The sequence below is a fragment of the Corynebacterium minutissimum genome (assembly GCF_000805675.1).
Lineage (GTDB): Bacteria > Actinomycetota > Actinomycetes > Mycobacteriales > Mycobacteriaceae > Corynebacterium > Corynebacterium minutissimum.
In genome coordinates this window covers 1-57,671 of record NZ_JSEF01000016.1, presented here as the reverse complement: position 1 = coordinate 57,671, position 57,671 = coordinate 1, and the positions used below count along the sequence as shown (strand labels likewise).

Sequence of the window (57,671 nt, the reverse complement as noted above, 5' to 3'; positions counted from 1 at the left end):
CGTTGATCATGGTTTGACCGATCATCGCGCAGCCGCCCATGCCGCCGAAGAAACCGGAGGCAATATTAGCCACCCCCTGTCCCCAGGATTCGCGAGTTTTATCGGAATGAGTGTCGGTGATGTCATCGACGAGCTTGGCGGTCATCAACGATTCCATGAGACCGACCACGGCCATGGCCAGGGCATAAGGCGCGATGATCTGCAGGGTCTCCAACGTCCACGGCACGTTCGGAATAAACAGGGACGGTAAGGTCTCCGGCATCTTGCCCATGTCCGAGACCGTCGGGACAGTCAAACCGGCGGCAATGACCAAACCGGTGAGCACGATAATCGTGACCAGCGGGGCGGGGATCACACTGGTGAGCTTGGGGAAGAAAATCATGATCACCACACCCAAGCCGACGAGTGGGTAGACCATCCAAGGCACATCAATGAGGTGTTCGAGTTGGGCGGTGAAAATCATAATGCCCAGTGCATTGACGAAACCCAGCATCACCGATCGGGGGATAAAACGCTGAAGTTTCGCCACACCGAGGGCTCCGAGCACGATTTGTAGGACACCGCCCAACAAGACGGTGGCGATGAAATAATCTATCCCGTAACCACGCGCCACAGGAGCAATGACTAGGGCAATAGCCCCGGTGGCGCCGGTTATCATTGCCGGGCGGCCACCGGTAAAGGCGATCGCAATGGCCATGACTACCGAGGAAAACAGACCCATGGCTGGGTCAACACCGGCAAGGATGGAAAAGGCAATGGCCTCAGGGATCAGCGCCAGGGATACCGCCAGTCCGGCCAGAATCTCTATACGGATACGGGCGGGGGAAGAAAATGCGTAACGGAAGGATGCGATGATCCCGGTAGGGGCATCAGCGCCGTCTGGACTCAGGAGGGGGCGGGGGGCCGCCGTGCTAGTTTCAGTCATAGATGTCCAATCTTTGAGGGGATAGGTAACTGGGCGAACGCCCGAAAGGAATCCAACCCTCTAGTAACTTTAGGTTTGGTGATGGTGGTCATGGTAGCGGGAGTTTTACTCAACCGCCAACCCAGGTACAGGAACCCGTGGGCAACATCACCGTGAAGGAGAACAGGCAATGCAAAACAGTAATTTCAAGATCGGCGAGGTCGTTGACCAGACTGGGTTGTCGATTCCCACCTTGCGTTATTATGACAACGTCGGCCTGATTACCCCATCGGGGCGTAGCCCTGGTGGGTTCAGGCTTTATAGTGAGGCTGATGTACGTCGTGTTTTGCTGGTGCGACGGATGAAACCGCTGGGGTTTACTCTGGATCAGATGCGAGAATTCCTGGAAGCTGCGGAGATTCTTCATAGTTCAGATGGCGGGCAGGACAGTGATCCCGCACAGCAGGCACGGAGTAATGCCAAGGCCACCCTTGCCGACATTCGTGAGGAGACGCGCACCCGCTACGAAAAGCTACGCAAGCAAATTGCCTACGCTGAGGAATTCCTCGATCTGGTCAACACCCTGGCACCCTAAAGTGCCCCCATCCTTCGCAGGGAGAAAGAGACCATCCGATTGAATGCGCTCTGTCGAGTCGCGTTCCAGATGAAGTGGACGAACGCCCGCGGCCTCTCCGGAGTGGATGGCGATAGTGCAGAGGACTTCTGAAATCCGTGCAGACGACTCCTCAAAACGACACAGTCATCCAAGGTCACATAATCGAAAATTGTCACTTAACCCGTTATTTTACCTACGCGGTGCTGTTGCAAAGTTGGGCCAGGGTCGAAAAGCCTACCCTCAAGACATTAGTTGTCCTTGCTCCGGGGTGCTTAAGCTGTCTCGAATATCCGGCTGACGATCACCGCGTCTGGGTTCGGGTGCCCGTAGGTAAACATCGTGCCCTGGCCCAACTTTGCAACAGCGCCGTCTAAAAGTATGTTCAGATCTCCTTGTTTAAGGATTGAAAACTGTAGTGTCTTGCTGTGGAGGCAGCAAGGTGGCGTATTGAGATGCCAAGTAAGTCCCGTCTTCCCACTTGGCTTTCAGCATCCTGGCGATACACATGACAGTGACATGGTGATCGCCTGCTCGGTGCAGAGATACCGCTTCTGATTGCGCACTGGCTCCGCTGACCCAAGTGTCCTCCACTAGCAGCACGTGCCGACCGGCGACTGCAGCAGGATCTATCACTGAAAAACGATCTGGGCTTATTGTGTGGGACGCGCCGGTGTTATCACCTGAAGATTCTAAAGCCGCTGGTGTGAGACGATTTCGGATATATGACCGAGAGCAGAATTGAGGGCACTAGCAAGTGCCCCACGGTCGCGTCCGGGACTGCGGTTGGTAGAGGGGACGTGAGTTATCACTTCTACCGGACTGACTGCTTGAGCAAGAGTTGGAAGATTATCTCGTAACGTGGTGTACCCTAACCGACTTAACTCAGTGTCCTAAATTGTTCATGACACGTGCAGTTTTATCAATCATGACCGCAACTTCGTGTTGCTCGTAAACATTTTGCATATTCCGGCCAAGGCTGACGTCTATCCACCCATTTGTGGCATGTTCTGACTTTGTCTCCGTTGCAGCTATGGCATCAATGATATTGCTTTGGTCTTTCCAACGGGCATCATTCAAAATGTAGACCACGGCCTTGTCCCAGGCCTGCTCAAAGCTTGGCTCCCTACCGTAGAAGAACGTTGTCTTTAAAGTCGGCGAATATACGCGAAATTCAAACATGTACCTTATTGTAAAAGTGGGGTGTACCCCAAAAGCCTCATGTCTCGATTATGCCTCACAAACCCCTACCGAGCACCACCCTGCGACAACTTAGGGCGAGACGCTTTAGTGAGACGGGGAGGAGGCCAATTGCCCCATGAAACGGTCTCACATTCCAGTTCCTGCCGGGTGTCTCATAAAACTTTAGGTTTTCAGGACGCTCCGCGACCGCTAGTGGGCCATATAAGCGAGTCGGGTGTGGTCATCGACAGCGGCATGGACGTGGTCGAACCCGATCGGGTCTTCCGGTCGCGGATCGGTCGTGGACTCGCCAACCGCCGCTGTCGGGGGTGCGGCTGAGTTTCTTCACATCGATATGGATGAGCTTGCCTGGCCACCAGCAACGCTCTCGCATGCGTGGTCAAGCGGGCGTTACCGTTGGGCATAGAGGCCTCCTGGCAGTGAAGAACTAGACAGCTCCACTAAGCCAGGAGGCCTAGCTATTTCACAAGACCGAAAGTGCCACCAACGTCACGGTCGAGTACAACTAGTGGGTGTCACTGTGGCTTTCCGAAGTCCACCACACTGACGTTCCCGTCATTGCGGGGGCGGTACAGAGGGCTCCTGACGGATTGCCCGAAGTCCTCTGCACGAATTGACTTCCGGCCTGATGCCGCTGTACCAACCTGTCCTGATAGGCGCGCGCCTCGTTTGCCAGAAGATGGGCAAGGTTCCCTCTCCCCATTGCTTTTTGGGAGTCCTCGGCCAGCTACGGGATCGTGCCTGGCCGGTCCTCGGTCGAGTTGTTGTCCGGAGTTGGTGTGCAGCAGTCGGGTTCCCCGCTTTGCCCGGGACCCTCGCCTGTGGGCGGCGTTCCCTGTCTGATGCGCAGTCTCCTGCGCCGGTTGAGGGCGGCCAATGCCGATGCGAGCACCACGGCTGCGGCGAGGGCTGCGATCAGGGTGCTGTTGTCGCTGATCCAGGCGCTGGCGGCGGCCGACCATACGGCGAGGCTGTTGGCCTGTGCGGTTCCGCCGGTGGCGGCGGGATACCAATACCAGCTGAGGTAGGCGCCGGTTATGGTGAGGATGAAGGCGGCGATGCGGTTGCTGTGCTTGGCCAGGCCGGTGATTCTTCGCCCGAGGGCGGCCCCGGCGATGGCCGTGCCTGCCGAAACGAGTATCAGGACAGTGGCCGAGCCTGCGGCGTAGGCGGCGAAGACCGCGAGCAGCCCGGCGTAGCTGGCGACGGCCTGGGCTTGGGCGATCACGGCCAGGAGCACCCCGAGGGTGCAGCCGAGGGATGCTGCGGCGTATCCGATCCCGAAGGCCACCATGCGCCCGGTTTTGTGACCTGCCCCTGCGGCTTCTTGTGTGCGGGGTTTCGTGGCCCAGGCCGGCAGACGGAGCCGTGGTGTGAGTCCGGTGAGCATGGCCAGGCCCAGCAGGAGAAGGATCACCCCGGTGGCCATTCCCAGCCAGGGCGCTGCGCTGATCAGGGTCCTGGCGCCCGCGCTGACGATCAGCCCGAAGGCTGCCAGGGTCCCGGCGAAGCCGAGGCTGAGCGCGAGCCCGGCCCGGAGCCCGTGGGCCAGACGCAGCGCGAGCGGGCGCGTCCGGGCGTCCCCGATGGTCTGGGCTATCCAGGCGGGCAGGAGGGCGAAACCGCAGGGATTGACCGGGGCAATCATTCCAGCGGCGAAGGCCAGGGCAAGCAGGGCTGTCATTGGGCACCGGCCTTGGTGAGTTCTTCTTGGATCTTTTCCGCAGACGGGTCGGTGGCCCGGAAGGTAACGTCGCCCTTCGCGTCGACCACCACCAGGGTGCTTATGGAGGTGACCTTGTACCGGGTGGTCAGTGTGGCCTCGGTGTCGATGACGGCAGGGAGCTCAAGGGCCTTGATGTAATCGCGGAATCCGTTGATGGTCTCCTTCGGTTCTCGGGGGTCCACGTCCACCAGGAGGTAGTCGGCCGAGCTTCCCAGGGCCGTGGAGGCCTTGTTCAGGGAATCGGCCCCTTCTGCACACTCACCGCATCCGGCAGAGAAGAAGAACAGTGCTGCGGGCTTACCGTCCGGGATGGTCCGGGTAGTGCCGTCAATGTCGGAGACCGTAACGGCAACGGCACCGGCCGCGTCGGGCGACGAACCGCCTGGCGCGGCCGACGGGCCGCTCGGTGAGCTGGCGCAGGCGGTTGTCAGTGCCATGACCGCTGCCAGAAACAGGGCGCAGGCGAGGTGCCTGGGCCGGGGAACGGACAGAGAACGGCGGGATCTCGGGTATGTCATGGTGTCTGGTGGTTCCTTCCAGGAATGGGGATGGGGACTCAGGCGGTGCCGTGGTCGGTGCGGTGGTGCTCGGGGACAACAGATAGGTGAGGGCCTGGTCGGTGGCGGTCAGGGCATTCCTTTGCTTCGGTAGTGGGGGCTGGAGCTCAGGCGCAGCAGGAGAGCTCGGAGACGTCGGTGGTGAAGGCCTTGACGGCGATCCTGATGCCCTCGGCCATCGTCAGGTAGGGGCTCCAGGCGGCGGCGACCTGCGCGGTGGTCATGCCCGCTTCGAGGATGTAGACGCCGGCGGCGGCGATTTCCCCGGCGTCCTTGGCCACCGCGGAGAGGCCCAGGATCCGTCCGGTGTCGCGGTCCGCGACAACCTTGATGAAGCCGCGGGTGTCGCGGTTGACCACGGCTCGCGGCACGTACTCCAGGGGGAGGACCCGGCACTCGCAGCTGATCCCGGCGGCGACAGCTTCCTTTTCCGTCATCCCGACCGCCCCGATGGCGGGACTGGTGAAGGTGACCCGGGGCAGGTGCCGGTAGTCGACCTCGGCCAGGGCATCGGTGAACGCATTGTCCACGGCCAAGGCACCGTGGGCCGCTGCGACGTAAACGAACTCCCGATGGCCGGTCGCGTCCCCGGCGGCCCAAACCCGCGGGTTGGACGTGGCCAGGCGGGAATCGACCACGATCTCGCCGGATGCGCCGGTCTTCACCCCGACGGCGTCAAGGTCCAGTCCCTCGGTCACCGGGCGGCGGCCCAGTGCCACGAGGATGCGGGAAGCGCGGAACACCTCCTCGCCCCCGGCCACGTTTGCCGTCACCGAGACCCCGTCCGGGCCGGAGGCCACGGAGTCGGCCATGGCCCGCCGGACCACCCGGATCCCCTCGTCGGCGAACACCCCCGCCAACGCCTTGGATGCCTCCGGTTCCTCCTGCGAGGCCAACCGGGAACGGACCAGCATGGTCACCCGGGAGCCCAGCCGGGAGAAAAGTTGTGCCATCTCCAGGGCAACATAGCCTCCGCCCAGGATCAGCATTGATTCGGGCACCTCGTCCAGTTCCATCGCCGTCGTCGAGGTCAGGTACCCGGCCTCGGCCAGTCCGGGAACGGGGGGCACGTAGGGTGCGGAGCCAGTGGCCACGAGGTAGTGCCCGGCCTCGATCGTTCTCACTGCACCATCCGGGGAGATCACCCGGAGCAGCGGTGCGTCCTGGGTTCCGGTGAACGACGCGTCCCCCGAGATCATCGTCCACCCGTAGTCCGCGGCCAGATCGACGTACTTCTCCGTGCGCATGCTTTCAACCAGCGCGGCCTTGCCCTGAATCAGGGCCGGCATGTCCACCGGGCCCGCCGAGGCCGCCACCCCAGGGAAGCGGGCCGAATCCAACGCCACGTGGCGGGCCTCCGCGGCAGCTAGGAGCGCCTTCGACGGGACGCAGCCCGTGTTCACGCATGTCCCGCCCACGGTGCCGCGCTCCACCATCACGACGCGCTTGCCCAGTCCGGTGGCCCGGATCGCGGCCGCAAACGCTCCGCCGCCGGAACCAATAATCGCCAGATCGAACTTTTCGTTTGTCATTCCAGATGTCTCTTCCCTGTGGTTCAAAAGTTCCTATGGAACCATTGTGAACCTTCCAGTACAATGGAAGGTCAAGTGTGGTGGCCATTGGAAGGGGAATCGGCGAACATGAGGATCGGACAGCTTGCGGAAGCAACCGGAACCACGACCAAGACCCTGCGGTTCTACGAGGAGTCGGGGCTGCTCCCTCCGGCCGAGCGATTGGCCTCCGGCTATCGGGACTACGCCGAGGATGCCGTGGGTCGGGTCGGGTTCATCCACCGGGGCCAGGCCGCCGGGCTGACCCTCGCCCAGATCCGCCAGATCCTCGACATCCGCGACGGCGGCCAGGCGCCCTGCGAGCACGTGCGCGACCTGCTTGACGTGCGCCTCGCTGAGATCGAGCAGCAGATCGCGCAGCTCTCCGTGCTGCGCGACACTATCGCGGACCTCAGACAGGACGCCGCACACCCGGACCCTGAAACGTGCAGCACCGATCAAGTGTGTAGGTACTTGTAATCCAATTGGGCACACCTCCTTAGCAACCACGCTATGCGAGAGTTGCAGCTCGACGAGAGCCAGGATGACAGGATTAACCGCCAGGAGCTATCTATAAATAGGGACTATTTCTTACCTGGAAGTAACATTTTGGCGGTTGAGGATAATACCTTTGGTGCATTTTGAGCCAAAAGCTTCTTGGCCTCTGGACTGACAGTTGCCACCACAGCACTCGCAACCAAAACTGAGCCTATAAGGTGCTGTTGCAAAGTTCGGGCGACAGGAAGACCTGCGTGAAATAATCAGAGCCATGGGCATCTTCTCCGGTCGTCATTTCCCCGTGACATCATCCTGTGGGCGGTGCGGTGGTACTGCCGCTACGGCGTGAGCTACCGCGATCTGGAAGAAATGATGACTTCAGCGGGGCGTACCGGTCGATCACAGCACCATCTACCACTGGGTCCAGAAATATGCTCCTGAGCTGGACAAGCAGACCCGGTGGTACCGACAAGTCCCGGATTGGCAGGCCCGGTCCTGGCGGGTGGACGAGACCTATATCCGGGTCGGGGGAAAGTGGTGCTACCTCTATCGGGCGATCACCGACGGTGGTCAGACCCTGGACTTTTACCTGTCCCCAAAGCGTAACGTCGCCGCAGCGAAGCGTTTCCTGGCCAAGACCCTGAGGTCGAACACGATAACCGGGTTCCCGCGGGTGATCAACACCGATAAAGCACCCTCCCTGGCCAGGGCAATCGCCGAGTTGAAGTCAGAGGGAATCTGCCCGCAGACCGTGGAACACCGGCAGGTGAAATACCTCAATAACGTCATTGAAGGAGATCATGGGCGGCTGAAACGGATCCTCGGACCGAAGGGGGCGTTCAAAAACCGGACCTCGGCGTACCGGACGTTGAAAGGGATGGAAGCGATGCATTCATTACGGAAAGGCCAGGGCACGATGTTTGCTTATGGGCACCCCAATCCGGATGCGGTGATCGTCAGCCGGGTGTTCGAGGCTGCCTGAGAACGCCGGCACGCAGCGGCCATCAGGAAATGAGAAACTGGGTCGTCACGGCTCTCCGCCTGAAGTTTGCAACAGCACCCAATGCTGTGATGGCGGGACTCTTAGAGTCAAAGTTTGAGAATATCCAGGCCTATACGGAAGTTTTCCAGGACGGCATGCTCGACCTGATTGACGCGGGCAAGATGACCGTTGCCTCGGCCACCTCCTTCGCCCTGTCGCCCGAGTACGCAGAAAAGATGAACGCCGAGGCGGAGCGCTACCGCAAGCACATCATCTTGCGGCCGCAGCAAGTCTCCAACCACCCGGAGGTTATCCGCCGCCTCGGCTTTATTGCCTCCAACGGCATGATCGAGGCCGATATCTACGGCAATATTAACTCCACCAACATGGGTGGCTCTCGTATTATGAACGGAACGGGCGGCTCGGGAGACTTCACACGCAACGGTTATATCACCACGTTCGTCTCGCCTTCCGTGGCGAAAGACGGCAAGATTTCTGCCATTGTTCCCTTTGTCTCCCACACCGACCACACCGAGCACGATGCCATGGTGATTATCACGGAGTACGGCGTGGCTGACCTGCGTGGGCTAGCCCCGCGTGAACGTGTGGAGAAGGTCATCGCGGTGGCGCATCCCGAGTACCGTCCATTGCTGGAGCAGTACTACGAGCGGGCGAAGAAGAATAAGTTCATCCACACCCCGCACGATCTGAAGACCGCTTTTGATTTCCAGATTAACTTCGCAGAAAAGGGCGATATGCGCGCCTAGTTTTCTAAGCTAGGTGGGCAGGGGAGAGTACTTCGATCCCCACCGGCCCGGGGGCATGCGTGACTATGATGACGGTGCGCTCGGGCAGCGCACCCGGCAAAGGTTGGGTGCACAGCACATTAAGTAGGCGGGCGGAATCACTCGCAGCTATGTGCTCGGTGGGCTCGTCGAGCAGCAACACATCGGCCTTCGTGCACAGCGCGCGGGCCAGCAACAGTCGGCGGCGTTGTCCGCTGGAAAGTGAATCGGCGCCGTCGGAAAGCTGCGTGTCGAGGTCGAGCTCAAATCCCACGGCGGCAAGGGTAGTGCTCATTAAAGTCTCGGAGGCCTCAGGCGCAGCCACGCGAATGTTTTCGCGCACGCTGGTGGCAAATATCCAGGCATCCTCCGCCGATAGTATGCAAGAGGCAGGCCGCGTTACCTCGCCGGAGATGGCTTCGCGCACACCGGCGATAGTCTCGAGCAGCATAGTCTTTCCGGACCCGGACTTTCCGCGCACTACCACGCGTTGGCCAGGTAAGGCTTCGAAATTCCATACTGTATCCCCGAATTCGGTCCGCAGGTTGCGGGCGCGCACGAAGCGCGTGTCCGTGAATCGAGGCTGCGGCCTCGGCGGCGCCTTGAGAACGGCCGAAAGCGAGTGAATAGACCCCGAGGCCTCCTGCCAGGACTGTGCCGCCTGCGGTAGCGCCGCATGTGCCTCGAAAGAGGACAGTGCCAACAACACGAGCGTGCCCATCCACATCGGGTTTCCGGTGTAGAAGGCAAGGGCACAGATCAATACGCCTACTGCTGCACAGCCGATGGCGCCGGAACTTAGTGCATCTGCTACGGCGAGGGGCCGATCCGCGGCTACCCGGGCCGAGGTCTCGCGCCGCGAGGCTCGTGCGGCGAGATTCCTGAGCAGTTCTCCGCGCCCCGCGGCGGCGAACTCCACCCGGTTGTGCAGGGTGTTATCTAGATTCTCCGTGAAGGCATTTCGGGTAGATGTGGCTTGGGACTTTCTACTAGCTTGTGCCACTAATGCTGGGACGGCGATGCCGGTTAGGGCGAAGGCTCCAGCCATAACCAGCGCGGCCGGGACCGACATTAAGAAGGCACAGATTAAGGACACGACGCTCAAGACCGCAGCTACCCCGCAGGGCACCAGCGTGCGCACGATGAGATCGGTGATCTTGTCCGCATCGTCGACTAGGCGTACGTGGGCCCGCCCGCGGGGACCGAGATCCACCTGGGAATCGATGAGCCCATTAAAGATGGCACTGCGCAATCGTGTGGTCGTGCGCAGCGCCAAACGGTGCGCATAAAGCCGGTCTGCGTAACGAAAGACTGCGCGTGAGATTCCCAACGCACGCACGCTGGTCACGGCGACGGAAAGCTCCAGTACCGGAGGAGCCTGCCAGGCTCGAGTAATCAGCCAACCCGAAGTCATTGCCAGAGCCAGGGCCGCCAGCAGGGCCAAGGAACTAACGCCAATGGCCACTGCCAAAGACGCGGGACTAAACCCGCAGGTGGAGAAGATAAACCGCAATTGAGTTAAGGTCGCCTCCCGCTCAGCTACGAGCGGGGTTGAGGCCTCGTTGGAGGAAGAAAAGCCTGTGGATTCAGCCTTAGAGGCGTGACTATTTCGGCTCATTTTCGGCTCCTTCCAAGCGGTAGACGCGGTCCGCAACCTCGAGTACACGAGGATCGTGGCTGGCGAGGACGACGGTGGCACCGGCATCGGCTCGGGAGCGCAGGGCGGCAAGGACGCCGTCGACAAGCGCGGGCGAAAGGTGTGCGGTGGGCTCATCGAGGAGATAACAGCGGGCAGGGCAGGCTAGGGCGCGAACGATGCCGAGCCGCTCGCGCTGGCCAGCTGATAGCCCGCTGCCGGACGATGAAATTTGGCGGCTTGCCGGCACCCCCACCGGGATCTCTGCGCTCGCGTGGGCCAGCTGGGGTGCCGGCGCCGCCCAGAGCTCGAGATTGTTCTCCACGGTGCCAGTAATTAGGGCTGGGGTGGCGGGCAAGTAAGAGACCTGGTCGGGTATCTCGACGTACCCACCAACCGCGGAATCAGGCAGTTGCCCAAGCAAGGCGAGCAGCACACTGGATTTGCCACTACCGTTTGGCCCCGCCAGCACCACCACCTGGCCTGGCTCGGCTTGCAGACTTAAGTCCTTGGGCCGCGTTCCCTCGCGCCCGTCGATGCTGAGGTTGTGTACGCTTACCTTGCCGGATTTAGACAGGTGGCGGTAGCTGCCGGCAACCTGCACCGGTTGCGCTATTAGGTCCAGAGCCGCCTTGGCAGATTCCATGCCATCCGCGGCAGCGTGGAAGCTAGTGCCGATGGTGCGCACTGGGTTAAAGACCTCGGGCACGATGATGAGCACCACCAGCGCAGGAAGCAGCTCGATATCGCCAGCCACTAGGCGCAGCCCGATGCTTACTGCCACTAGTGCCACAGATAGCGTGGCGATAAACTCCAGTGCGAAAGAAGATAAGAAAGCCAGCCGCAGCACTCCAAGGGTCGCCGCTGTGTGCCGTTTGCCTAATAGGGACACATACTGCTTCGGAGTTTCCGCAGCGCGAAGCGCCCTCAATGTCGGCGCACCACCCACGAGATCTGCAAGCTGCTGGCCTAGGCCCGCGGTTACCTCCAGGCGACGACGAGTGTGCTGGGCGGTGAGGGTTCCGATGAGAATCATAAACGCAGGGATGAGTGGCAAGGTGACCAGCGCAAAAATACCGGAAACCCAGTCGAAGTAGGCCACCGTAGCCAGCGCAGCCGGGGTGGAGATGCATGCGGCAATGAGCGCCGGAAGGAATTGGGAAAGATAGGGCCGAAAGTCCTCCATACCGCGGCCAAGGATGTGGCGCCAACGGCCTGATTCTTCTTCCACCACACGGGGATCGCGGTGGGATAACGCAGTCACGGTAGCCTCGCGCAGCTTGTCGACGCTCGCGCCTACCGCACGTGATTGTTCGCGCTGGGCCAGTCCGGCTACCGCCGCATGGACGACCACCACGGCGAATAACGCTATGAGCATCCACCAGATCGATGGCTCCTTGAGCCACGTGCCGGCGGGCCAAGCCCCCGGTTCAAGTGCCGTTCGAGTGATGACGGTGGCCGCGACGGAGCCGATGAGTATTCCGCGCGCTAGCACTAGCACGGTTGATAACGCCTGAAAGATGCCGGTACGCACGATGAGGCTTCGCACGGGCGGAACAAGGCGTAGGAGCGCAGGATCAACGGGAGCGGCCATAGTACCTCCTGCCTCGCTTAGTGTTCGACGGTGACGCGCTTGCGGAATTGCCAGTAGGACCAACCTTGGCCGATGATGACACACGGTGCCAGCAACAGCGATGCCCAGCTCATGATTTTCAGGGTATAGGGGTTCGCGGATGCGTTGTAGATATCTAGACTCGCGATGTCATTGCTGGCTGGAAGCAGGTAGGGAAATAGGGAACCAAATAGGAAGACTCCGACGCCTACCACCGCGGCTGCAGTTCCGTAGAAGGCTAGGGCATCGCGGTTATTCCACACAGCGACCAGGGCCACGACCAAAGCCGCGAGCACGCCAACAAGTGCCAACCAGGTCCAGCCTTTGCCCGTGGCTAGTTGCATCCACAGTAGGTAGGCTGCGCCCACTGCAGCAGCGAGGGGAGCAATGCCGCCATGGGCGAGTTGATGCACGCGCCGGCGCAGCGGGTCAGCGCACTTGAGACCGAGGAAAAACAGACCGTGCGCGAAGAATAAGAGTACGAAGGCTAGGCCACCGAGCAGGCCGCGGGGATTGAGCAGACCGATAAAGCCCTCGGTGGCGGCTGAAACATGACCGAAGGAGGTGAAGTTGACCCCGATGACCATATTTGTCATCGCCACACCCCACAGGAAGGCCGGAACGATGGAGCCAAGGACGATCCCAGCGTCACAGCGACGCCGCCAGCTTAGGCTGTCTACCTTATGCCGCCACTCGATGGAGACTCCGCGCACAATGAGGGCGAGCAGAATGAGCAGGAGGGGAAGATAGAACCCAGAAAAGAGAGTGGCATACCAATCGGGGAAGGCAGCGAAGATGCTGCCGCCGGCCACGATCAGCCACACCTCGTTTCCATCCCAGAGGGGACCTATTGATTCGACGGCCGCGGAACGGCGGGCATCGGCCTCCTTGGCGCTTTTGCCTCCCAGCAATGGCAAGGACATGCCCACGCCGAAGTCGAAGCCCTCTAGGACGAAGTAAATGGTGAAGAAGGCGGCGATGGCTAGAAACCAAATGGTAACGAGATCCATTACTTCTCCTCCGGGTTCTGCTTGTTATGGGAATCGGTTCCAGTGTCAGTTTCGGTTCCAGGCCCGCCCTCCTGAGGCGGTGAGAAACTCAGCGGAGCCAGCTCAGTGTCTTCGCCCGGACCGTAGAGCGCCGCGGCGATATCTTTCTCCTCACCTTCGCGCAGGCCCGGCTGATTCAACCCCATCCGGGCATACTTTTGCATCAGCCAGAACCACACCACGGCCAGGGCCCCATATAGGGCGGTAAATGCCAATAGGCTCGTCCAGACCACCCATTCCGCGTGATCGGAGACACCGAAGTCCACGATGAGATGAATCTGTTCCTCGCCTCCGGGGAACTCGCCCTCCTGGAATGCCGGGTTGGGGGCGACGATCCACGGTTGGCGGCCCATTTCGGTAAAGATCCAACCGGCAAAGTTCGATAGCCAGGGCGCGGGCAGTGCGAGCAGTGCGCCGATCCCCATCCACCGGGCAGTGGGGACGCGTTCTTTGCGGGTGGTCCACAGGGCGACTATCGCCAGAATGCAAGGCACGGCGAGGAAGCCGATCATCAAACGGAAGGACCAGTATGTGACAAAGAGGTTGGGCATGTAATTGCCGGGGCCATAGAGTACTTCATAGTATTGCTGCAGCTCAGTAACCCCGCGCAGCTCGACGCCACTGAATTTTCCCTCGGCCAAGAAGGAGAGCACGTAGGGTACGTCGATGAGGTGTTGAGCAGTCTCGCAATTGTTCAGGCGTGAGAAAGCCAGGATTGAAAAGTTAGGATCGGTTTCGGTGTGACATAAAGCCTCCGCCGAGGCCATCTTCATAGGCTGCTGGATAAACATCAGCTTGCCTAGCGCGTCGCCGGTGATGGCCACAGCTGCTGTGCCCAATAAAATGATCCAGGAACCGAAGCGGGTAAGGCTGCGCCAGATGCCGGCCGCGTGACCATGTTCGTCTCCAGCGCGCGCGGTGCGAATCATCCACCATCCGGAGACACCGGCCACGAGCGTGCCGGCGAGGATCCAGCCGCCAGCCATTGCGTGCGGGAAGGCCTGCAGTGCGGTGGGATTGCTCAGCAGCGCCCACAGATCAACCAGCGTGGCGCGCCCGCGCTCAGCGTCGAACTCCGCGCCCACGGGGTGCTGCATGAAGGAGTTAGCCACGATAATGAAGTAAGCAGAAACATTCACCGCCACCGCGACAGTCCAAATGGAGGCCAGATGTGCCCAGGCAGGAACGCGATCCCAGCCGAAGATCCACACTCCTAAGAAGATGGACTCAAAGAAGAAGGCCGCCAAGCCCTCGAAAGCCAGGGGAGCACCGAAGACGTCTCCGACGAAGCGCGAGTACTCCGACCAGTTCATACCGAACTGGAACTCCTGTACGATGCCGGTAACCACACCCATGGCAAAATTGACCAAGAATAGATTTCCAAAAAACTTCGTGGCTCGGAACCATTCCGGGTTGCCAGTGCGGTGCCAGATGGTCTGCATGATGGCGACCATCGGTGCTAGCCCCATGGTCAGCGGCACAAAAATATAGTGATAAACGGTGGTGATGCCGAACTGCCATCGAGAAATATCAACAAGATCTAATTCCATATGGACACTTCCTTCGAGTCCTATTCGGCGTGGACGCCATGCTTATCGATGTCGACTGCGGCGGCGACCGCCGTCCACGGCTGGGGAAGGAAAACCTGTGGCCTTCCCTGTGCGCGGTCACTTATTGAAGTAGTCGACGAGGAGACCGCGAGGGTTCCGTACTATGAACAAAAACACGAACCTCGCTCACTGTAGAGCTTTATGCACTTAGCTCGATAGGTGCTGTTGCAACAGCACCAGAAAAGTTAAAACGTAGGACCACTCCAACAGGAACAATCGACCTATCACCCAAACCAGATTTAAAGTGCCTAAGACAAAGAGAGAAAAAGCTTCTCCATCTTTTCAGCATCGATTCCGTCCGGGCCTTCCTCGCTATAGCACCGTTTAAGCCCCGCCGCGATAACGGAATACCCTGCACGGTCGATTGCTTTGGCAGCAGCGGCGAGCTGGGTGATTGCTGCCTCGCATTCCTCCCCAGATTCGAGCATGCGGATAACCGCGTCAATTTGCCCGCGTGCTCGTTTCAATCTGGTAATCGACGGCTTCACCTCTTGCGGATCGAGGTTCATTAATCCTCCTGTCCATTAGTCCACGTAAGGTAACCACCGTCTAGATTAGCAACGTCGTAGCCTAGGTTTGTGAGCAACCGTGCCGCATTATGCCCGCGGAGTCCCACCTGGCAATGCACAATAACGTCGTCATGATCAGCAATCTCCTCGTGCCGAACACGCAACTCATCCAAAGGAATATTTACCGCCCCTGGAATCGCGCCGGAAGCAAACTCTTCTGGACTGCGAACATCAACAAGCAATGCGCCAGACGCTAGGCGCTCATCGAGCTCGTGCCACTGAACGGTTTTCTCCCCACGGGCAATATTGTCATTAATAAATCCAGCAAAATTGATTGGATCCTTAGCCGAGCCGAACTGTGGTGCGTAGGCCAATTCCAAATCTGCCAAATCGGTCGCGCTCAAGCCAGCTCGCATGGCAGTGGCGATAACGTCGATACGCTTATCCACTCCCTCTTCACCTACAATCTGTGCGCCCAAAATGGCATCACTCTCAGCATCCACAATCATTTTCATATGTAGTTGGGCTGCACCCGGATAATACCCGGCATGGCTCGATGGGTGGAGGTGAATAACGCGCACGTCCTTCCCTTCGGCTCGGACACGGCGCTCGTTCCACCCCGTTGATGCTGCAGCTAGGCCAAATAGTCCCACGATTGCAGTTCCAAGTACCGGCAGGGAACTAGTGGTGCGGCCGGTAATAATATCTGCCACTAGGCGTCCATGGCGATTAGCAGTCTGCGCTAAGGGCACCAAAGTGTTGTCGCCGGAATGAATATCTTTCTTAGTTGCAGCATCTCCTAAAGCAAATATGTGCGGGTCACTTGTGCGCTGTTGTGCATCGACGATGATCCCGCCACGGTCAGAGACTTCCAACCCCGCTGCTTGAGCGAGTTCACTGGCTGGGCGCACACCAATTGCTGCAATGACTAAATCTGCCTCAAGGGTCTGCCCATTCTGCAGGGTCACACCGGTCTCAGAAATTTCCGTAGCCTGGGCGTTAGTCCGGATATCCACGCCATTGTCTCGCATATGCTTAGCAACGATCGCTGCCATTTCTACGTCCAGTGGCCCCATAATCTGTGAGCCAGCCTCTACGAGCGTGACGGCCAAGCCTTGGTGACGTAGGTTTTCCGCCATTTCAAGGCCGATGAATCCTCCACCGATGATGACGGCTTTTTCCTTGCCCGGTACCGCAGTGGCAATACGGTCTACGTCCTCTACCGTCCGTAGAGTATACGCAGTCTCGATTCCTGCAATGGGCGGTAAGAACGGCGTTGCCCCTGGTGAGAGCACGAGATCGTCATACCTAATGACCTCACCAGACTCCGTGGTTACCGTCTGCTCATCTGGGTCAATGCTTGACGCGCGAGTATTAACGCGGACATCTAGATTGAACCTTTCTTTAAGCGCTTCTGGCGTCTGGAGCAACAGTGAAGAACGATCTGGGATTACTCCGCCGACATGATACGGCAGACCACAATTGGCAAAAGATACGTGCCCGGAGGCCTCCAGAACGATAATGGTGCGATTTTCATCGTTACGACGCAGGCGCGTAGCGGTGGACATACCGCCAGCTACGCCACCGATAATAACTGTAGTGGGATTATTCGACATATCTGAACCTTTCAAGAGGATTGAGACAAGAAGGACACTCTTCCGAAAAATCCGTAACGCTAGCCAAAAATTCGGCCAAGCAGGCCCGCCGGGCCATTGCTTCCAGCGTTACTACTGCGTGGACAGGTGCACCATTGGTTGGCAGGAACGGACGCTTTTACTTGCTCGATGTGATTACCACACCCCTCCCAGGTGGTCTTTCCACAGTTTTTACATTTCACAGGACGACACATAGAAATTCTCCCTTCGTTCATATACCCCATGGGGTATAACGCTTACCATCCCCAATATACCCCTGGGGGTATAATGGCGTCAAGGGTTCCCTGTTAGAACAAATGGAAACCGACATCACAGAAATGCGAAAACCCCAGCCGAAGCTGGGCTTATTCGGTGCTTTCGCCATTAGTTTTCAGCGATGCCGCAGGGCCTACTCCACTACAGAGTTAGCACCCACGGCATGGTCGAAGAGGTCCGGCAGGGTGGCGGACCAAGCGGCGACCAGCTGGGAGATGGCGACAGACTCGCCGCCGAGGGTGAGGGCGCCGGTTTCGGTGGTCTCGCCAACGATGGCGGCTGGGATGCCCAGCTCGCCGGCGCGGGCGAGGACCTGATCGGCGCGGTCAGCGGTGGTGGCCACGAGCACGCGGGAGGCGGACTCGGAGAAGGCGGCGACGAACTCGGGTGCTGTTGCAAAGTTCGGGCGACAGGAAGACCTGCGTGAAATAATCACAGCCATGGGCATCTTCTCCGGTCGTCATTTCCCCCGTGAAATCATCCTGTGGGCGGTCCGGTGGTACTGCCGCTACGGGCTCAGCTACCGCGATCTGGAAGAAATGATGACTTCAGCGGGGCGTACCGGTCGATCACAGCACCATCTACCACTGGGTCCAGAAATATGCTCCTGAGCTGGACAAGCAAACACGGTGGTACCGGCAGGTACCTTACTGGCAGGCTAGTTCTTGGCGGGTGGATGAGACCTATATCCGGGTCGGGGAAAGTGGTGCTACCTCTATCGGGCGATCACCGACGGTGGTCAGACCCTGGACTTTTACCTCTCTTCGAAGCGGAACGTGGCCGCAGCGAAGCGTTTCCTGGCCAAGACCCTGAGGTCGAACACGATAACCGGGTTCCCGCGGGTGATCAACACCGATAAAGCACCCTCCCTGGCCAGGGCAATCGCCGAGTTGAAGTCAGAGGGAATCTGCCCGCAGACCGTGGAACACCGGCAGGTGAAATACCTCAATAACGTCATTGAAGGAGATCATGGGCGGCTGAAACGGATCCTCGGGCCGAAAGGCGCGTTTAAGAACCGGACATCTGTATATCGGACGTTGAAAGGGATGGAGGCGATGCACTCATTGCGGAAAGGCCAGGGCGCGATGTTTGCCTACGGGCAACCGAACCCGGATGCGGTGATCGTCAGCCGGGTCTTCCAGAAGATCTAAGCAGGCTGGGCCATAATGCTGGCCAGGCGACGAAGAAAGGAGTGTTCGCGGTTCTCCACCCAACTTTGCAACAGCACCTCTTCGACCTCCTCCGATGGTGCTTCATCACACAATGATTCTAAACTTCAGGTGTAACTGGCTCCTGTAGGTGACTGATGATGGTGGCAGCAACTACGAGCGCTGCGGCACCGAAGACTCCACCGGCGACCGCGACGGCTGTGTGGAAGCCTGTGAGGAACGCTCCACTGGCGACCATTTCGCCGAGGACTGCGACGCCGACGACGCTGCCGGTCTGGCGGGCGGCATTGATGACTCCTCCTGCGATGCCGACATGTTCCGGCGGGGCCGAGGCCACTGCGGCCGAGGTCGCGGCCGGCATCGCGAAGGCCATCCCGAATCCAGCCGTGAAGGTCAACACCGCGACCACCACGTAAGGGGTTTCTGCGGTGAGCAGCACGAGGCTGCTGAAGCCGATCGTGCCGACTACCAGGCCGGTGAGCATGGTGGGGAACGCGCCCCACCGGGCGACGGCACGGCCGCCCAGCGGTGACGCGACCACGGCGCTGCACGCCTGTGGTGCCAGCGCGAGGCCTGCCAGCCACGGCTCGTATCCCAGGTACTGCTGGAAGAAGAGGGAGAGCACGAAGAGTTGTCCGAAGAAGCTGATGTTGAGCGCGAGCCCTACCATTGCGGCCACGGAGAACCGGGCACGAGTGAACAAGGCCATCGGCAGCATTGGGTCCGGGTGTCGTCGCTCTGCGATGATGAACAGGGCGAGGAAGACGCCCCCGGCGATCAGCACGGCTACCTGCCAGGGTGACCATCCGTGTTCGCCTGCGGTGATGACTGCATAGGTTACTGCCACCAACGTGAGCATGGAGAGCACCTGTCCGGGTAGGTCCACCCGTCTCGCGCGACTGCTCGTGAGCGCGGGAATTGCCCACAAGGTGAGCAGACAGCCGATAGCGACGATGGGGAGGTTGACCCAGAACACCGCCCGCCACCCGATCGTCGACACCAGCGCTCCGCCCAGGACCGGTCCGATCGCGGCGGCAACACCTCCTGCGCCGCCCCACAGCCCGATGGCGCGTGCTCGTTCCTTCGGATCGTCGTACACAGCCGACAGCAATGCCAGAGAGCCTGGCACGATCGCTGCCGCGCCCACGCCCTGGACGGCGCGACCAGCGACGAGGAACCCGCCTGTGGGAGCGAGGGCGCACACGGCCGAGAGCACAGCAAAGACCACCAGGCCAGCGAGGTAGACCCTGCGGGCCCCGAGACGGTCGCATGCGGCCCCAGCTGTGAGAAGGAACGCGGCGAACACGAGGGTGTAAGCGTCGACGACCCACTGCAGTGAGCCCACGGTCGTGTCGAGGTCAGTGCCGATCTCGGCGAGGGCGACATTGACGATGGTCGTATCGAGCATGACGATGAAGAAACCGAGGAGGGTCGCGACCAGCGCCGTGCGCCGATGCGCGGTCATACGCGAGACTCCAGCGAAGCCTCGGCGGGCGGGTGGCCGAAGTAGGTGCGCTTGCTCAGGTCTTGATCCCAGGTCCGGTAGGACCGGTCCAGCAGTGTCGGCAGCACCAGATCGAACAGGCGCCAGGACGCGGCGAAGTGCATGTCCCGGATCTCCCTGGCCGTCTCTCCCCCGGTGAGCGCGAGGAGTTGCTGGGCGACGAGGGGGCCCTCGTCGAGCCAACCCAGGTTGCGGTCAACGCGTTCCCAGTAGAAGTCCTCATCGTAGTGCCCGCGTAGCCGTTGGCGGTCCCCGTTCATCGCGATCGCTCCCTTCGTCTCCTGATGCAATGAATCTGGTGAGTTCAGACTACGCCAGCGATTGTTCGGTCGTCACCGAACAGTTCCGGGTGCATACTGGAGGCATGGTTGCGCGCGTGTTTCCTGAAGCGGTCCCGGATATCTCGACAGTCGCGTCGGCTCTGGCTGACTCGTCGCGGGCGGCCATGTGTGCTGCGCTCATGGACGGGCGGGCCTGGACGGTTGGTGAACTGGGCAGGTACGCGGGCCTGGCCCGGTCGACGGCGAGCGAGCATGTTGACGTGCTCGTCACCCACGGTCTCGTCCACGACATTCGGCAGGGCCGGCACCGCTACATTCGCCTGGCCGGGGAAGACATCGCACGAGTGGTCGAGAGCCTTGGCGTGGTCGCCCGCTCGCCCCTGCCCACTCCTCACAGCCTCAGCGCGTCACGGGCGAATGCGAACCTACGTGAAGGCCGCACCTGTTATCAGCACCTCGCCGGTAAGCTCGGGGTGCGCCTGGCTGAACAACTGGAAGAGCACGAGTTCATCGACTCGCACTGTCAGGTCACTAATCAAGGTCATCGCTTGTTCATACAGTGGGGTGTGCCCCCGAAGATGCTCGACACGGGCAGGTCGTGCATGGACTCCACCGAACGCCGCTTCCACCTCGCCGGCCCTCTCGGCACGGGAATCTGCAAGACTCTGCTGGATAAGGAATGGCTTTCCCGCAGGGGTCGTACCCGGGCCGTGCGTCTCACTCCCGCCGGGCGGGCAGCGCTCAACGACGCGGGGATCTCCCTCAATTGCCCGACAGCCGTCCCTGAGGGTGCTGTTGCAAAGTTGGGGCAGTAGGAAGAGCGACGTGATGTAATCACAGCCATGGGTATCTTCTCCGGTCGTCATTCCCCCCGTGACATCATTCTGTGGGCAGTGCGGTGGTACTGCCGCTACGGGCTCAGCTACCGCGATCTGGAAGAAATGATGACTTCAGCGGGGCGTACCGGTCGATCACAGCACCATCTACCACTGGGTCCAGAAATATGCTCCTGAGCTGGACAAGCAGACCCGGTGGTACCGACAAGTCCCGGATTGGCAGGCCCGGTCCTGGCGGGTGGACGAGACCTATATCCGGGTCGGGGGAAAGTGGTGCTACCTCTATCGGGCGATCACCGACGGTGGTCAGACCCTGGACTTTTACCTCTCTTCGAAGCGGAACGTGGCCGCAGCGAAGCGTTTCCTGGCCAAGACCCTGAGGTCGAACACGATAACCGGGTTCCCGCGGGTGATCAACACCGATAAAGCACCCTCCCTGGCCAGGGCAATCGCCGAGTTGAAGTCAGAGGGAATCTGCCCGCAGACCGTGGAACACCGGCAGGTGAAATACCTCAATAACGTCATTGAAGGAGATCATGGGCGGCTGAAACGGATCCTCGGGCCGAAAGGCGCGTTTAAGAACCGGACATCTGCATATCGGACGTTGAAAGGGATGGAGGCGATGCACTCATTGCGGAAAGGGCAAGGCGCGATGTTTGCCTACGGGCAACCTAACCCGGATGCGGTGATCGTCAGCCGGGTGTTCGAGGCTGCCTGAGAACGCCGACCCGCAGCGAGCATCAGAGGATGAAGACTGGGTCGTCACGGCTCTCCGCCTGAAGTTTGCAACAGCACCCATCGTCGTAACTCTTAAACTCAGTATCAAAGCCAAGATCGAGGCGCACCTCATCGCCAGCCATCGCGCGAACGCTAGGCAGATCACCGAACTCGACAGTCGCGGAATCAGCAGCGCCAGCAGAGCCGGTTCCAGATTGACTGCCCGGACACGTCCGGTCAGTTAATCTGCCCGCCCATAGGGTATATTGACCGGATTCTGTTCGAACGGTTTGACCTGCGGGTTTGCGGTCAATGTTCGAATACCCTACGTCATCACTCATTTGAGTGATGACGAGATTCGCGTCACTTTCACCCTCGCGCCAAGCATCAACACGGTGCAAAACGGCGGCCAGATCGGTCAAATCCCCGCGTTGATCTGACGCGAAATCGACCAACGTTACAGACCAGCCGAGCGCATCGTTTTCAATCTGCTGATACCGCTGCAAGACACCATCAGATAGACTGGAGGGTTGAACTGCGATGTTCCAGTCCTCGTTGCAACTACCAGCGGGGGGCTGTTCCCATGCTCATTGGGCATCACCCGCCACGGAGACGGAGTCGCCGTAAATTACCCGTGCTAGCTCAAGGGCGGAAATACGCAGCGTTTTACCATTGCCGCGCGAGCCAGGGACAGCCTGCAGCTCACCACGTGAGAGCATCCTATCGAGTGTGCGACGGGACACACCAGCACGTTCACAGAACTCACCTGCGGTATACGTGCGCAGGAGATCGTTCCTATCCAAAACGATTTCGGACATGCGAAAACCTCGAAGAAGTTAGTTATCCTTCGAGGCCTCACCACGCACCACGCATCTCAGCGTCTAGCGGCACAAGGCTTACTGTTCTGACAGTAGAGACCCAGACGGCCAGTTAATCACCAACGCGACAACATCACGCTGTTAACGTCTGCAAGCCGATTACCCCTGTTGAAGTCTTGGGCGAATTTTCGTATGCCACCAGTGTACCGACAGTGCCGATCAATGTCAATGGTGAACGGTGAGAATCAACCTCCGAACCATCAAGTAGCACGTTTGTAGCACGCAATACAACGATGACACTCGGAACAAGTAAAAACCCACCGTTACCAGTGGGTTTGTGTTGCTCCTCCAACTGGGCTCGAACCAGTGACCCTTCGATTAACAGTCGAATGCTCTGCCAACTGAGCTATGGAGGATTATGCGTATGCTGCCGAGCAAGTGGCCTTGCCCTGTGCAACGAGAAGTAACTATATAAGGTCTTCTCTAAAGATTACAAATCGCCCGCACAATGCCCATTTTGGATGTACTTCGTGTGGCGCTTTTCAGTCCTGTTTTCAAGCAAAGCTAGACTGTCATTAGGTAACACCCGTAGGGAAGAGGTAGAGGTTTCTTCATGTTCGTTGGACACACTCGCTTTAGTCTCTTCGTTCCCGATTCGGCGTCATGGCGTGCGAGTAACGAGCAGACTGGGTTCTCGGAAGACGAGTACCGCGACTACCTCTACGACGATGCACGCTTGTCGTTGCGCACGGACATTTTCCTCAACCACACCGTGCCAACACTAGCGAAGGCCGCCGAAGGTTTCGACGTTAAGCACGTTGTCTCCTTCTCTGAGTCCTTGCCGGAGAAGTTCAAGGAGCAGTTGCAGGAGGCCTCGGACAAATTCGATGTCTTGCACCTCGATGAGCTTCCTGATGGTGATAGCGGATGGACAGCGGTGCGCCGCTGCGTCCAAGCTGCTGGGGTTAAGGGCACGTTCGGCCGCTACCGTCTAGACGACGATGACGTCTTGTCCGCGCACTATTTCCAAACCACTGCGCCCTATATCAAGCCGGAGTTTGAAGGCATGCTAGTCAGCATGCCACTCGGCATTGAGGCGGTTTACGCGGATGGTCAGTTCTTTCACCTGCGCGAGGCTCACACGCCGATGAATTCGATGGGCTTGATGTCTATCTGCTCGGTGAAGGAAAACGGCACCGTCGAGGAGCCTCAGAGTGGGCCGCACGACAAATCAGACCGCTATGCGCCCGTGGTTCTGGACGCCTCCCAGGTAGGTTACTTACGCGCTATCCACGCAGGGCAAGACAATGCCATGCGCCATGAGCCAGGCGTGGTTATGGCGCGCCTGATGGAGAACATGGCGGCTTTCCCTCCGTTTACAGATGTAGCTGCCCTTGAGTCGGCCTTTCCCTCGGTTGCCAAGCAGATGCAGAGCACGAGCAAATCGCTAAGTATTGATGGCACCGTTGGCAGCGGCCAGCACTACCTTCTTCAGCCTGCCAGCGGGGATGTCAGCTTCGTCATCCACGGCGAGTCGGATGATGAGCTCGATAATGAGCTCCTTGTGAGCCTGTGGATCGAAGATTCCCGTGGGCGACGCGTTCCCTCCTACAAGTCAGTCGAGGGGTTTGCTGCCTCCAATAACCCAAGCATCGGGCATTTCGCCTACGTTCCCACGGAGAGCGGAACCTTTCGGACCTTGGTGAGCCTTCATTTGGAGCACGGCTACATCCTTCGAGGCTTCCGAATTCTGGCGCAAAGCGAGCGGGCCGAGGGGGTTCGGGTCGCAAAGATCGTCTTACAGCAGCGTGGCGGGAACGCGCGCTTCGTCAGTCAGGAGAGCTGGAATTCGGCGCGAAGCCAAGGCGTACGTGGCCTAGTTGACCAAGCCATCGATAGCGTTTATCAGAATCGGACGAGCATCGTGTCTAACGTGCGCAGCGTTCTTGGGGAAGACCGTGCCAATAAAGTCATCGTGCGCTTGGACCAGCTGAACAAGAAGCTACGCAACTAGGGGGCGGCCCTAATCTGAGCTGGCAAACACCTCATCCTCGAAGAGTCGCTCCCAATCGCCAGCGAGTGATGCTGCGTAGCCGAGAATTCCGGTGAGAAGCAATTGTGGGGCAGGGGCATGGCCTTCGCCCCAATCCCCGAGGAGAAGCCTCCACTGCTGTGGGCGCTCAGCCACTGCCTGGGACCATGGAAGGTAATGCTGGGTGTAGTGCAGCTCATCATCCTTGTTTTGAAGGTAAGCCACGCAATTATCGAAACCCTTGCCGTATTCAGTAACCAAGTCAAAGGTCATGGTGGTCTCGGAAAGCTTCCGGCTGCTCCAGCACTTCTTGCGGTATGCCTTTACCTGCGGCTCATGGTAGCGCCCGATATGAGTTTGGGGGTTTGACACCACGGCTAATGAACCGGGAAAGCGGTGTGAAAAATACAGCGCGGCAAAGCCGCCGGCTGATGCGCCGAAGAAGATTGCCTTCTTGCCTAGCACCCCAGCAGGTGCACCGGGATAGAAGCTAGCGAAAATATGTGTTAGGCAGGAAGTAAGGTCCTCCTGAAATGGGCGTGACTCATCACCTGTGAACCACCCAATGCTTGCGCCCTGGTCGAGCGATGGGTCGGAAATGTACACCACGTTCGCATCAATGCCTTCAACCATCTGCCTCCCTATGAAGACTGGGAGAGTAGTCTTGGTCGGGTCGATGGCTGCGTGAAACAGCACGATAGTGACATCGGCACCACGATCCTCAATGAGCACGTCCATGAATGCAGTGCCGTAGCGAATCGAAATGGTCTCGGCTTCCTCAGAAGAGCTATCGGGCACGGGTGAGCTGAGAAATTCCTCGACAGAATCGAAAAAAGTAGTTGAAGCGCCGTAGCGTGCGTAGTTTCTCCTCAGAGCCATAGTTTGTCAGCTTATCGTGCCGAGGCACCATGAGGCATTTTGCGGGCAGCGGGCATAGCCCCATCCATGGAAACTAATCGGAGGGAAGCCTAAACTTGTCCTCGATTTTTCTATTAGTGAGACTGTCGTGTCTGCTCAATGTAATCGCGTGCTACCGTTGACTGAGCACAGTAGCGAGAAAGGTAAAGAATGACGCCTCAGGAAAATGCTGCCAATAGCTTTGACAAAGTTTGCGTTGTAGGCCTCGGATATATCGGTCTGCCTACGGCAGCTTTTATCGCCTCAAAGGGTGTCAAAGTCGTCGGTGTTGACGTAAATGAGCGTTTCGTCAAGCTTATTAATGAAGGCAAAGTGCCCTTCTTTGAGCCGGGGTTCGAAGAGCTTCTGGCCAAGGTGGTGGAGGAAGGAAACCTCGTCGCACAAGCTGAGCAGGTCGAAGCTGACGCTTACATTGTTTGCGTGCCAACACCTTTCCAGGACAATCACGAGGTAGATACCAAGTACATTCGTGCGGCTTCTGAGGCGCTTGCACCGCACCTTCGCCCTGGCGCGCTTGTCGTTCTGGAGTCGACTTCCCCTCCGGGTACTACTGAGGATATGGCGAATCACCTCATTGAGCTTCGCCCGGATCTATCCCTTGACGATGAAGATGACAACGCCATCTTCGTAGCTCACTGCCCAGAGCGAGTTCTTCCCGGCCAGATCATGGAAGAAATGGAAAACAATGACCGTGTTATCGGTGGTTTGACCCCCAAGGGCACTGAGCTTGCGCGTGACCTGTACGCAACGTTCTGTACAGCAGAGCTTCTTATGACCAACGCCACGACCGCAGAGATGGCAAAGCTTACGGAGAACTCCTTCCGTGACGTCAACATTGCGTTCGCTAATGAGCTATCCCTGATCTGCGACCGTCTGGGGATTGATGTCTGGGAGCTCATCGAGCTGGCTAATCACCACCCACGCGTGAACATCCTGCAGCCGGGGCCAGGCGTTGGTGGTCACTGCATCGCGGTTGACCCGTGGTTCATTGTGTCGGCGGCGCCAGAGGAAGCCAAGCTCATTAAGCTGGCACGTGATGTCAACGATGGCAAGCCGGAGTGGGTTATTGAGCAAGTAGTCAAGGCTCTTGAGGGCAATGAGAAGCCGGTTGTAACAGCTCTTGGTATTGCTTTTAAGAACGACATCGATGATCTGCGTGAATCGCCTTCGCTGGAAATCGTGAAGCGCCTCGGTGTGGATAACCCAGAGCTCGATATTCGGGTCGTTGAGCCGAATGTCGATGAGCTCCCTGCTGTTCTTTCGAACATTTCCAACTTGACAAAGCAGGACACGAAGGAAGCTATTGCAGCTGCTGACGTAGTTCTCCTCCTCGTTAACCACAAGGAGTTTGTCAATCTCGATCAGTCTGTGCTGGAAGGCAAGACCGTTATTGATACCAAGGGTATTTGGCGTTAAAGAAACATCTTGTGCGGTCTAACTGTAGGCCCGCGCAGGATGTCGAGACTTCGGAAGAACGGCGTAGGATGCGGATTCTAGTCCTCTCCCAGTATTGGGCCCCAGAGAACGGCGTGCCGCAACGCCGATGGTCGTGGCTGACAAAGATTCTCGTCGAGGCTGGGCATGAGGTGGCTGTGATTGCGCCTCCACCTCACTACCAACGTCAAATCCGTTTGAGGCAGTGGCTGTCTAAAGACGCCATCTTTGGCTGCCGCAGAGCTGAGCAAGGAAATTCTGGTGAGAAGATCTTGCGCTCGGGATTCTTCCCTGCTGGTTCTACCCTGACGCGTCGAATATTAAACCAAGCCTCAGTCGCAGCTTCGATGTTGGCAATGCAAGTGACGCACTGGAAGCAAGTTCAGGAAATCTCTCCCGATCTGATTATCGGCACCGTCCCTGCTCTCCCAACATCTGTGGTCACCATGCTGGTCGCACGGCATCTCGGCGTTCCCTATATCGTGGATCTTCGCGATGCATGGCCGGAGCTTCTGCGTGAGAAAGATGACTGGAACTCCGGAACGGGCAGACGCTCGATTCGTGAGGTGGTTTTGAGCAAAGGCCCTTTCCAAGTTTTGACGGCTCTTACTGAGAAGGCCATGATGCGCGCGTTGATCCATGCCAATGGAATTATCACGACCTCCAAGGACCTAGCAACGCACTTGGGTGCCACATTGCCTGCGAAGCGGGACGGTCGTAGGCGCGTTATCCGCACCGTCCGTAATGTATTTCCGGCAAAAACCAAGTATGTCGCTGCGGATATGAGCAGAATAGACCGAGATGAGCTGCACGTCCTCTACGCCGGCACGGTGGGGCGTGCACAACGCATCGATAATGCAGTCAGAGCGGTAAAAATTGCTCAGGATCGCGGTTATAAGGTGCGATTACGCATCGTCGGCGACGGCGCTGCGTGGCTTGCTGTTAGGGACTTGATTCAAAAAACAGGGGCTGACGCCACCATTGAGCACCGCTATCCTGCAGAGGGACTAGAAGAGTTTTATGACTGGGCAGACACAGCCTTGGTCCATCTCACTTCATGGGAGCCTCTAACACGCACGGTGCCTTCAAAGACCTATGAGTTGATGTCGGTTGGCCTCCACATTAGTGGTGTAGTGCAAGGAGAGGCAGCCGCATTGGTTGAGAAACTTGAGGCCGGGCATGTTGTGAAACCTGATGATCCAGAAGCTCTGGCAAACATGTGGATAAGCCTCATGGAGGACCGCTCGAAGCTTCACGTATCCACGGGTGGACGTGAATGGGTTGCCAAACAACGCGATGAAGCCGTTCCGCACGTCATTCGGGAGATCGTAACGAGCGTCATTTCGGAAAAGAACTAGCTGGGCAAGGACAACGTGCCGATGAGAATTGGATCGCTTGATGATTACAAGCCCGCCGATACCGACTATGCAGTGTTCCTGTGCTCTTCAGAGCAGCTCCAGCCCTTGCCCGCCAGCCATGGGACGGTGTTGTTTTGCTTCAGTGAAGAGGAACTGGATAAGGCGGTTAATATGCCGGTGGTGCTTGCCGACGTTCCCGCTGCCCAAGCAACTCCTATTCTCGCTCGGCTCATCCGGGATAGGGGAGTAGTCGAATACTGGGCGCCGCGTTCAGCGGCGGACAACCTTCGTGACCTAGTTGGTAGTGACGTTGCAGTGAGTGGGGCTCTAGGCGTCTCAGGATTGCATATTTCCGAAAGGTGGATTCATCTCAGAGTGGAGGAATCAGTTGGTACGTCCCGGCCCTCCGATGATTTTCTTCGGGGACTTTCCGCGCCTCTTTCGCTGTCCAATGTCGGTCCGCGCGACCAGGGGCCAGCTCCTGATGTCTTAACGCTCCGAGCACTAGTGATCTCACGCGCAGCAACCTTGGTTAAGCCAGTCAAGCAATTCCTACCAAGTTCTGTGGTGGTGTCGCTGTACAAAATGTTGGAGAAGATCCGATGAGTACCAATCTCCCAGGGATCAGCGTCATCATTCCTTCCTATGCGGCTGATTCAACCAACACTGCAAGCTCGGGCCTTACTGTGGCGCTCGCTTCGCTTTCGAATCAAACCTTAAGCACCGATCTCTTCGAGGTCTTAGTCGTCTTCAACGGGCCAGCAGCACTAGATATAGAACTGGATCTGGCAGATCAGTTCCCGCCGCTCAATCTACGGGTACTGCGGACCGAAGCCCCCGGCGCCGGCCGCGCCCGCAACCTTGGTATTGCAAGTGCTGGTCGCCGTTGCGTTACCTTTCTCGATGACGATGACGCCCTTCAACCTCGATTCCTTGAGACGGGGTTAGAGCATGCCCGCAATGGTGTTTGTGTGCTTCTGCCGATTCTCGATAAGGGGCATGATGGGTCCCTTCAAGAGAATTCGCTCAACGCGCGTATATCAACACTTCGCGGAACCACCGTTCCAGTAGCGAGAGCGCCGTGGGCACTGGGCTTTAACGCCTGCAAGGTATTCCCCACGGAGCTGGCCCAACGCTTTCGCTATGAGGAATCGCTGCGTTCGGGTGAGGACGTCGCCTACTTTGCACACTTCCTTGAAGAATCAGGACTCTTGTTCAACGTTCCAGCAGCACCAAGTAGCTCATCGTATTTGAGAACCATCCGACATGATTCTGTGTCGCGCCAGGCCGAGAGCTTTGATTTCAACGTAACGCAGCGCCTCGAATGCATTGCACAGCTCCGAGAAATTCGTGAGGTTGACTCCAAGCAGCAGGCCCTTCAGAAGCTTGAGGACGCCCAATTCGGTTTCATTGAGACTTACCTACGCGCCCATCCGACAGATGTTCAGCGGGCCATCGACACTTCCGTAGATATTGGTGTTCCTGGTTTGCGCTGGGGCGGTTTGCGTACCGATAAAGCGAATCGACTAGTGTTCTCCTACTGTTTCCCACCCTTCGCAGATACTTCGGCTAACGTGACAGCAAAAGTGATTCGGAATGATGCGGAACTTGTTGACGTCTTTTATGCAAATATGGGACGCGTGCGCGGTTTCGATGATTCGACAAAGCTCATCGTCGATCCTTACCTTGTTCATGCTGAAGAGCTCGATGTCGTCGCTTCTTTTGCGCACTGGGGTGCTATCTGTTCATATGCACGACAAGCTGCGAAGAAAGCCGCCAAGCGCGCGAAGGCTTACGGTCCCTATAAATCGATGTATTCGCGCGCTCTTTGGTCTGGTTCTCACGTGGCTGCGGCTTTTTTTAAAGACAACCACCCTGAGACACGATGGGAGGCGGAGTTCTCTGATCCACTCTGCATTGGCGTAGACGGAAAGCCTCGGTCAGGAAAGCTCACTAGGGGAGTGACCACTCACAAGCTTAAGACGATGGTCACGCGATCTGATTGGCCGAACATCTCGTATACCACTCACTTTGAGCTGACTGAATTAGTCACACTGCTGTACGCTGACGAAGTTATCTTCACTAATTCCAATCAGCGACAAGTCATGTTGGAGCGTTATCCCGCCAGCTTCCAAGAGTTCGTGCGCGCTAAGTCGACGATTCGACACCAGGCAGAGCCGACAAAAGAAATGTATCAGCTCGTGGAGGCGGACTATGCCCTCGATGCAGATCGCATCAATATCGGTTACTTTGGCAACTTCTACGCCACCCGCGGAATCGGTGACGTTCTAGCCGCGCTCCAAGACCATCCGGTGCGTAACCAGTTCCGTCTTCATATCTTCACCGCGGCGCCCGAAAAGGTTCGTCGTCAACTGTGGAATCATCCTGCAGCGGAATGCCTCTGCATCAACGGGTATATGCCGTACCTCGAATTCCTCAACGTTTCCGCTCGTTTCGACGCTCTCGTCGTCAACGACACCAACACTGCGGGGACAGCGTTGAGCCTTAACCCATTCCTTCCCTCGAAGTATGCTGACTATGTCGGCAGTGGTGCAGCTGTGTGGGGAATCACCGTAGAGGGCTCGCCTCTGTCGAGTCTTCCACTTGACTTCGCTTCGCAGGCAGGTGACGTTGAACAAGCCCGTAGTGTTCTCGACGAACTTCTTAGACAGACTGAGTACAATCCCCTGTAGCAATTCTCGGCGTCCTCATCGAAGCTCGTAACTTATATGGACGTTCGAACACAATAGATCTGGAAGGGCTGATTCATATTGGCACGCCACAAATGGCGCGGTTCCAAGACTTCACAGCGAGGAGTCGAAGAACTCAATGCCCAGGTAGCGCGACATGAAGGTCGCGTACAGATAGTCAACCCTGAAGGTCTCCATCCGTTGGCTACTCGCCCTACTCTTGGGGAGTACATTTCACAGTTGGTGGACCGACGGCACTTTATCGCCGCAGACGCACGCGCCAAGGCGCTGCGTACAACGCGGGATTATCGTCTTTGGCAGTTGTGGCTTGTGCTAAACCCCTTATTCGATGTCGCGCTCTATGGTTTTCTCTTCGGACTTCTCCTCAAGACCTCTCGTGGTATCGAGAACTTTATCGGTTTTCTTTTCATCGGGATTATCTTCATGTCTATGATGACGGGGCTCATGAACTCTGGCATCAGTCTCATGCAGTCCTCGCGCTCGATGATTCGGGCATTTCAGTTTCCAAGGGCATCAATTCCTTTCTCAACCGCATTGCGTTCACTAATAGATAACGTATTGCCAGCGTGTGTGGCGCTCATAGCGGCTTTTCTTTTTCAGTGGGGAACGTGGCCATCGTGGACTGTAGTTTTTGTGATACCGCTATTCCTTCTAATCCATGTTTTTGGCTGCGGACTAATGATGATCACTGCTCGTCTCACTGCACAGATCCCAGAGGCTAAGACCATTTTAGGACTTCTGACTCGTGGCTTGTTTTTCTTGTCGGGCGTGATGTTTTCAGTCGATAGGTTTGCTGAGCACTCGGTTGTTCACCAGGTAATGACAGCTAATCCATGCTATATATTCCTCACTGCGATCCGAGACAGTACAATTTATCGAACTGCGCCAAGCTTAGAAACTTGGGGACAACTCTTGGCATGGAGCGTAGGCGCATTTGCAGTTGGCTTCATTTTCTTCTGGAGAGCGGAGGATAAGTATGTTCGACTCGTCTAAGTTGCCGGCGGAGCCCGGCAAGTATTTTTATGCGAAGCGGAAAAAAGAAGCACAAATGCGTGAAGAGTCAACGGCTCCTGCTGTGGAGGAATCGGAACCTGACATCAATTATGTAGAGCGGGCAAACGTTGTAGTGGACAATGTATCCAAGAGATACGTGATAAGCCAGGGGCGTTCTTCGGATGCAAGCATGACGCGGGCAGGTCGTGGGAAAACAGTTGTGGACGCTATAGTCGACGCTTCCCTGATCGCCTTGCCAGGGGAGTCGATCGGGATTATCGGACTAAACGGTTCCGGAAAATCAACTTTGCTTAGTATGATTTCCGGAGGGCTCGCTCCTACCTCAGGTCGAATTCTCACTCGCTCGCAACCTACACTCATGGGAGTCTCACCTGCACTTCAACCCGACCTTTCGGGAGAACACAACATCTATTTAGGCTGTCTCGCGCTGGGGATGAGTCCTAATGATGCGAAAGACCAAATTGGAGAGATTGCGGAGTGGACTGAATTGGGCGACGCGATCAAAAGACCGATGAAGACCTATTCATCGGGGATGTCTGCTCGCTTGTCATTCGCGATTTCAACTGCGGTGCGTCCTGAAATCCTGATGATTGATGAAGCACTTTCGACAGGTGATGCTGCTTTCGGAGCTAAGGCGACGGCGCGAATGGAAGAGCTTTTGGAGAGAGCAGGAAATCTATTTCTAGTTTCGCACGCGCTTGGAGAAATTGAGCGAAACTGCAGTCGGGCTATTTGGATTTCAAAGGGGCATATTATTGCCGATGGTCCAACGGATATTGTAGCTACTCAGTACCGAGAGTGGGCAAAGCTCATGGGAAGGGAGAATAAGGAACCTGCGCACGATCTCCTCAGCGACATTAAGCAGAACTTCAAAAAGCCACTCGTCCTACTCGAAAAGTCAGTGCGATGATGATTGTTAGCGCGGAAGACATAGAATTCCTGGATTCGATGCGCGCGGAAACAAGGAAGGAAGGTAGACCGATGGTTCGTCGACGTTTCGCTAAGGAGAGCGAAAATGCTTGACTTTTTTCGACGAGGCAGGGGACTAACATTTCTTGGCGCGCTAGCGGCATTGTTGGCTTCAGTAGCCATAGCTGTGGAGCCGACAGTTATGAAGACTCTCTTGTTCATTGGAGCCGTAGGCGTTTTGTTCTTCTTTCTCTCAATGTGGGTGTCTTCTCAAAAGAAATCAGAGGGGTATACGCGCGAAATTCTACGGCGAGTGAGCAGCTTGGAGCAAGCTAATGAGGAACTACGTGCTGGTCAGAAGAAATATGATCGAGAAGCCCAGCAACGGAATCTTAATGAATTAATTGCTCATGACCCTGAGTCGAAAAACTGGGACGCCGACGCCAAGCAAGGGCTATTATTTGCACCACAGACAGTTACCGCATCTGCAATCTTGGATCGTCCGTCAGCGCAACAAGCAGGACGGCTTGCAGCCATGCAGACAATGGACAGCGATGCGTTTGAGGTTTTGAGGGCTCTCGAAGGTGCTACTGATGAAACTCGTCAGCGGCGCATCGAAGTCATTGGGTCGGATTCTCTTGCAAAATCTTTAGGCGACGTTGGCATTGTGCAAAGAATTGAGGTTCCTCATCAACTTGGTGCGTGCAACAGCGGAACGTCTTATCTAATTGTGGATGAACGAGAATTGGAGTCTGGTGCCTGGGCGGGGACTCTAACATCGCAGTCCACCTCACGGTTCTTAAGCTTGTCGGAACACATACGAAAGGCGCAGGCACGGGGAGTGATTGTCGTAGTAGTAAAGGTACCGCGACAAGACCATTTCTCGAATGAACTAAGACAAATGGCAACAGTTCTTATTGAAGGAACAGAGCCAAACTGGGAGTGGGAAGATGATGTTTATTTGCCAGTTTTGAAGGTCTTGACTTCTGTATTGCGAGGCGAAGAAAGATGAAATCTATCGTCGTTTACGGTGATGTAAACGCAAATGCAATCGATGGTTCGTCGGTGTGGCTAGTCTCTGTTACAAGAGTCCTGTCGCGTTTGTTTGATGAGGTGCATCTCCTCCTGAAGTACGAAGCTGTCGATGGTATACTTCTGAACTCGATCGAAGGCATTTCGAACGTGATGATTCACGCACCTCGTGGTGTTGAAATTGGTGAGGGGCTAACGCCTGAGGCAGCTGCAGATTTTGTAGATTCAGTCGTCGCTGATTCGAATGCGTGCGCTGTCTTGGCGCGCGGGTTTGAGGTTTCCTATCAACTAGGGCTGAAACCGAGAATAGCTGAGCTTTTATGGGCATATGTGACTGATATTCCCTTTCCTCCGAAGAAGCTCTCAGAACGAAATGTAGCTCGGTTGAGAAAGATCGCCATTGCTTCGCGCCGTATTTTGGCACAGACGGAAGCAGCACGCTCGTATTGGGAGGGGATTGTTCCAGAATCAGCGGGGAAGACAGTGTTGATGCCCCCTATGATTCCGAATGAATTGTTCAAGGAGCCTACGGAGGTGTCTGCTCCTGAGAGTTCGCCGCTTCGACTTGTGTATTCAGGGAAGTTAGCGAAAGAGTGGCGGACTCTGGAGATGCTCGAGCTACCGCGAGCATTGAGCAAGCTTGGTGTTTCGGCGACGCTCGAGGTTATCGGATCTAAGATTAATGCGTCGTCTTCGGAGCCTAGCTGGGCTGAGCATATGCGTGAAGCACTTGAGCGTGCGAATTCCGATTCAGCTAGTGGCGTCACATGGGTTGGTGCCTTGTCGCGTGAAGACTCCATGGCAAGAATTAGCGAGGCTGATATTGGCTTCGGCTGGAGAAGCGAAGAGCTCGACTCCAGTCTTGAGATTTCTACAAAGGCTCTCGAATATGGAGCTGTCGGTACGGCGCCTCTAATCAATCGGACGACCGACCATTGTGCGGTATGGGGTGAAGACTACCCCTTCTATGTCAGAGCCGGCGATTCGATTGATGAGATTGCACAGACTATTGCAAGCAATCTGGGGCAGATTCAGGTGGCCCAACGTGTAGCTTTCGCCGCCAGTGCTGAATACTCGATGGATGCGGCTGAAACTCGTTTGGGAAGTGCCTTCTCTCGTGCTATCGAAATGAACGCTCCGACAAACGAGGACAGTGTGCGTCCTTGTCGTGTTGTGGTAGCTTCACATGACCTCAAGTTCATGGGTGAGCTCATGGACTATTTGCAGCGTTCGTCAAAGTTTGACGTAAAGCAGGACAGATGGACGACACTGCACGATCATGATCCTGAACAGAGTCGTTTGCTTGCAGAGTGGGCAGATGTGGTGTTTTGCGAGTGGGCTGGCCCGTCGCTGGCTTGGTACTCCGCCCATAAGCCTGAATCTACGCGTTTGGTTTCACGTCTGCACCGGTTCGAACTGAATGGGCCGTGGATGTCTAAGGTCCAATGGACTAATGTTGACACCCTTGTTTTCGTCTCTGAATGGGTACGCACAATGGCAAGGGAAAAATTCGACCTAAGTACGGTCAACACTGTAGTTTTGCCCAATACAGTAGATTTGTCCGACTTCGATCGGCCAAAGCTTGAAAGTGCTCGTTTCACTTTGGGAATGGTTGGCTTTGTCCCATTCCTCAAACGTCCTGATCGTGCCATCGATCTTATCGAAAAGCTCGTAGAGGAAGATGATCGCTACATTCTGCGGTTTAAAGGGCGACTGCCATGGGATTATCCACATGTATGGAATTCCTCGATCCAAAAGCAGCTGTACCTTGAATTCTTCAACAGAGTCTCGTCTTCCTCTCGTCTCAGACCCCGTGTAGTCTTCGATGGATTTGGCGCAGACATCGCAGCATGGAATCGTGGAGTCGGTTTCGTTCTGTCGCCGAGTGAACTAGAGAGTTTTCATCTTGCTCCGGCCGAAGGGATGGCAGCACGAGGGATTCCACTTCTGTGGGAGCGAGAAGGAGTAGAACAAGTCTTTGGAGTCTTTGCCGAGGATATGTCCACCGAACATCATGTAAATACCGTATTGAGCATGCGTGATAAGAAAGTGTTTGCTGCTAGGGGAGAAGAGTGTCGCGAGTTTGCGACTCGCTGGGACACTACAACCGTTCTTCCGTGTTGGGACGAAGTACTGCTTTCCGTTTAGGACGAGAAAGCTCTGACAGTTCGTCGAAAGGAAAGTTTTGTCGCTTTATACTTCACCCAACCGCGGCCGCCCCATCGTTATTTCTGGCGGCTTAGGGCGTATCAACAAGGTGTCGCGCGTGTTAAGCGGGATGATTGTGATCCATTCTTATCCGGAGGTTTTCTTTGAACCTGAAGAGGCGTTCTGGCCCCAGATCGAAGCACAGCGGTTGCACCCGACAGTGCGTTTCTACTTGCACTCGCTGAACTGGATCGACTTCATAGTGGACCGTGCGGTGGGGCTTCCTGAGTCGGAGTGGACTGAGGAAGTTTCAGCCGGCGCAGAGTTTGTCTGGGCGGTGGCGTGGAATTGGTGGGAAATGAACCACGTAACGCCTGAGTGGAAAGACGATGAGTACGTTTGGGGCGGGCATGCGGTGGCGATTAGGGCAGCGTCGCTCAGCGCGCTTAGTGAAATCTTCCCTGAAGACGAATGGCTGCATGAGGCCATCGAGCATCACGGGAAGTGGCTGCTGGAGCATTTTGATGGCTACTGGAACCACGGGCTTTCCCAAGCACTGGCGTTGATGGTGGTAGGAGATAGGCTGAGTAATGAGTCGATGCTCACCACCGGTGCAGAGCGCGCAAAAGCTTGCCTTGAAGTAATGATCGACGAGGAAGGCGCCATTAATGAGCAAGCGCCGGAGTACGCTAATTATATTGAAAGGCTTCGCCAGACCGCGGTTGATGCCCTTGAGTTGTTTGGGGCACCAGGTGCAGATGCTCTGCGCGCGAAGAAGGAGCCGCTTGAAGAATTCATTGCGCATTCGATGACCCCAGGCGGCACATTCGTTGAAGTTGGTGACTCAATGCCTCGGCGTCCTGAGTTCGTGCGCGGAGGGGCAGTGGAATTTGCACTATCGAATGGCGCGACTGGCGTGGAGATTCCCCGAGTCAAGGTTTACGACGCAGGGTATGTATTTGGGCGCTCAGGTTTTGGCCAACTCCGGGCACAAAACATGGAGAGCTTCTATTCTCTGCGCTTTGGGCCCGCCCGTGAGATACATGGTCATTGTGACCATTTGTCGCTGACGTTTTGGGACCGCGGCAGAAATGTCATTGTGGATGCTGGCCACCCGGGTTATGCACGGGGGAAGATGCGTGATTACGCGCAGAGCCGGCAAGCACACAATGTGCTTATGGTGCGCGGGAAGGAGCATATCCCTGACGCGGCTTCACGGTTGGTGAGTCACCAGGTTGAAGAGACGTGGTCTGCATTCGATTTGGAAGACACTGCGTGGGAGGGCCTGAAGTGGAATCGTAGTGCCTGTTTTGCTGACTGCGGTCCTTTTGTGGTCGCGGACAGTTTGGAGCCTACGTCGAAGGTGGAGTACTCAGAGCAACGCTGGAATGTGGCACCCGAGTTTGAGTACGTGGGATCGCAGTATGAAACCGTCCGGTTTCGCTCCGTGGTTGACGGAACGCAGTTAGTTTTTATCCGTTACGGCATTGAGGGGTCGCGCTATTTCGAGCACACTGACGTGAATCTGGCACGAGGAGACTGTGAAGGGCTTCGCGGCATTGTTTTCCGTAACGAGCAACCCACGGACACGTGGACTGTGGGCTTTGGACGTGCGAGCCGAGACTTTGGATTGCTCACCGCTATTGTGGTGGCTGGGCCCGAGGAGAAGGTGGAGTACACCTTCAAGGACAGCGGGCAAGGTAAGAGGACGCTACGTATTGTTCGTGGGTTGAAGACCTATCTTTTCGAGTACGACATCGCGGCACAGAGAGTGCGGGCGCTCTCCGTGCCGATCGAGCGGGGATACGCCGACGGAGGGCTTATTCCGCGCTGACGCGCCCCGCGATAGTACGGTTGATTCGTCAGTTAACGCGGTACTCGCTGAATTCGGAATACAAGAGGTCTGGTGAGAGATCAGCACCGTTGTCGTGGGGACACGGGCCGACTTGTAGAGGTTAGGGTAACCGGACCCCTCATGTGAAATGACCGGCGTGTCTGAACGCTATCAGTTGATGCCGTCTTTTGAACGAATCAGGTACAAGTTGCCCCTCTGGACAGTTTCGCTCGGGATATTGTGCACGCGGCCAATGTACTCACCGTTATAGCGCTGAACATCAATGTGACACCAGCGCTCGTTTGCTCAAAGATAGGGTGAGATGCGCCGGGGCACGCCTACATTCACAAAGGCGCGCTGTAGTGAGTAAGACACCAGGCGGACCATTTCGATGATCAGATGGGTCGCTTTCTCTTCGAGCTTGATGGACTGCTTTCCGGTCAGAGTGCCGAACCCTTTCCTAGCCGAGGATCGAACTAAGCCCAGGGCGCTTCAGAAGAAGGGGGACACTTACCTTTCTCTTCCAAAGAAAAGCGAGACGTAGATTCGACAAACCGCAGCTTGCCAGTGCAGGTGCCAACGGGAAGATTTCTGGGCTTGTTCTAACAGGATTGCTGAGATTGCGCTGGGTAAGCTGGCAATTTGCAAGACTGGTTTTGGGAATGCCGGGCAGTCCAAAGCAAGAAAAGCATGGTGTTCTTGAATAACGGCTATGCGTCCTGAGGGTTGTCCGTGAAGTATTTGACCATCAGCGCGGGCAGATTAATTGGGGTTCCGATACTCGGGAAACGATGAATATCAATGGCCGGCGCGGTGTTGACTTCGAGGACTTTCGCTTCATTTGCATGGGTTAAACTGCTTACCAAGATGTCGACACCAGCTATCCGAAGTCCTGGTATTGCCTTCACCGCTCGTACTGCCATTTTTAAAACATCGGGGCTAAGGTGACTTGTTACGTCAATATTGATAGCGCCTGCTCGAAGCGTAGTGAAGGGGTTCAGGAAAACGACCTGATTTAGATCGGGCGTTGTATCAATGCTTACGGATTGTTGTTTAAGGAACTCAGCTACAGGAACTATAGGATGGCGCCGGTGGCGAAAGTTAAGACTACGAGACTCATTTGCTTTAATAATGAGGGCTTCTAAAGAAGTCTTACCGTCACCGATTACAAAGGGCTGTACTTTGGCAGCCGCAGCTGCTACCTCGTTATCTATTACGAAAAGGCGAAGTTCTACGCCTTGGACTTGCTCCTCCAACAATACTCGTTTGGTATTTGGACTTGAAACAGCCAAATCCCATCCTTTTTCAAAATCTGCGTTGGATTTAATTCCTACAGTGACACCCCTTGAACCGCCGGAATTTGTGGGCTTAGTTACACAAGGACCGTCAAAGGTTTGAAAGTAAAGGCGTGCGATTTCCTTGTCTTCTCTGGAAAAGTCGGTTCCCGTCGGAAGGGGTACACTGTTTGAATCGAGAAATTTTCGTGTTAGTTCCTTATTCTTTGCAATCAAATCAACCTCGAGAGAATGGCGAAAAAGTTTCCCGTCAATCATTTTTACGGGTGCACCGTTGCCTGGAGGGGTGAAAACAGTTCGAAATGGCCGGTGCTGTGGTGGTTGTTCTTTCCAGCCGGCCTCCGCGAAAAGATTTCGAATTTCAGTTCTGGTTGGGGTAGTGAGTTCTTGTTCGTTGATGCCGCCTTCGAGGAGTTGCTCATTGGCTAACAAAAACTGGGCGAGCGATTCATAGTAGTGCTTGTTCACGGTGTGGCATTCCTTAGAGGTATCGGCTGTAGAACTTGAAAATAATTTGCGGAGCGGAAACATACCGGGCGAAGACCCGAATTCTCGCCTTGGAGGCGGCAACTGGGCGTGTGAATGCGACAGATGCTGATGGTGAGTATCCGGTTTCAGTTACAGGGCGCTCATTTTCTAATAGTGTAAATTTGAATTCGAGCGGAATAGGGAGTGTTCCTGATATGCGAACATTCGCCTTGACCTCATTGCCACTCACCTGAATAGGTACTTGGAATCTTGGATGAAGCGTCGGTACTGAGCTAAGGAAACCTCTCGGCTCTAGATTGCCCTGGAAGTGGGCAATCGACGAGCAATTTGCGCTTTGCACTATGATTTCCGTCGCTGGCGATTTACCCGTAAGAGCTTCGAGCAAGCTGTCGAGTTTGCCGAGCATGGGGCCCGGAGCTATCGTACGGGCTTCGAGGCCCCGCAAAAGTTCCAATCGGTAGTATTTGAAGAATCTATCTGTCGAACCGCTGAAGTCTCCGAGTTGGAATAAAGTCTGTTTGATCCTGTTGAGGATCTCAATTCGTGGTTCGTAGGCTGGAACCGCCTTCTTACTTTTTTCATAGGCAGCTTTGGACGCGAGCCGTGCCTCAACCGCGTCCTGATCGAGGCTGAAGAACTCGCCGAGGTTCTGGCTATTTTCTTCGAAGGATACCTGCTTCTTACGCCTAGTTTTGGGGAGGAGGCCCTCGTCCCAAAAACCGCCGTCGAAGTTAATTTCGTTTAATTCGGGCTGCAGATTCTCGATGATGTCGAATGCAACCTGTCCGACGTGCATTCGGTCGTGGGGGAGTATTTGCGCGGCTTGAACAAACTCTGGCTGGCTTAGGGGAAGAATTGGGATCTGTCCATGGGAGATGGAGTGCCGTGCATGTCCAAAGTGCGATCCATTTCTAAATATGGTGTATCGCTTGTGCAGAGCGTCTTCGATACCCTCTGCATTTAATCGGTTGAAAAGTGATTTTAGGTTCTGGCTGAGGATATCTAGATGGTCGTTTTTTACGAATCCGCGGCCATAAAGATGTTCGATCAGCTTTTTGGTATCGGAGCCTAGGGAAGCCTCGGTGTTTTCGAAATCGTTGGCCTTCATTAGATTCTGAACAGCGTTGAATCCTCGAAATGTCTCTCCCGCAGCGCCGCGCAATTCTAGATTTGTACCGTGTTGTACATACAGGTTGCGGTTAATTCGGAGTTTAAAGTTCCTATTTGACCTGTAATTTTGCCATTCTGACATCGCGGATTCAAAGTCCATAGGGACGTATGTCTGCTCTAGGGGGGTGGTCCATTTGAGGGCAAACTTTTCTCTTAAATAGTTCGCCAAATAAAGATCCTTGTACAACAAGGGGCGCGACGATTTGGGCAACCAAGTTTTGGGATTCATCGTGGTAACAGAAAAATTGTTGATGAGTCCTGTTTCAGCGAGAAGCGCAAGTACCATTCGAGAGTCCTTGCCTCCTGATAGGTTTATTTGTTTTTGGGTTGTCGGGATTGTGGAAGCTACCTTAATTTGACCAATAGCCTTGTGTATTCCGTGCTGAAGAAGCTCGTCATAAGTGTCTTTTGGCTCGAACAGAGTCGGCTGAGTTACGTGCCATTTATCTTCCGTGCATTGGATGCTTTGGCCGGGAAGTAAGGCTCTAGTGTTCTTTTCAAATGTCTGGTCAGATTGCATAGTGATGGACCAAGCATGTGTGGTACCCACAGTTGCTAATGCTTGGGCCCAATCTGGTTCGGGGGAGACTCCACGTTTCTGAGCTGATCGTGTAATTGCACCGAGAGAAGTGCTTACGAGCAAGCATCGTTGTTGCGGGAGAAATCGGTAGTAAACAGGCTGGTAGCTGAAAGGATCTGCCTTTATGATGCTATTTCCCGAGTCGTCCGAGAATACCCCTAGCCACTCTCCTGCGGAGCACTCAGCGTCGTCGTATAATGCGTCTACCTTTTGCTCGCTCACTCCATCGGAAATGATCCATTGCTCAGGGGAGTAGTAGATGCCGTTGAGGAAACGTAGTTTAAAGGGGGCTAGGTTTTTGAGAAGAGGCTGGGATTCTTCCCCCACTAAACCTTCGAAGGCGTAGCATACGTGGTGGGGGTCTGAGTGATACTTCACGTTTACTCCTGTGTGGTTTTCGGTTGAGAGTCGTCGGGGTGCTCTGGTTCAAGTTTTGTTTAGTTGTTGCAAGATGCGAGTGTGCATTTCTGGAGAGCTGGGTTAGCTTGCGGGGTCTCTCGTGCGCTTAGGCTGAGTGAAACGGACGGAAAACCACTCAGCGATATATGTAATTCTACAAGACGCGTTCGACGTACTTGATGCAGCCTGTTTTAGCGATAGGGTTTCGTATTACCCGAGTACACACCTATCGTTTCGAGAACGGCATTGAACGCAAGCGTGTGTAGACGTAGTCCGTACACATTGATCGTGGGTTGAAGTGTCGCGAGGGTCTAACCCCGACGTGTCCACTTTTTGGGGTCAGGCCCTACCCAAAGGCTTTAATCGCGTGCACGTGGGTAATGGCTGCCCACAACTTGGCGGGGCTCTGAGCTAAGAATTCACGATTGGCTAAGGTTAGGCGCTAGGCCGCCACGTTATACTTGCGAGCGGTTATGGGCGGTTGTCCTTTGCCTTTGTTAGAAACACCGGTTAGGCGCACCAGCCGAGAGCGTATCAATTTGTTCACGACCGAAGCCGATTCCGTCGAGGTGATGAGCGCTCCATTTTTCCGCACGCGGTAGACACCAAAATTACCTTTGTGTACAGCCCCAATGTCTTCAATTGGCGCAGCGGCATGAAGACGACGAGCACTTAGTCCACGCTGATTCGCTCCCCTATGGTTCGGTTGATCCGCCAGTCAGCGCGGCCATTGCTGAAGCCGGAGTAGAACAACTCGAAGGTTAGGTCTTCACCACTACCATGGGGAACGAGCGTGGACTTGTACAGGTTTGGGTACCCGGATTCTTCGTGTGAAATGATCGGGATGTCTGAGCGCTGCCAGCTAATGCCGTCCTTCGAACGCATAAGGTACAGGTTGCCATTCTGTACGGTGGCGCTCGGAACGATATGCACGATTCCTAGATACTCGCCGTTGTAGCGTTGAACATCGATGTGCCACCAGCGCTCGTTCGACTGAAGATAGGGATCAACAGAGGGGTACCTAGGTGCGGACCATGTCTTCAGGTCGACGCTTTCATAGAAGATGATTCGATTAGGAACACCGGTGTGGTTGGCGACGCCGTAGAGGCGCCAATTTTCACCGGTCCAGACGAGTGCTTGAGACATAAACTGTGGTTCGCCGGACCAGATTTCTTCTTTTTCCGACCAGTGCACGCCGTCGGTGGATTTAACTAGGAAGATGCGGTTTGTCTTGTCGTTAGGACGGTCCACCATGCGCCACGTCAGATACATTTCGCCGCTCGGAGCCATGACGAGCTGGGTATCGGAGTTATGCGGATCGGGCTTGCCCAGCTGGTCGTCAATGGGGTTAGTGAGTCCGTCTGGAACCTGCCAGGTAAATCCATCGTTAGAAACGACGACGTTGGGGTCTTCGGCACCTTCATCACTAGCCGGGTACGGTGTCATAGCCATCCAGTATTTCCAACCATTCCAGCCGTTCTCAAAGTAGAGAACGGAAGGATGGGTAGCCTGCCCGCTGCCTTCATGGGTGGGGAGGTTCAGCTGCGGGCCGCGTGGTGCTGCCCAAGCCCAGAGTGGTGCCTTATCTTCGCTTTTAGCGAGTCGGTTCTTGATATCAGCAACGTGCTGCGCGTATTTAGGAGAAGGCTCCACGGTATTGGTCGGAGCCGGGGTAGTACTTGTGGTCGGTTTAGCGGAGGTAGTCGGCTCTGCGCTGGTCGTTGGTTCAGTAGTTGTGCTTGGCTGCGTGGAAGGAGTTGGCTTTGCCGTCGACGTGGAATTGGGCGTAGAGCCTTGGGAAGAACCGATTCCTGGGAGAATGCCCGCGAGGAGCGCCAAACCGCCAATACCTGCAGCAAGCGCCACTAGTGCGGTGATAGCTTGCCGGACCTGCTCCTCGTTGAATTGGGGCAGGGTAGGCATTTGGAAGGCAGGCAGTTGCTGAGCTTGCGCGGGCGCAGGCGCGGAAACCTGCGCGGTGGTAAGCGAAGCAGTGAGGGCAAGGGCCACTAGGGCTTTGCCGGTGCGGGATGGTCGGCGCATGAGAGATCCTTAGTGCATACGAATGAGACGACTTTGAAGTCTACTGCGTGAGGGCGCTGGGAGGGAGCGAATACATAGCAACTGAAGGGAGAAGCGTCGTAAAGCATGCCCTGCGTGGCTAGGCGAAAATCTTGTGTACTGTTCAGCGTTTGGGTGATCTCTACCACCAGAAAATCAAGTGGTAGAGTGTGTTTAATTAAGAAGTCAAGTAGACTTGCAGCACCTCTAGTCAAGAATCTCTAGACTTGCCAGAAACACGCGCTGGGATCGTCCGCAAGGTCTTGGCGCTCGAGGTGAATTGTCTGGAGTGAAACTAGATGTCGGAGAATACGACACTGCGGAAAACGATGAAGCCGTCGTGGGTGTTTGCCATGGCTTTAGGCGCGGCGATTGGTTGGGGTGCCTATATCCTGCCGTTCGACTGGATGCAGAAGGCGGGGCTTGCTGGAACGCTCATCGGCTTTGTCATCGGTGGCCTGATGATTGCCATTATTGGTTTGAGCTACGGCTTTACCATTCGCGCGCTGCCGCTGACCGGTGGTGGCGTGGCGTTTGCCATGGCCGCACTCGGTCGGACTCATGCGTTTATCGCGGGCTGGGCGCTGACACTGGGGTATTCGTGTGTTGTCGCGTTGAATGCGTCGGCGGTCACGCTCGTCTTCCGCGTCACGTTCCCTGAATTGGTCATGCGGGGCGCGCTTTACGACGTCGCCGGGTGGACCATCTATCTCCCCGAAGTAGCGATCTGCTCGTTGTTCATCATTGGGTTCGCGTGGCTGAACTCCAAGGGTGCTGCGCTCTCGGGCCGGTTTCAGTTCTTTGCCGTGGTGCTTATGATCCTGGCAGTGGTGGTTATCGTGGCGTCGATGGTGATCTACTACGTCGCCGAGCGCCCGGAGCTTGCTCCCGCCTTTCCTGTAGATGTGCCGCCGGCTGCGGCGGTGGCGACCATCATCGCTTTTGCCCCGTGGGCCTACGTGGGCTTTGATTCCATTCCGCAGCTGGCAGGCGAGTTCAATTTCTCTCCGCGGAAGGCGCTGGGGCTTCTGCTATGGGGGATTACTGTCGCGACGGTTATCTATATGGCGATGATGCTCGCAACCTCCATCGCTGTGGGAACCCGTCACGATGCTTTCGAAGGAGAGGCATGGCCGCCGGCAGCAGCTATTAGCGAGGTAATGGGACCAGCTGGCTTGGTGCTCATGGTCGTTGCGGTGAGCGCGGGTGTGTTGACGGGCCTCAATGGTTTCTACACTGCGGCAAGCCGCGTGCTGTTTACATTGGGTCGGGCGAACCTGGTCCCGCGCCGTTTGGGTGAGCTGAAGGGCAAGGAACACGCACCGCGCAACGCGATTCTCTTGGTCTGTGCGGTGTGCCTGGTGACCCCATGGTTCGGGCGCGCGGCGTTGACGTGGGTCGTGGATATGTCCAGTGCTGGCATCACGGTGGCGTATTTCTATACCTGCTTCTGTGCTTGGAAGATTGCGCGGACCGGACAAGTCCCCGGGATGCCGAAGCCCATTGCCCCCAACAAGTTCTATGAGTACTTCGCGCTGGCCGGTTGCATCCTCTCCATCGGGTTCTTGGCACTGCTCTTTGTCCCGGGCTCGCCTGGAATGCTGGGAACGGCTCCGCTCATCGCGCTGGTGGTCTGGATTGTGTTGGGGCTGGCATCGTGGGCCGTCAAGAGCCGTCAATTGAAGGATGTGCCGCCGGAGAGGACGGCATCGTTGATTCTGGAATAGCTGGGGTGGTTAGTCGGTAGTGTTCAGACGCTGCGGCCAGTCGCGGGCATCCGAGGTGAAGATTGCGAGCACGCTGTTATCACCAGGTTTGCGGCAACTCAGACCAGTTAAATCGCTGCTAATTTGGCAGGTGAGCTGGTAGCTCTCACCGGTAACGGGGCTTTTGGCAGTGATGTCTGCAGTGTAAAGGGGATTGACCGTGGGGTCTGCTTGGTAGAGGGCGTAGCTGGCCTTCTTGGCAGGACCAAACATGGCTGCGGCAAACTCACAAGAGGTAGCGCTGCCGGCGAAGATTGCATCGCCCTCTGGCGTCACGCCGCAGTCGCCGCCGATCTGGCTGGCGTTGATGGTCTGTTCGCCGGCTTCTTCCTCTTGCTGCTCGTTAGCTCGGGTGGGGGAGGGGCCGTCGTCTTCCTCGGTGGTGGTTGAAGCACTGTCGGGGATGTCTGCCGTAGCTGATTCTTCAGCCGTTGTTGTTTCTTCGGCAGCGACGGGGTCTGGCGCCGAAGACGTGATCGGTTCATTGTCGCTGCAAGCGGAGAGAGTCAATGCCGTTGCGACGGCGAGAGTGAAAGAAGAGAGTTTATGCATAGCGGAAACTGTAGTCCTAGAAAAGTTCTATGTCCTGAGTTTGGATTGCATTGGGGCCGGGGCGCTTGCTAGCACGGTCAGATGTTTACAGCGCGTCCCGGTAGACCGAGCGGTCGTTCAAACGAGTCCGCTCAAACGGGACAAGGACGTCGAACCTGGACAGCTTCTCCCATACCTTGCGGGATTCGCCGCGGTCGGTGAGGATGCCCAGCTGCACGCAGCGGAGAAGCACGGCTTCAGTGGTGAAGACCGTTGCTGCCTGTCGCTTGCGTACGAGCTCCTGGGCCTCTTCATCATCGATGATGATGGCGGTAAGCACCGAAGGATCCTCCTCAAGCAGTGCCAGGCAGTGAGCGATTGCGGTGTATTCGCCTAGGTTCTTTGCCATTCCGCCTTGGATTGAGAACCGGGGACCCGCGAATAGGCGGATGTGTTTGAAGAGGCGATCCATGTCGTCGTCAAGCACGTGCACGTGGCCATGCGCAATGAGTGATGACCAGGTATTGGAGCCACTCTGAAACCTGGTGTCTTTTAGCTTTCTGTGCATCTCGTCGTTGACTGCAGCAGGCACGTGGAGTTTGTCATTGCCCACGAACTTGAGAAGAAGGTCCTGCTCGCCGGAGCAGATGAAGTTCAGCAACACGCTGGTGTCCGCAAAGATGAACCTTCTAGTCACGGTGAACCTACTCGTTTGCGAAGAAGTCTTCCAAGTCGGCCTCAATATCGCGCTGACCTGTTAGGTTTTTACCGACAGAACCCGGGGCAGCGTACATTGAGTCCGCTACTTCCTCGGGGGTTACCTGCTCGGCGAACGCAACTGTTGGCAGCGCGATGAGTCCTTGGGCAAATGCCTTGTAGGCATCGGCGACGAGCCTCTCGGAAGCTCGTGGCAGCTGCGCAATTTTGCACGCGTGGTCATACGTGGCTTTCCATCCGAAGCGGGAGGCGAGCTTCTTGGCGGTGTGACTCTTTAGTTCCTCTTTAGTGTCTTTCGACATGAGACCTGCTTGATGGAGCTGGATTGCAGCTACATAAGGAGAAACCTGGAATCGTTGGACAACTGCAGACAAAAGCTCTTCTGGATCTTCGTACTGAGGAAGTTCACGCAACGCTTCTTCGGGGCAGAGGACGCAGCGCGCGAAGGTGTTCGCGCGGGTCTCGTTGGGAAGCGTCTTATCGCATTGTAGGGAAGCCCCGTCCTCCGTGATGTCCTCGGCTACGATGTGCCCGATTTCGTGCGCGATGGTTAAACGCTGGCGGAAAGGATAGTTACTAGTGCCAATCCCTACGGTTAAAGCGCCCGAACCAGGATCGCGGAGCGTCAGCGCATCGAGGTCTTCCGGTAAGTCGAGGACAATGAAGTCAGCACCAACAAGCTTCATGAGGTCGTTTATGTCATCGACTGGGCCGACCCCAAGCTTGTGCTTCGCGCGAAAACGAGCAGCGAGTTCAACACCTTGTTTCGAAGGGCTTGGCGAATTAGGCATGTGCGTTATCCAGGTTCACACGTAACTGGAGATACGGAAGAAGGGCTTGTGTTCCGTCTTCAACTTTGGTCTCGTGACCACGTGCTGCAACGCGTACTCGCTTAGAGAGTGGGGTGGCGTCCACAAGCTCAGCAGCGTCGATACCTAGTGCCCACGCGAGGGCCATGATGTGGTGGAGAGTAGGCGTGGCCGTGCCTTTTTCAAGGCGGGTCAGGGTGGGCTGGGACAGAAGTTCATCAGTCATAGCGGCAAGCTCTCTCTGGCTGAGACCGCGCAGCTGACGCTGCGCACGGACGCGCTCGCCGAAGTCAGTGGGGATGTTCATGGTGGTGCTCCTTGTTGACTTTGATTAAACACGTGAATCAGAATTGAGTCAATATGATTCAGGGTGTCTGATGATCAGAGGAAAGCTTAGCTAATCGCTGCGTTTGCATGCGTAAATGGAATCCGCTCCTGCTCAATCAAAATCAACGCACTCTTAAACCGGAAGGGCGGGTTAAAGATTCTTGGAAGATCCTTCTCTTAAATGAGGTGACTGTGCACCGGAATCTAGGGACTTTTACGTGCAGCCTAGTGGGGTATCCAACGACGGGAAGATCAACGAGTCGACGGGTGGAGTGGTCGCGCAGCTTTCCTGGCTGTCCGCAGTCCGGGCACACGCCGATAACGGCTACGGGCGTGGACCCCATGATGGTCAGCGGTCCGGCATCAGCGGCACCGGTGATGGCAAGTCCGATTTCCGCGGTACGGCAGATAGTGTCGGCGACGAGGTTTCCAGTAGGCTTCACAATACAGGTCCCTGGTGGGTTTAGATGGTTGTGCAGGAACTTTCATCTTCACACTAGGGATCCCTACATGTTGCGGTGACCCTCTGAACCCGTCATTTTCTAACTCACCCCGCCACGCACCCCGAAATTGGAAGAGCCCCTTTCCCAAGAATATAAATAGAGAAAATTAGAAAAACGCTCGGTTTCAATCACTCTAGCCTGATAGTCTGACCGAAGACCCGTCCCAGAGCCTTCAGCGCGCTCCTTTGGGAAAGGGAGTCTGAAGGGTGTCCAATTCTGAAAGATGACCATGCAATTTGAAGCAGATACAAAACCCCTGCAAGAGATTCTTGTAGTGGGACAGCACGTGATCCCGCGTTACCAGCGTCGATACGCTTGGGATGAATTAAACATCGAGGAATTTTGGGAAGATTTAAGAAAAAATAAGCAAGGTCATTTCCTCGGAAGCATGGTTGTTTGTGGGCCGAGGTCGGGTGAGCGGGAAGTTATTGACGGGCAGCAGCGAATCACTACAGCTTTAATCTTGCTCTCCGTTTTGCGGGACGAGTATATTCGCCTCGGCGAAACTGCTCTTGTTGGTGGAATCGAGTCGCTAATAAAATACATTGACCTAAATGGTAAAGAGCGCTTCCGTCTCGAAAATTGCGATGGTTCTGCAAACAATAGGCTGGTAGAGTCAGTTCTCACTCCCGAAAAGGACCGTCAATATCCAAATGGGGAGTACCCTGACTCACTTGAAGTTGCGGCAAGGAAGAAATTCGAACACCTCATTCATGCTGAGCAGGCGAGAACGGGTGACTCGATTTCGATTCTAAACGAAATGCGAGACTCTCTGGTGCGAGCAGAGGCTGTCTATGTTTGGGCTGATAGCAGAAGTGATGCTTTCGGCGTATTTGAGACGCTTAACGATCGCGGGCAAAGCTTAACCGTTGTCGACCTAGTTAAAAACACAATATTTTCGCGGTTGGCAGAGCGTGCTGATCGGGGTGACGAAAAAATGTGGGTGAAAGCGATTGATCTGGTTGAGCAGTCCGAATTAGAAAACATTGACCTAAGCCAATTCTTGTATTATCACTGGAATTCGATTGCCCAGAATGGCAAAATCGCGGGCGATCCGGTCGAAGAAAAGAAAATTCGGCGTTCGGTTGAGGAATTTTTGGGAAGTGGATCTGGCTCGAGAGATCGTGCGAAGGATTTTCTTGAGGGATTCGTCTGCTCTGCGACTATTTTCGATGCTTTTGGCAAGACCTTAGTTACTGGTGGGGCGGCAGAACCGTGGAAAGAATTGGTTGCTGAGTCAAGGTGGCACCAGCAAAAGTTCGACCAGATTTCATGGACTCTATACGGGATTTTGGTTACTGGGGCGGCGCAGCCGTTGATGCTACTTCTTGCGCTAATGCGGAAATACCTTGAAAATGATGCTTGGATGAGAAGCGCTGATTTAACTGCTTTCCTCAGGGAGATAAAGAATTACCAATTCCGTTGGTCCATCGCGGGTAAAGGGTCGACTTCCACGCACCGGCGTCTGTATCGCAAAGCTGCCACTATGGTAAACCTTGCCCAAAACTCGGGAGACCTACGTAAAGCCATGCGAGAGTTCTGCGACGGTGCCTCAAAGAAGGGTGCGACCGATCTCCAGTTCAAAGCTGGGCTTGGAAAGTTGGTTTATTCTAATACTCGTAAAAAGGATGTTTACAAAGTTCGGTACGTTCTCCGAGAGATTGAGACGAGCAAATCGACTAGGACTCTCGACTTTTCAAGGCTGCAGACTATTGAGCACATCGAACCCCAGGCCAGGAAATCTGAAAGTACACCACGAAATAGTTGGGTATTTAAGCTCGGAAATCTGATGCTCTTGCCTGGCGATGTGAACAGTACACTCCCCAATAGTTTCTCGGAAAAAGCTCCTAAGCTTGCGCATTATGTGGGAGAATTTGACGAAGTTCTCCTAGAAGCAATTAATGATGGTGCATGGGGAAATGAATTGGCTGGGAGACGTCAAGGAGTTTTCGAAGATTTTGCATGCGAAATTTGGCCCAAGGCCTAAGATCCTAGACGAAAACTCTTGGGGCTCAGTCGACTCAATTGCTATTCCCGCGTTTTCGGTGACTGGCGTCTAGGCGACCATTCTCTTAGTGTAGTACCCAAACGGAGGACTCTGCTTCAACCCTGCTGCCCAGACAGAATCAACGTCGGGTGAGATTTATCTACTAGGGGCAGCATTGGTAGCACAGTCAAGGGGGGTGTTCCTATATAGTTTGTCAACCTCGCGGGTGGATTAGCCGGGGTTGATTTTTCAGCCGGGGTTGTTTGGCCGTGTTGTTTTCTTGCATGGCTGTTAGCCGACTGGGGTTTCCCAGTCGGCTGTTTGGTTCTTGGGGTTTAGGCTGCTTCGACTTCCTGTGATTGGTCGGTATCGCGGTAGTACTCGTGGTTGCTCATCATGGCGTATAGGACGTTGAGCCGTCTGCGGGCTAGCGCTACGACTGCAGCGTTGTGTCTCTTGCCTTCACGGCGCTTTCGTTCATAGAATTGCCGTGAACGCTCGTGGAATCTGATGGATGCAAAGGATGATTGCCATAGGGCGTTCTTTAATTTTTTATTGCCAGCTCTGTTCAGTGAGTTCGACATGATTGAGGTTCCGGACTGATTCGTTCGGGGTGATAAGCCAGCGTAAGAGGCTAGGTGCCCAGCTGTCGGGAAGTCGGACATGTCGCCCGCAGTCATGAGAATTTGGGCAGCCGTCTTCGGCCCGATTCCTGGCATGGATAGCAGGATTTGAGTGTGGGGGATGTCGTTGATGAGCTCGATGACTTCCTGTTCGATTTGTTTGCGGTGCTCGAGCTTTAAAAGCGCGTCCTTCGCCGACATTGCTACGCCCATTTCGGCATATTGTGCACCAGCAATGGCGACTGTTTGCTCAGAGATGGCAGCGAATATGGCATCGATGACGGGCTCGGGATTGCGTGCCTTATAGCGTCGAGCGAAGGCAGCTGCTTTGGCTTTTCCGAGGCGCTTTATTTTGGTCGGCCCGCCGTAGCGTGCAAGTAGGTGCAGAACCCATTTGCGGTGGATCACCTGGCCGCGAAGGGCTTGTTCGAATTGCGGGTAGCAACCAACTAGTGCACTTCGAATCTGATTGATGAGCCTGGTGTAGGAGCGTGCTAAGTCTTCGCCGATGCCGTTGAGGACTTTCAACTGGAGGAAGGCTTCTTCGACGCGGTCGACACTGCGGAGGGATTCCGGAAGGTTCTTTGCAGCGTGGGCGATGATATATGCATCCCGGATATCAGTTTTGGCATTACCAGCGTGGATGCGTGAGAGTTGGCGCATAGCCAAACCTGGAAGGTAGCGCACGTCGATTCCGATATCTTGGGCAACTGCGACAGTTAGTCGCCCAATGTTATTGGGCTGGTCCACGACGACAAGGACCTTGTGGTCGTTTGCGCTGAACGTTGAAAAGAGTGTGCGCAGGGATTTTTCGTTTTGGTTGATGCGCTTTGATAGTACTTGGGCGCCGTCGATATCTAAGACGCAAGCGTGGTGAAAGTATTTGCCAACGTCCATGCCGATGACATAGTCGTAGGTCATGCCAGACCTCCTAGCGAATTGAACGAGTATGAGACTTAATTCATCGCTGGTGGTCGGACATACTTCACGCTGGCATCCACATTACTTGAGACCTCACACATCCTGTGTGGGTCAGGTTCCTATTAGCAGTCTGGAGTATGTCACTGCCTTCGGCGGCATCACCCCCCGGATCATTTTCAGACAGGGACGAAAACAAGCCATACCGAAGCCAGCGACTAGTTCCGCTGCCACAAGGCAGAAGGAACGCAGATAAACATAGCCTGCCCCAGCATGGGGCTAGGAGTACGAATCCTGGGCTCCTTCAAGCGGAACTGCTAACAACGTAATGGGGAGCCCAGTAGTGAGAACTTTTAGAAACCCGTTTCTACCTTGCTGGGGTTGCCCGCAAATCGTGGACACGTAGTGGAGCTACCTAGTGGTTAGGCAGCTATTTCTTTTCTGCTGTTGATTGAGCCGGCGTGGTTCTCGAAGTCGACGGGGCTGACCATCCCGAGTGCGGAGTGTCGGCGCCGGCGGTTGTAGACGACTTCAATCCAGTAGGCAACGGCCTTGCGCGCGGCATCACGGGTCGCTCAGCGCTTACGGTCGTAGAATTCGGTTTTAAGCGTGGACCAGAACGACTCGGCCATCGCGTTATCGAAGCACACACCAGTACGCCCCACAGACTGAGCAATGCCCAGGTTGCGGCATACCTCCCAGAGCTTCTCGCTGGTGAATTGGGTTCCGCGGTCAGCGTGAAACACCAGCCCATCAGGAACATCACCACGCAGTGTGTGCGCCATCCGCAGGGCCCGTTCAACCAAGCTTGTATCTTGCACATTATCCATTGCCCAGCCCAGTACCCTGCGGGAATGGCCGTTGCGGACCGCGCACAAGTACAACCAGCCTTCACCGGTGCGCAGGTAGGTAATATCTGACATCCACACCCGGTTGAGCTCACCGGTATCAAACATGCGTTTGACCAGGTCAGGGAGCGTGGATTTACGCTTGGCTTGAATCGTTGTCACTGGAACAAAGGCACGCGGTGAAATCCCTTCAATGCCCATCATGCGCATCCGCTTCGCCACAGTCTTACGGTTGAGCGAAATGTGGTAGCGCTCGGTTAGTTCTGCGGTGATCCGCGGAGCACCATAAACCTCATCGGAGTCTTTCCAAATCTGATGAATCTTTCGGTCAACATCATCGTAAAATGCTGCACGATTATCTTTTCTGGATAGTCGTTTCTGCTGTGCATGGGCCCATTTGTAGTATCCAGACCGAGATACTTTTAATAGTCGTGCCATGCGTTTGATGCTGTAGTTTGCCTTGCTCTGGCTGCATTAGTTCGAACTGTTCTGCTCGCGTTGCCTCAAAGCGAAGAAGGCTGTCGCTTTTGACAAAAACTCATTATCCATCTTGGCTTCAGCCAACTCACGGCGCAGGCGAGCATTCTCAGCCCGGAGATCAGCCTCGCTCATCCCATCTGAGGCTCCTCGGCGTTCACGCTCGAGCTTGACCCATTTTCCTAAAAGCCCGGCGGAAACACCGATTTCCTTAGCCACATGGGCAATCGGGCGCTCTGACTCGATTACCAGGTTCGCGGCTTCACGCCGGTACTCCGGCGTGTACTTCTTGCGCTGTTGATTCACAATGAACATCCTCTCCTACGGACACAAGATCCGTACAAATAGGGTGTCCACTAAACGAGGGTAACCTCACAGAGGCCTGATGTGTTGTCCTCTAAGATCGTCCTATGGCTAATTCCACTTCCGTCCGCACTGTTGTTGTCCCCGCAGCGGGTATGGGTGCTCGGTTCTTGCCTGCAACGAAGACTGTCCCGAAGGAATTCCTTCCAGTCGTGGACACTCCTGGCATTGAAATGATCGCTGAGGAGGCCGCGGGTGCAGGCGCTACACGGCTGGCTATCGTGACCTCGCCTAGCAAAAATGAGGTTATGCGGCACTTTGATGAATTCCCCGAGCTTGTGGAGATTCTTCGTGCCCGTGGCAAGGACGAGCAGGCGGTGAAGGTGGAGCGTGCCGCGCAGATTATTCAGCCGGTAGCGGTTGTGCAGGACAAGCCATTGGGCCTGGGCCATGCAGTTGGCTAGGCGGAGACCGTGCTCGATGACGATGAAGACTACTTTGCTGTCATGCTTCCCGATGACGTCATTGAGCCCACCGCCGCCATGAGTGAGATGATCCGTGTGCGCCAGGAACATGGCGGTTCAGTCTTGCTGGCGGTGGAAGTGGACCGCGCGCACGTGTCGAACTATGGCGTGTTCGATATCGAGAACACTGATGAGGACTCCGTCAAGAAGGTTGTCGGCATGGTGGAGAAGCCAGCAGTGGAGGATGCGCCGTCGAACCTTGTCGCAACTGGACGCTACCTACTGGACCGCGCAATTTTTGATGCGCTTCGCCGCATCGAACCGGGCAAGGGCGTGGAGATTCAGTTGACCGACGCCATCGACTTGCTCATCTCCGAGGGCCATCCAGTCCACGTTGTTGTGCACGACGGTATTCGCCACGACTTGGGTAATCCGGCTGGTTTCATTCCAGCGAGCGTGGAGTTTGGTTTGCGCCACCCGAAGTATGGGCCGGCGCTCTTCCGAGACTTCGAGGAGATTCTGGAGAAGTACCGGCCGCATTACGAGGAAATGTAAAAACTTAGACTAACGCGGGAAATTGCGCGAGTCGATTGCGTGGGGAAGTTGAGTATGAGCGATCAACACCCCTTACGAATGGATCTGATTTTCGCATGGAAATCTAAAACTGCAGATGTATAGATTAACAAACGTGTGGGCGCAGACTAGAGTAGTTTCTGGAAAGGGTAACATCTTGAATCGGAGGGTCCCGTCAGGAAATATGTCCGACTTGAGCGTATGGAAGGGAAAAGAATTGATTTCCTAGTTTAAATAATTCGGAGGGTTCCCATCTAGATTTCGTGTCGGATTTGGAGATAAACGCCGAATGTGTAACTAGGCACCCTAGCCGGGGAGCCTGATTGAGTAAGAAGTATGTTAAAGATCGAGTGTGGTGTGCATGTGGACTGAGCGGGAGCAGCAAATCTTACTGCATAATTTAAGGGAGGAACTATCGGTACCATTAAATATTCTTAACTCTGTTCCATTCTTGCCTCCCGAGGTTGAGGCCGTTCTCGTTTACGGTAGCCGCGCCAGGGGGGATTACGTTGAGAGCTCAGATTTGGATCTGCTAGTACTTTCATCTATCGAGGGGACTAACCTCAACAGTGGAAAAGTGAGCGTAGCAATCTACACTTCGGAGGAGCTGCATAGGGCTCGAGGTACGCTGTTTGGCTACCATCTGCGACGAGACTCCATTTGTATATACGATCCGGAGCGGAAGCTGCAGATCGAAGTTGAGAATTTTGGAGAAGTTAATACCGGCAGAGTCTTCTCAAAGGCTCGGCACTTGGGAAAAATTCTGAGCCTTAACGAGATTGATTTGCAAAGGTATCTTCCGGGGCTGTACCGAGAGGCCAGATATCTTCTTAGGAGCTGCTTGTATGCGAAAGCTATTGATGAGGGGCGGCCTTGCTTTTCAGTACGTATTTTAGCAGAGAGATATGGGCAGCCGCGATTCGCTACAGTGTTAAGTGCGAATCCTGCGGATGGTATATCGAGCGTTGATTATCTATTTTGTCGCGAAAAATTGGTCGAACTTGTTGGCGATCTAGAGCAGAATGAGCATGGTTCATTGGAGGCTCTAATTGTTAACGAATGGGGTGGAGAACCAGAGTTGATTTCCATGGCGTTAATGGCTCTTGGTGACGTGCCTAACATAGGTGACTATGCGGAAGTTAAGGCGGTCTTTTTATGATTGAGCAGCGTGCATTTATCGGAGATATTCATGGTGAAATCTATGCTCTCAATAGGGCGCTGGAGTTTATAGAGTATAGAAAAATTGATCGATGTGTATTCTTGGGTGATTATATAAATAGAGGTGCGCATAGTAAAGATGTGATTGAAAGGCTAATTGAATTTAGTGGAAAATGTGAGTGTGTCTTCATAAGGGGGAATCACGATCAATTAATGATTGATGCTCTTACTAATGCCGGCTCTGTAGGTGCATTCTTAAAAATTGGAGGGGCTGACACCCTGCGATCCTATCTCAAAGGACGCAAGATTGGGCCGGATGTATTTTCTGAAATGCAGTCACTCGTCCCAGAAAGTCATAAGCAGTTCTTGGAATCAACTGTGAGGGACTGGGGCTCAGATTCCTTGTATGCAACTCACCAAGGGCCTACTGATCCTAGCCGTGTGACAATCCTCGGCCATAAGCTTGTTGACAGAGCTGTTTTCGAGAAAAAGGTTATAAGAATAGACACTGGATGCGGGATGACAAATGGTAAATTAACCGTTTTGTTGGCCCCGGCATTTCAAGTTAATTATTTTTCTACGTTGCCTTAGTTATTTCATTTAGGTATTCTTCAAATTTCCGAATCCCGAAGTTGTTCTTCAACCTTTTGTTAATAGCTAGCCCTCTTTCGGCATTGCATCTCGCGGAGTCAACTCGATCGAGGGCGAGTTCTGCTTGGACGATCATTGCGAGGGAATAAACTATGCCTTTTTCGTTAATTTCGAATTCGTTTATCTCCAAGGACATTTTTGCAAACTCGAGACTTTTCTCGAAATCCCCGAATTGGTGGAAGCTGACCTGGGCCTGCAGTAGATGGAAGTTAGCCTTAGTCCCGGAAGAAAGGCTACTAACTTCCAGAGAACCGGCTTCACTAAGCCGTTTTGTCAGGGAATCGAAGTCTAGTTCCATAAGATCAAGTCTCGCCAAATTGATCAGCGAGAGCATAGTCTGTTCGGGATCATTTAGTTCTTTTCTGAGCTCTTCTGCCTTCAGATAGCAAAGGCGTTCCTCGTTTTTCTTGTTTAACTGATGATAGGCGCGTCCTGTGCAGTCAAGAAGTCTCGCAAATTCTCTTGGGGCCTTAATCTCGGCAAGTGGATAGTCTGCAAGGTATCGGTTGTTTCGAAGAACAGCCTTAAGAGCGTTTTCTCTATCTAGGTCTATGTTAGCTAGCTCAGTTAATACCGTGGCCCCTTCAGCGGAATTGATTAAATCCTGATCGACAACGGATGGCCAGCACTTTTCTTCGAGGTGTCTAAGCGCACGCTCGATTGCCCCATTTCTTCGAAAATATTTTGCCAATTCAATTTGTTGGGGTATCCCACCTTCTTCTGCTGCGGATTCTAAAAATTGGAGACCTCGATCAGCGCATCCCAGCGAAATTAGTTGGCGGCCTTGTTCCATCTTTTTAAACGGGCTGATTACGTTATGGCCTCTTGAAGTCAAGATACCGTCCGGCACGACCGGCATTGACGAACTCAAAAAGTGTTCTAACTGCTTAAGGGTTTGGGATTCGACATCGCCGCTTTCGATATTACCGTAGTAAACGCGATAACTTTCCCTAAGCCTCGTTTTGAAAAGTCGCACCTTAGGATCCGGGTTCGGGTGCTCGACAAAGAAGACCGCAGTGTTTGCCATCGGTGACGATTTGTCGAGAATCGAAAGCAGACTAGTGAAAAATTCCTCTTCGGTACCACTAGAGTTGTGATGTCTAGCGACTTTTTGGACACGGAGTCCAGGATGTTTTTGGACGGGATGTCTAGTGGCTTTTTGG

At 55.4% G+C, this 57,671-nt stretch carries 42 protein-coding genes, 1 tRNA gene and 11 pseudogenes (1 of these 54 running past the window's edge); 23 read left to right on the top strand and 31 right to left on the bottom strand.

Annotated features, from left to right (window positions below):
• Positions 1-925: the 5' portion of a SulP family inorganic anion transporter gene (locus NX84_RS10025; protein ID WP_039676327.1), read on the bottom strand. Its footprint begins 635 nt before the window's first position; only the first 925 of its 1,560 coding nucleotides appear in the window; it begins with the start codon at positions 923-925; the stop codon falls past the left edge of the window.
• Between the two features lie 169 nt (positions 926-1,094).
• Here NX84_RS10025 and NX84_RS10020 point away from each other — a divergent pair, with 169 nt between their 5' ends.
• The gene (locus NX84_RS10020; protein ID WP_005531126.1) at positions 1,095-1,499 is read left to right on the top strand and encodes a MerR family transcriptional regulator; all 405 of its coding nucleotides are present in this window, start codon (positions 1,095-1,097) and stop codon (positions 1,497-1,499) included.
• A 293-nt stretch (positions 1,500-1,792) separates the two neighbouring features.
• On the opposite strand, the pseudogene NX84_RS13010 reads toward NX84_RS10020, so the two are convergent.
• From NX84_RS13010 to merA, 6 genes and pseudogenes are all read right to left on the bottom strand, one after another.
• A pseudogene (locus NX84_RS13010) lies at positions 1,793-1,870 on the bottom strand (IS6 family transposase); the annotation flags it as partial.
• Between the two features lie 532 nt (positions 1,871-2,402).
• Positions 2,403-2,699 (bottom strand): hypothetical protein, encoded by a 297-nt coding sequence (locus NX84_RS10015; RefSeq protein WP_005531125.1) that lies wholly within the window; start codon positions 2,697-2,699, stop codon positions 2,403-2,405.
• Between the two features lie 222 nt (positions 2,700-2,921).
• A pseudogene (locus NX84_RS12820) lies at positions 2,922-3,072 on the bottom strand (IS481 family transposase); the annotation flags it as partial.
• A gap of 375 nt (positions 3,073-3,447) precedes the next feature.
• On the bottom strand, positions 3,448-4,404 hold the full coding sequence (locus tag NX84_RS10010; protein WP_039676326.1) for a cytochrome c biogenesis CcdA family protein: 957 nt from the start codon (positions 4,402-4,404) through the stop codon (positions 3,448-3,450).
• On the bottom strand, positions 4,401-4,964 hold the full coding sequence (locus tag NX84_RS10005; protein ID WP_039676325.1) for a TlpA family protein disulfide reductase: 564 nt from the start codon (positions 4,962-4,964) through the stop codon (positions 4,401-4,403). The genes NX84_RS10010 and NX84_RS10005 overlap by 4 nt, the downstream gene beginning before the upstream one ends.
• A 146-nt stretch (positions 4,965-5,110) precedes the next feature.
• Positions 5,111-6,535: a mercury(II) reductase gene (gene merA, locus NX84_RS10000; RefSeq protein ID WP_039676324.1), complete on the bottom strand. Its 1,425-nt coding sequence runs from the start codon at positions 6,533-6,535 to the stop codon at positions 5,111-5,113.
• A gap of 108 nt (positions 6,536-6,643) precedes the next feature.
• On the opposite strand from merA, the gene NX84_RS09995 reads away from it, so the two are divergent.
• The 3 genes and pseudogenes from NX84_RS09995 to NX84_RS09985 form a co-directional block, all read left to right on the top strand.
• Positions 6,644-7,033 carry a heavy metal-responsive transcriptional regulator gene (locus NX84_RS09995; RefSeq protein ID WP_004601215.1) on the top strand — a complete coding sequence of 130 codons (390 nt, stop codon included), beginning with the start codon at positions 6,644-6,646 and terminating at the stop codon, positions 7,031-7,033.
• 289 nt (positions 7,034-7,322) lie between these two features.
• A pseudogene (locus NX84_RS09990) lies at positions 7,323-8,033 on the top strand (IS6 family transposase).
• Positions 8,034-8,110: 77 nt separating this feature from the next.
• A pseudogene (locus NX84_RS09985) lies at positions 8,111-8,800 on the top strand (acetyl-CoA hydrolase/transferase C-terminal domain-containing protein); the annotation flags it as partial.
• Between the two features lie 4 nt (positions 8,801-8,804).
• On the opposite strand, the gene cydC reads toward NX84_RS09985, so the two are convergent.
• The 7 genes and pseudogenes from cydC to NX84_RS09950 form a co-directional block, all read right to left on the bottom strand.
• Positions 8,805-10,436 (bottom strand): thiol reductant ABC exporter subunit CydC, encoded by a 1,632-nt coding sequence (gene cydC, locus NX84_RS09980; protein ID WP_082013957.1) that lies wholly within the window; start codon positions 10,434-10,436, stop codon positions 8,805-8,807.
• Positions 10,423-12,048 (bottom strand): ABC transporter ATP-binding protein/permease, encoded by a 1,626-nt coding sequence (locus tag NX84_RS09975; RefSeq protein WP_039676322.1) that lies wholly within the window; start codon positions 12,046-12,048, stop codon positions 10,423-10,425. The genes cydC and NX84_RS09975 overlap by 14 nt, the downstream gene beginning before the upstream one ends.
• A gap of 17 nt (positions 12,049-12,065) precedes the next feature.
• Positions 12,066-13,076 carry a cytochrome d ubiquinol oxidase subunit II gene (cydB, locus tag NX84_RS09970; protein ID WP_039676321.1) on the bottom strand — a complete coding sequence of 337 codons (1,011 nt, stop codon included), beginning with the start codon at positions 13,074-13,076 and terminating at the stop codon, positions 12,066-12,068.
• Positions 13,076-14,665 carry a cytochrome ubiquinol oxidase subunit I gene (locus tag NX84_RS09965; RefSeq protein WP_082013956.1) on the bottom strand — a complete coding sequence of 530 codons (1,590 nt, stop codon included), beginning with the start codon at positions 14,663-14,665 and terminating at the stop codon, positions 13,076-13,078. Before NX84_RS09965 ends, cydB begins: the two co-directional genes overlap by 1 nt.
• A 308-nt stretch (positions 14,666-14,973) precedes the next feature.
• On the bottom strand, positions 14,974-15,234 hold the full coding sequence (locus NX84_RS09960; RefSeq protein ID WP_005330019.1) for a metal-sensitive transcriptional regulator: 261 nt from the start codon (positions 15,232-15,234) through the stop codon (positions 14,974-14,976).
• Positions 15,234-16,850 carry an FAD-dependent oxidoreductase gene (locus tag NX84_RS09955; RefSeq protein ID WP_039676320.1) on the bottom strand — a complete coding sequence of 539 codons (1,617 nt, stop codon included), beginning with the start codon at positions 16,848-16,850 and terminating at the stop codon, positions 15,234-15,236. The genes NX84_RS09960 and NX84_RS09955 overlap by 1 nt, the downstream gene beginning before the upstream one ends.
• 427 nt (positions 16,851-17,277) lie before the next feature.
• Positions 17,278-17,529: pseudogene (locus NX84_RS09950) on the bottom strand (AIR synthase-related protein); the annotation flags it as partial.
• A gap of 55 nt (positions 17,530-17,584) precedes the next feature.
• On the opposite strand from NX84_RS09950, the pseudogene NX84_RS09945 reads away from it, so the two are divergent.
• Positions 17,585-18,295 (top strand): annotated as a pseudogene (locus NX84_RS09945) (IS6 family transposase).
• Between the two features lie 118 nt (positions 18,296-18,413).
• On the opposite strand, the gene NX84_RS09940 reads toward NX84_RS09945, so the two are convergent.
• Both NX84_RS09940 and NX84_RS09935 read right to left on the bottom strand, forming a co-directional pair.
• Positions 18,414-19,778, bottom strand: coding sequence for an MFS transporter (locus tag NX84_RS09940; protein ID WP_039676317.1), 1,365 nt, complete (start codon positions 19,776-19,778; stop codon positions 18,414-18,416).
• Positions 19,775-20,077 carry a hypothetical protein gene (locus tag NX84_RS09935; RefSeq protein ID WP_197712571.1) on the bottom strand — a complete coding sequence of 101 codons (303 nt, stop codon included), beginning with the start codon at positions 20,075-20,077 and terminating at the stop codon, positions 19,775-19,777. The genes NX84_RS09940 and NX84_RS09935 overlap by 4 nt, the downstream gene beginning before the upstream one ends.
• Positions 20,078-20,106: 29 nt before the next feature.
• Here NX84_RS09935 and NX84_RS13310 point away from each other — a divergent pair.
• The 3 genes and pseudogenes from NX84_RS13310 to NX84_RS09925 form a co-directional block, all read left to right on the top strand.
• Positions 20,107-20,337 (top strand): annotated as a pseudogene (locus tag NX84_RS13310) (transcriptional regulator); the annotation flags it as partial.
• A 363-nt stretch (positions 20,338-20,700) separates the two neighbouring features.
• Positions 20,701-20,913, top strand: a complete 213-nt coding sequence (locus NX84_RS13210) for a hypothetical protein (RefSeq protein ID WP_231914014.1) — start codon at positions 20,701-20,703, stop codon at positions 20,911-20,913.
• A 27-nt stretch (positions 20,914-20,940) separates the two neighbouring features.
• Positions 20,941-21,652: pseudogene (locus tag NX84_RS09925) on the top strand (IS6 family transposase).
• A gap of 22 nt (positions 21,653-21,674) precedes the next feature.
• Here NX84_RS09925 and NX84_RS12810 read toward each other — a convergent pair.
• The 3 genes from NX84_RS12810 to NX84_RS09910 all read right to left on the bottom strand — a co-directional run bounded on the left by NX84_RS12810 (position 21,675) and on the right by NX84_RS09910 (position 22,885).
• Complete coding sequence (locus tag NX84_RS12810; protein ID WP_039676314.1) at positions 21,675-22,157, bottom strand: hypothetical protein; 483 nt, start codon at positions 22,155-22,157, stop codon at positions 21,675-21,677.
• 81 nt (positions 22,158-22,238) lie between these two features.
• Complete coding sequence (locus NX84_RS09915) at positions 22,239-22,469, bottom strand: helix-turn-helix domain-containing protein (RefSeq protein ID WP_039676313.1); 231 nt, start codon at positions 22,467-22,469, stop codon at positions 22,239-22,241.
• A 343-nt stretch (positions 22,470-22,812) separates the two neighbouring features.
• Positions 22,813-22,885 (bottom strand) — tRNA-Asn (locus NX84_RS09910).
• Between the two features lie 197 nt (positions 22,886-23,082).
• Here NX84_RS09910 and NX84_RS09905 point away from each other — a divergent pair.
• Positions 23,083-24,483: a glycosyltransferase gene (locus NX84_RS09905; RefSeq protein ID WP_039676312.1), complete on the top strand. Its 1,401-nt coding sequence runs from the start codon at positions 23,083-23,085 to the stop codon at positions 24,481-24,483.
• A 9-nt stretch (positions 24,484-24,492) separates the two neighbouring features.
• Here NX84_RS09905 and NX84_RS09900 read toward each other — a convergent pair whose 3' ends face one another.
• Positions 24,493-25,380 (bottom strand): hypothetical protein, encoded by an 888-nt coding sequence (locus NX84_RS09900; protein WP_126297614.1) that lies wholly within the window; start codon positions 25,378-25,380, stop codon positions 24,493-24,495.
• A 189-nt stretch (positions 25,381-25,569) separates the two neighbouring features.
• Here NX84_RS09900 and wecC point away from each other — a divergent pair, with 189 nt between their 5' ends.
• From wecC to NX84_RS09855, 9 genes are all read left to right on the top strand, one after another.
• A complete protein-coding gene (gene wecC / locus NX84_RS09895) occupies positions 25,570-26,835 on the top strand; it encodes a UDP-N-acetyl-D-mannosamine dehydrogenase (RefSeq protein WP_039676310.1) in 1,266 nt (421 codons plus the stop codon).
• Positions 26,836-26,948: 113 nt separating this feature from the next.
• Positions 26,949-28,211: a glycosyltransferase family 4 protein gene (locus tag NX84_RS09890; protein ID WP_231913785.1), complete on the top strand. Its 1,263-nt coding sequence runs from the start codon at positions 26,949-26,951 to the stop codon at positions 28,209-28,211.
• A 21-nt stretch (positions 28,212-28,232) separates the two neighbouring features.
• Complete coding sequence (locus tag NX84_RS09885) at positions 28,233-28,817, top strand: hypothetical protein (RefSeq protein ID WP_039676308.1); 585 nt, start codon at positions 28,233-28,235, stop codon at positions 28,815-28,817.
• Positions 28,814-30,904, top strand: a complete 2,091-nt coding sequence (locus NX84_RS09880) for a glycosyltransferase (RefSeq protein ID WP_039676307.1) — start codon at positions 28,814-28,816, stop codon at positions 30,902-30,904. The genes NX84_RS09885 and NX84_RS09880 overlap by 4 nt, the downstream gene beginning before the upstream one ends.
• 198 nt (positions 30,905-31,102) lie before the next feature.
• The gene (locus NX84_RS09875) at positions 31,103-31,915 is read left to right on the top strand and encodes an ABC transporter permease (protein WP_052319754.1); all 813 of its coding nucleotides are present in this window, start codon (positions 31,103-31,105) and stop codon (positions 31,913-31,915) included.
• On the top strand, positions 31,899-32,846 hold the full coding sequence (locus NX84_RS09870) for an ABC transporter ATP-binding protein (RefSeq protein ID WP_111689380.1): 948 nt from the start codon (positions 31,899-31,901) through the stop codon (positions 32,844-32,846). Before NX84_RS09875 ends, NX84_RS09870 begins: the two co-directional genes overlap by 17 nt.
• A 105-nt stretch (positions 32,847-32,951) precedes the next feature.
• Positions 32,952-33,857 carry a hypothetical protein gene (locus NX84_RS09865; protein ID WP_039676306.1) on the top strand — a complete coding sequence of 302 codons (906 nt, stop codon included), beginning with the start codon at positions 32,952-32,954 and terminating at the stop codon, positions 33,855-33,857.
• Positions 33,854-36,025, top strand: coding sequence for a glycosyltransferase family protein (locus NX84_RS09860; RefSeq protein WP_052319753.1), 2,172 nt, complete (start codon positions 33,854-33,856; stop codon positions 36,023-36,025). Before NX84_RS09865 ends, NX84_RS09860 begins: the two co-directional genes overlap by 4 nt.
• A 37-nt stretch (positions 36,026-36,062) precedes the next feature.
• Positions 36,063-37,859: a heparinase II/III domain-containing protein gene (locus NX84_RS09855; protein ID WP_126297613.1), complete on the top strand. Its 1,797-nt coding sequence runs from the start codon at positions 36,063-36,065 to the stop codon at positions 37,857-37,859.
• Between the two features lie 710 nt (positions 37,860-38,569).
• Here NX84_RS09855 and NX84_RS09850 read toward each other — a convergent pair.
• The 3 genes from NX84_RS09850 to NX84_RS09840 all read right to left on the bottom strand — a co-directional run bounded on the left by NX84_RS09850 (position 38,570) and on the right by NX84_RS09840 (position 43,835).
• Entirely contained in the window at positions 38,570-39,622 is a 1,053-nt protein-coding gene (locus NX84_RS09850; protein ID WP_039676304.1) for an ATP-grasp domain-containing protein, read from the bottom strand.
• Between the two features lie 13 nt (positions 39,623-39,635).
• On the bottom strand, positions 39,636-41,771 hold the full coding sequence (locus NX84_RS09845; protein ID WP_039676303.1) for a hypothetical protein: 2,136 nt from the start codon (positions 41,769-41,771) through the stop codon (positions 39,636-39,638).
• Positions 41,772-42,464: 693 nt separating this feature from the next.
• Complete coding sequence (locus NX84_RS09840) at positions 42,465-43,835, bottom strand: hypothetical protein (protein ID WP_039676302.1); 1,371 nt, start codon at positions 43,833-43,835, stop codon at positions 42,465-42,467.
• A 317-nt stretch (positions 43,836-44,152) separates the two neighbouring features.
• Between NX84_RS09840 and NX84_RS09835 the strand changes: the two genes are divergently transcribed.
• Positions 44,153-45,580 (top strand): APC family permease, encoded by a 1,428-nt coding sequence (locus NX84_RS09835; RefSeq protein WP_039676301.1) that lies wholly within the window; start codon positions 44,153-44,155, stop codon positions 45,578-45,580.
• Between the two features lie 9 nt (positions 45,581-45,589).
• Here the strand turns inward: NX84_RS09835 and NX84_RS09830 are convergent, their stop codons facing one another.
• The 5 genes and pseudogenes from NX84_RS09830 to NX84_RS13330 form a co-directional block, all read right to left on the bottom strand.
• Positions 45,590-46,171 carry a hypothetical protein gene (locus NX84_RS09830; protein WP_039676300.1) on the bottom strand — a complete coding sequence of 194 codons (582 nt, stop codon included), beginning with the start codon at positions 46,169-46,171 and terminating at the stop codon, positions 45,590-45,592.
• 85 nt (positions 46,172-46,256) lie between these two features.
• Positions 46,257-46,847: a PIN domain-containing protein gene (locus NX84_RS09825; protein ID WP_039676299.1), complete on the bottom strand. Its 591-nt coding sequence runs from the start codon at positions 46,845-46,847 to the stop codon at positions 46,257-46,259.
• A gap of 7 nt (positions 46,848-46,854) precedes the next feature.
• Positions 46,855-47,553 (bottom strand): ImmA/IrrE family metallo-endopeptidase, encoded by a 699-nt coding sequence (locus NX84_RS09820; RefSeq protein ID WP_169744714.1) that lies wholly within the window; start codon positions 47,551-47,553, stop codon positions 46,855-46,857.
• Between the two features lie 97 nt (positions 47,554-47,650).
• The gene (locus tag NX84_RS09815) at positions 47,651-47,983 is read right to left on the bottom strand and encodes a helix-turn-helix domain-containing protein (RefSeq protein WP_052319750.1); all 333 of its coding nucleotides are present in this window, start codon (positions 47,981-47,983) and stop codon (positions 47,651-47,653) included.
• A gap of 172 nt (positions 47,984-48,155) precedes the next feature.
• Positions 48,156-48,446: pseudogene (locus tag NX84_RS13330) on the bottom strand (transposase family protein); the annotation flags it as partial.
• Between the two features lie 283 nt (positions 48,447-48,729).
• Here NX84_RS13330 and NX84_RS09810 point away from each other — a divergent pair.
• Positions 48,730-50,493 (top strand): DUF262 domain-containing protein, encoded by a 1,764-nt coding sequence (locus NX84_RS09810; RefSeq protein ID WP_039676298.1) that lies wholly within the window; start codon positions 48,730-48,732, stop codon positions 50,491-50,493.
• Between the two features lie 335 nt (positions 50,494-50,828).
• On the opposite strand, the gene NX84_RS09805 is transcribed toward NX84_RS09810, so the two are convergent.
• Positions 50,829-52,037 (bottom strand): IS110 family RNA-guided transposase, encoded by a 1,209-nt coding sequence (locus NX84_RS09805; protein WP_039676297.1) that lies wholly within the window; start codon positions 52,035-52,037, stop codon positions 50,829-50,831.
• Between the two features lie 419 nt (positions 52,038-52,456).
• A pseudogene (locus NX84_RS12675) lies at positions 52,457-53,674 on the bottom strand (IS3 family transposase).
• A gap of 95 nt (positions 53,675-53,769) precedes the next feature.
• Here NX84_RS12675 and NX84_RS09790 point away from each other — a divergent pair.
• The 3 genes and pseudogenes from NX84_RS09790 to NX84_RS09780 all read left to right on the top strand — a co-directional run bounded on the left by NX84_RS09790 (position 53,770) and on the right by NX84_RS09780 (position 56,448).
• Positions 53,770-54,681: pseudogene (locus tag NX84_RS09790) on the top strand (UTP--glucose-1-phosphate uridylyltransferase).
• Between the two features lie 379 nt (positions 54,682-55,060).
• Entirely contained in the window at positions 55,061-55,858 is a 798-nt protein-coding gene (locus NX84_RS09785) for a nucleotidyltransferase domain-containing protein (protein ID WP_039676295.1), read from the top strand.
• A complete protein-coding gene (locus NX84_RS09780; protein ID WP_039676294.1) occupies positions 55,855-56,448 on the top strand; it encodes a metallophosphoesterase in 594 nt (197 codons plus the stop codon). Before NX84_RS09785 ends, NX84_RS09780 begins: the two co-directional genes overlap by 4 nt.
• Here NX84_RS09780 and NX84_RS09775 read toward each other — a convergent pair.
• A partial coding sequence (locus tag NX84_RS09775; RefSeq protein ID WP_039676293.1) for a hypothetical protein occupies positions 56,435-57,671 on the bottom strand: 1,237 nt, incomplete at its 5' end. The genes NX84_RS09780 and NX84_RS09775 overlap by 14 nt on opposite strands.

What these genes read in the sequence shown, in the direction of transcription:
- NX84_RS10020 (WP_005531126.1), top strand. Translation starts at nt 1,095, where the DNA reads ATGCAAAACAGTAATTTCAAGATCGGCGAGGTCGTTGACCAGACTGGG.
- NX84_RS10015 (WP_005531125.1), bottom strand. Translation starts at nt 2,699, where the DNA reads ATGTTTGAATTTCGCGTATATTCGCCGACTTTAAAGACAACGTTCTTC.
- NX84_RS10010 (WP_039676326.1), bottom strand. Translation starts at nt 4,404, where the DNA reads ATGACAGCCCTGCTTGCCCTGGCCTTCGCCGCTGGAATGATTGCCCCG.
- NX84_RS10005 (WP_039676325.1), bottom strand. Translation starts at nt 4,964, where the DNA reads ATGACATACCCGAGATCCCGCCGTTCTCTGTCCGTTCCCCGGCCCAGG.
- merA (WP_039676324.1), bottom strand. Translation starts at nt 6,535, where the DNA reads ATGACAAACGAAAAGTTCGATCTGGCGATTATTGGTTCCGGCGGCGGA.
- NX84_RS09995 (WP_004601215.1), top strand. Translation starts at nt 6,644, where the DNA reads ATGAGGATCGGACAGCTTGCGGAAGCAACCGGAACCACGACCAAGACC.
- cydC (WP_082013957.1), bottom strand. Translation starts at nt 10,436, where the DNA reads ATGAGCCGAAATAGTCACGCCTCTAAGGCTGAATCCACAGGCTTTTCT.
- NX84_RS09975 (WP_039676322.1), bottom strand. Translation starts at nt 12,048, where the DNA reads ATGGCCGCTCCCGTTGATCCTGCGCTCCTACGCCTTGTTCCGCCCGTG.
- cydB (WP_039676321.1), bottom strand. Translation starts at nt 13,076, where the DNA reads ATGGATCTCGTTACCATTTGGTTTCTAGCCATCGCCGCCTTCTTCACC.
- NX84_RS09965 (WP_082013956.1), bottom strand. Translation starts at nt 14,665, where the DNA reads ATGGAATTAGATCTTGTTGATATTTCTCGATGGCAGTTCGGCATCACC.
- NX84_RS09960 (WP_005330019.1), bottom strand. Translation starts at nt 15,234, where the DNA reads ATGAACCTCGATCCGCAAGAGGTGAAGCCGTCGATTACCAGATTGAAA.
- NX84_RS09955 (WP_039676320.1), bottom strand. Translation starts at nt 16,850, where the DNA reads ATGTCGAATAATCCCACTACAGTTATTATCGGTGGCGTAGCTGGCGGT.
- NX84_RS09940 (WP_039676317.1), bottom strand. Translation starts at nt 19,778, where the DNA reads ATGACCGCGCATCGGCGCACGGCGCTGGTCGCGACCCTCCTCGGTTTC.
- NX84_RS09935 (WP_197712571.1), bottom strand. Translation starts at nt 20,077, where the DNA reads ATGAACGGGGACCGCCAACGGCTACGCGGGCACTACGATGAGGACTTC.
- NX84_RS13210 (WP_231914014.1), top strand. Translation starts at nt 20,701, where the DNA reads ATGGACTCCACCGAACGCCGCTTCCACCTCGCCGGCCCTCTCGGCACG.
- NX84_RS09915 (WP_039676313.1), bottom strand. Translation starts at nt 22,469, where the DNA reads ATGTCCGAAATCGTTTTGGATAGGAACGATCTCCTGCGCACGTATACC.
- NX84_RS09905 (WP_039676312.1), top strand. Translation starts at nt 23,083, where the DNA reads ATGTTCGTTGGACACACTCGCTTTAGTCTCTTCGTTCCCGATTCGGCG.
- NX84_RS09900 (WP_126297614.1), bottom strand. Translation starts at nt 25,380, where the DNA reads ATGGCTCTGAGGAGAAACTACGCACGCTACGGCGCTTCAACTACTTTT.
- wecC (WP_039676310.1), top strand. Translation starts at nt 25,570, where the DNA reads ATGACGCCTCAGGAAAATGCTGCCAATAGCTTTGACAAAGTTTGCGTT.
- NX84_RS09885 (WP_039676308.1), top strand. Translation starts at nt 28,233, where the DNA reads ATGAGAATTGGATCGCTTGATGATTACAAGCCCGCCGATACCGACTAT.
- NX84_RS09880 (WP_039676307.1), top strand. Translation starts at nt 28,814, where the DNA reads ATGAGTACCAATCTCCCAGGGATCAGCGTCATCATTCCTTCCTATGCG.
- NX84_RS09870 (WP_111689380.1), top strand. Translation starts at nt 31,899, where the DNA reads ATGTTCGACTCGTCTAAGTTGCCGGCGGAGCCCGGCAAGTATTTTTAT.
- NX84_RS09865 (WP_039676306.1), top strand. Translation starts at nt 32,952, where the DNA reads ATGCTTGACTTTTTTCGACGAGGCAGGGGACTAACATTTCTTGGCGCG.
- NX84_RS09860 (WP_052319753.1), top strand. Translation starts at nt 33,854, where the DNA reads ATGAAATCTATCGTCGTTTACGGTGATGTAAACGCAAATGCAATCGAT.
- NX84_RS09840 (WP_039676302.1), bottom strand. Translation starts at nt 43,835, where the DNA reads ATGCGCCGACCATCCCGCACCGGCAAAGCCCTAGTGGCCCTTGCCCTC.
- NX84_RS09835 (WP_039676301.1), top strand. Translation starts at nt 44,153, where the DNA reads ATGTCGGAGAATACGACACTGCGGAAAACGATGAAGCCGTCGTGGGTG.
- NX84_RS09830 (WP_039676300.1), bottom strand. Translation starts at nt 46,171, where the DNA reads ATGCATAAACTCTCTTCTTTCACTCTCGCCGTCGCAACGGCATTGACT.
- NX84_RS09820 (WP_169744714.1), bottom strand. Translation starts at nt 47,553, where the DNA reads ATGAAGCTTGTTGGTGCTGACTTCATTGTCCTCGACTTACCGGAAGAC.
- NX84_RS09815 (WP_052319750.1), bottom strand. Translation starts at nt 47,983, where the DNA reads ATGAACATCCCCACTGACTTCGGCGAGCGCGTCCGTGCGCAGCGTCAG.
- NX84_RS09810 (WP_039676298.1), top strand. Translation starts at nt 48,730, where the DNA reads ATGACCATGCAATTTGAAGCAGATACAAAACCCCTGCAAGAGATTCTT.
- NX84_RS09805 (WP_039676297.1), bottom strand. Translation starts at nt 52,037, where the DNA reads ATGACCTACGACTATGTCATCGGCATGGACGTTGGCAAATACTTTCAC.
- NX84_RS09785 (WP_039676295.1), top strand. Translation starts at nt 55,061, where the DNA reads ATGTGGACTGAGCGGGAGCAGCAAATCTTACTGCATAATTTAAGGGAG.
- NX84_RS09780 (WP_039676294.1), top strand. Translation starts at nt 55,855, where the DNA reads ATGATTGAGCAGCGTGCATTTATCGGAGATATTCATGGTGAAATCTAT.